50 protein-coding genes and 2 riboswitches (1 of these 52 running past the window's edge) are annotated in these 57229 nt (G+C 70.5%); of the genes, 28 read left to right on the top strand and 22 right to left on the bottom strand.

Annotated elements, in window-relative coordinates; genetic code table 11:
* Positions 1-221: 221 nt before the first annotated feature.
* Positions 222-334: riboswitch (SAM riboswitch) on the top strand.
* Positions 335-367: 33 nt separating this feature from the next.
* The 7 genes from JHN45_RS54640 to JHN45_RS05740 all read left to right on the top strand — a co-directional run bounded on the left by JHN45_RS54640 (position 368) and on the right by JHN45_RS05740 (position 8933).
* On the top strand, positions 368-484 hold the full coding sequence (locus JHN45_RS54640) for a putative leader peptide (protein WP_374195591.1): 117 nt from the start codon (positions 368-370) through the stop codon (positions 482-484).
* A 266-nt stretch (positions 485-750) separates the two neighbouring features.
* The gene (locus JHN45_RS05765) at positions 751-2370 is read left to right on the top strand and encodes an ABC transporter substrate-binding protein (protein WP_201048265.1); all 1620 of its coding nucleotides are present in this window, start codon (positions 751-753) and stop codon (positions 2368-2370) included.
* Positions 2371-2373: 3 nt separating this feature from the next.
* Complete coding sequence (locus tag JHN45_RS05760; RefSeq protein ID WP_201048263.1) at positions 2374-3333, top strand: ABC transporter permease; 960 nt, start codon at positions 2374-2376, stop codon at positions 3331-3333.
* Positions 3330-4256: an ABC transporter permease gene (locus JHN45_RS05755; RefSeq protein WP_201048262.1), complete on the top strand. Its 927-nt coding sequence runs from the start codon at positions 3330-3332 to the stop codon at positions 4254-4256. Before JHN45_RS05760 ends, JHN45_RS05755 begins: the two co-directional genes overlap by 4 nt.
* Positions 4238-5974, top strand: a complete 1737-nt coding sequence (locus tag JHN45_RS05750; RefSeq protein WP_201048260.1) for an ABC transporter ATP-binding protein — start codon at positions 4238-4240, stop codon at positions 5972-5974. Before JHN45_RS05755 ends, JHN45_RS05750 begins: the two co-directional genes overlap by 19 nt.
* Entirely contained in the window at positions 5971-6984 is a 1014-nt protein-coding gene (locus JHN45_RS05745; RefSeq protein WP_201048259.1) for an LLM class flavin-dependent oxidoreductase, read from the top strand. Before JHN45_RS05750 ends, JHN45_RS05745 begins: the two co-directional genes overlap by 4 nt.
* Positions 6981-8933 (top strand): alpha/beta hydrolase domain-containing protein, encoded by a 1953-nt coding sequence (locus JHN45_RS05740; RefSeq protein ID WP_201048258.1) that lies wholly within the window; start codon positions 6981-6983, stop codon positions 8931-8933. Before JHN45_RS05745 ends, JHN45_RS05740 begins: the two co-directional genes overlap by 4 nt.
* 47 nt (positions 8934-8980) lie before the next feature.
* Here the strand turns inward: JHN45_RS05740 and JHN45_RS54635 are convergent, their stop codons facing one another.
* From JHN45_RS54635 to JHN45_RS05690, 11 genes are all read right to left on the bottom strand, one after another.
* Entirely contained in the window at positions 8981-9220 is a 240-nt protein-coding gene (locus JHN45_RS54635; RefSeq protein ID WP_374195592.1) for a DUF6059 family protein, read from the bottom strand.
* Complete coding sequence (locus JHN45_RS05735) at positions 9217-10443, bottom strand: dipeptidase (protein ID WP_201048257.1); 1227 nt, start codon at positions 10441-10443, stop codon at positions 9217-9219. Before JHN45_RS05735 ends, JHN45_RS54635 begins: the two co-directional genes overlap by 4 nt.
* Complete coding sequence (locus JHN45_RS05730) at positions 10440-12104, bottom strand: ABC transporter ATP-binding protein (RefSeq protein WP_201048256.1); 1665 nt, start codon at positions 12102-12104, stop codon at positions 10440-10442. Before JHN45_RS05730 ends, JHN45_RS05735 begins: the two co-directional genes overlap by 4 nt.
* Positions 12097-13077 carry an ABC transporter permease gene (locus JHN45_RS05725; protein ID WP_201048255.1) on the bottom strand — a complete coding sequence of 327 codons (981 nt, stop codon included), beginning with the start codon at positions 13075-13077 and terminating at the stop codon, positions 12097-12099. The genes JHN45_RS05730 and JHN45_RS05725 overlap by 8 nt, the downstream gene beginning before the upstream one ends.
* A 3-nt stretch (positions 13078-13080) precedes the next feature.
* The gene (locus tag JHN45_RS05720; protein WP_201048254.1) at positions 13081-14166 is read right to left on the bottom strand and encodes an ABC transporter permease; all 1086 of its coding nucleotides are present in this window, start codon (positions 14164-14166) and stop codon (positions 13081-13083) included.
* Positions 14163-15797 (bottom strand): ABC transporter substrate-binding protein, encoded by a 1635-nt coding sequence (locus JHN45_RS05715; protein WP_201048253.1) that lies wholly within the window; start codon positions 15795-15797, stop codon positions 14163-14165. Before JHN45_RS05715 ends, JHN45_RS05720 begins: the two co-directional genes overlap by 4 nt.
* Positions 15798-16029: 232 nt before the next feature.
* Positions 16030-16139, bottom strand: a riboswitch (SAM riboswitch).
* Between the two features lie 33 nt (positions 16140-16172).
* The gene (locus tag JHN45_RS05710) at positions 16173-16727 is read right to left on the bottom strand and encodes an AAA family ATPase (RefSeq protein WP_201048252.1); all 555 of its coding nucleotides are present in this window, start codon (positions 16725-16727) and stop codon (positions 16173-16175) included.
* A gap of 6 nt (positions 16728-16733) precedes the next feature.
* Entirely contained in the window at positions 16734-17798 is a 1065-nt protein-coding gene (locus JHN45_RS05705; protein ID WP_201048251.1) for an LLM class flavin-dependent oxidoreductase, read from the bottom strand.
* Between the two features lie 72 nt (positions 17799-17870).
* Complete coding sequence (locus JHN45_RS05700; protein ID WP_201048250.1) at positions 17871-19670, bottom strand: ABC transporter ATP-binding protein; 1800 nt, start codon at positions 19668-19670, stop codon at positions 17871-17873.
* Positions 19667-20566 carry an ABC transporter permease gene (locus JHN45_RS05695; RefSeq protein WP_201048249.1) on the bottom strand — a complete coding sequence of 300 codons (900 nt, stop codon included), beginning with the start codon at positions 20564-20566 and terminating at the stop codon, positions 19667-19669. The genes JHN45_RS05700 and JHN45_RS05695 overlap by 4 nt, the downstream gene beginning before the upstream one ends.
* On the bottom strand, positions 20563-21549 hold the full coding sequence (locus tag JHN45_RS05690; RefSeq protein ID WP_201048248.1) for an ABC transporter permease: 987 nt from the start codon (positions 21547-21549) through the stop codon (positions 20563-20565). The genes JHN45_RS05695 and JHN45_RS05690 overlap by 4 nt, the downstream gene beginning before the upstream one ends.
* Positions 21550-21731: 182 nt before the next feature.
* On the opposite strand from JHN45_RS05690, the gene JHN45_RS05685 reads away from it, so the two are divergent.
* On the top strand, positions 21732-23417 hold the full coding sequence (locus JHN45_RS05685) for an ABC transporter family substrate-binding protein (RefSeq protein WP_201048247.1): 1686 nt from the start codon (positions 21732-21734) through the stop codon (positions 23415-23417).
* 64 nt (positions 23418-23481) lie between these two features.
* Here JHN45_RS05685 and JHN45_RS05680 read toward each other — a convergent pair whose 3' ends face one another.
* The gene (locus JHN45_RS05680; RefSeq protein WP_236583386.1) at positions 23482-25566 is read right to left on the bottom strand and encodes a family 2A encapsulin nanocompartment cargo protein cysteine desulfurase; all 2085 of its coding nucleotides are present in this window, start codon (positions 25564-25566) and stop codon (positions 23482-23484) included.
* Positions 25567-25568: 2 nt separating this feature from the next.
* Positions 25569-26507 carry a family 2A encapsulin nanocompartment shell protein gene (locus JHN45_RS05675; protein WP_200714485.1) on the bottom strand — a complete coding sequence of 313 codons (939 nt, stop codon included), beginning with the start codon at positions 26505-26507 and terminating at the stop codon, positions 25569-25571.
* A gap of 174 nt (positions 26508-26681) precedes the next feature.
* Here JHN45_RS05675 and JHN45_RS05670 point away from each other — a divergent pair, with 174 nt between their 5' ends.
* Complete coding sequence (locus JHN45_RS05670) at positions 26682-27584, top strand: LysR family transcriptional regulator (RefSeq protein ID WP_201048246.1); 903 nt, start codon at positions 26682-26684, stop codon at positions 27582-27584.
* A 6-nt stretch (positions 27585-27590) separates the two neighbouring features.
* Here JHN45_RS05670 and JHN45_RS05665 read toward each other — a convergent pair whose 3' ends face one another.
* The gene (locus tag JHN45_RS05665; RefSeq protein WP_201048245.1) at positions 27591-28049 is read right to left on the bottom strand and encodes a hypothetical protein; all 459 of its coding nucleotides are present in this window, start codon (positions 28047-28049) and stop codon (positions 27591-27593) included.
* A gap of 170 nt (positions 28050-28219) precedes the next feature.
* On the opposite strand from JHN45_RS05665, the gene JHN45_RS05660 reads away from it, so the two are divergent.
* Together JHN45_RS05660 and JHN45_RS05655 are read left to right on the top strand one after the other, a co-directional pair.
* Positions 28220-28738 (top strand): VOC family protein, encoded by a 519-nt coding sequence (locus tag JHN45_RS05660; protein WP_201048244.1) that lies wholly within the window; start codon positions 28220-28222, stop codon positions 28736-28738.
* Between the two features lie 32 nt (positions 28739-28770).
* Positions 28771-30357: an FAD-dependent oxidoreductase gene (locus JHN45_RS05655; RefSeq protein ID WP_201048243.1), complete on the top strand. Its 1587-nt coding sequence runs from the start codon at positions 28771-28773 to the stop codon at positions 30355-30357.
* Between the two features lie 62 nt (positions 30358-30419).
* On the opposite strand, the gene JHN45_RS05650 is transcribed toward JHN45_RS05655, so the two are convergent.
* On the bottom strand, positions 30420-31403 hold the full coding sequence (locus tag JHN45_RS05650) for an NAD(P)/FAD-dependent oxidoreductase (protein ID WP_200714475.1): 984 nt from the start codon (positions 31401-31403) through the stop codon (positions 30420-30422).
* Between the two features lie 168 nt (positions 31404-31571).
* Here JHN45_RS05650 and JHN45_RS05645 point away from each other — a divergent pair, with 168 nt between their 5' ends.
* Positions 31572-31892, top strand: coding sequence for a ferredoxin (locus JHN45_RS05645; protein ID WP_200714474.1), 321 nt, complete (start codon positions 31572-31574; stop codon positions 31890-31892).
* 37 nt (positions 31893-31929) lie between these two features.
* Entirely contained in the window at positions 31930-33357 is a 1428-nt protein-coding gene (locus JHN45_RS05640) for an aromatic ring-hydroxylating dioxygenase subunit alpha (protein ID WP_307783040.1), read from the top strand.
* A 63-nt stretch (positions 33358-33420) separates the two neighbouring features.
* Here the strand turns inward: JHN45_RS05640 and JHN45_RS05635 are convergent, their stop codons facing one another.
* Positions 33421-33891 carry a cupin domain-containing protein gene (locus JHN45_RS05635; RefSeq protein ID WP_307783039.1) on the bottom strand — a complete coding sequence of 157 codons (471 nt, stop codon included), beginning with the start codon at positions 33889-33891 and terminating at the stop codon, positions 33421-33423.
* A 135-nt stretch (positions 33892-34026) separates the two neighbouring features.
* Here JHN45_RS05635 and JHN45_RS05630 point away from each other — a divergent pair, with 135 nt between their 5' ends.
* The 6 genes from JHN45_RS05630 to JHN45_RS05605 all read left to right on the top strand — a co-directional run bounded on the left by JHN45_RS05630 (position 34027) and on the right by JHN45_RS05605 (position 41185).
* A complete protein-coding gene (locus tag JHN45_RS05630) occupies positions 34027-34494 on the top strand; it encodes a hypothetical protein (protein ID WP_200714472.1) in 468 nt (155 codons plus the stop codon).
* Between the two features lie 379 nt (positions 34495-34873).
* A complete protein-coding gene (locus tag JHN45_RS05625; RefSeq protein ID WP_201048242.1) occupies positions 34874-36151 on the top strand; it encodes an ABC transporter substrate-binding protein in 1278 nt (425 codons plus the stop codon).
* 45 nt (positions 36152-36196) lie between these two features.
* Complete coding sequence (locus tag JHN45_RS05620; protein ID WP_201048241.1) at positions 36197-38995, top strand: branched-chain amino acid ABC transporter permease/ATP-binding protein; 2799 nt, start codon at positions 36197-36199, stop codon at positions 38993-38995.
* A complete protein-coding gene (locus JHN45_RS05615; RefSeq protein ID WP_200714469.1) occupies positions 38992-39723 on the top strand; it encodes an ABC transporter ATP-binding protein in 732 nt (243 codons plus the stop codon). The genes JHN45_RS05620 and JHN45_RS05615 overlap by 4 nt, the downstream gene beginning before the upstream one ends.
* Before the next feature lie 563 nt (positions 39724-40286).
* A complete protein-coding gene (locus tag JHN45_RS05610; protein ID WP_268982207.1) occupies positions 40287-40472 on the top strand; it encodes a response regulator transcription factor in 186 nt (61 codons plus the stop codon).
* A gap of 98 nt (positions 40473-40570) precedes the next feature.
* A complete protein-coding gene (locus JHN45_RS05605) occupies positions 40571-41185 on the top strand; it encodes a dihydrofolate reductase family protein (RefSeq protein WP_201048240.1) in 615 nt (204 codons plus the stop codon).
* Between the two features lie 14 nt (positions 41186-41199).
* Here the strand turns inward: JHN45_RS05605 and JHN45_RS05600 are convergent, their stop codons facing one another.
* From JHN45_RS05600 to JHN45_RS05590, 3 genes are all read right to left on the bottom strand, one after another.
* Entirely contained in the window at positions 41200-42045 is an 846-nt protein-coding gene (locus JHN45_RS05600) for an MOSC domain-containing protein (protein ID WP_201048239.1), read from the bottom strand.
* A 13-nt stretch (positions 42046-42058) separates the two neighbouring features.
* Complete coding sequence (locus tag JHN45_RS05595) at positions 42059-42748, bottom strand: M24 family metallopeptidase (protein ID WP_201048238.1); 690 nt, start codon at positions 42746-42748, stop codon at positions 42059-42061.
* A gap of 86 nt (positions 42749-42834) precedes the next feature.
* Positions 42835-44112, bottom strand: coding sequence for a methyltransferase domain-containing protein (locus JHN45_RS05590; RefSeq protein WP_201048237.1), 1278 nt, complete (start codon positions 44110-44112; stop codon positions 42835-42837).
* 323 nt (positions 44113-44435) lie between these two features.
* On the opposite strand from JHN45_RS05590, the gene JHN45_RS05585 reads away from it, so the two are divergent.
* The 5 genes from JHN45_RS05585 to JHN45_RS05565 all read left to right on the top strand — a co-directional run bounded on the left by JHN45_RS05585 (position 44436) and on the right by JHN45_RS05565 (position 47773).
* The gene (locus tag JHN45_RS05585; protein ID WP_093631270.1) at positions 44436-44855 is read left to right on the top strand and encodes a molybdopterin-binding protein; all 420 of its coding nucleotides are present in this window, start codon (positions 44436-44438) and stop codon (positions 44853-44855) included.
* Between the two features lie 168 nt (positions 44856-45023).
* A complete protein-coding gene (locus JHN45_RS05580; protein ID WP_201048236.1) occupies positions 45024-45668 on the top strand; it encodes a molybdopterin-dependent oxidoreductase in 645 nt (214 codons plus the stop codon).
* Positions 45669-45739: 71 nt separating this feature from the next.
* On the top strand, positions 45740-46732 hold the full coding sequence (locus tag JHN45_RS05575; RefSeq protein ID WP_234468740.1) for an alpha/beta fold hydrolase: 993 nt from the start codon (positions 45740-45742) through the stop codon (positions 46730-46732).
* Between the two features lie 2 nt (positions 46733-46734).
* Complete coding sequence (locus JHN45_RS05570) at positions 46735-47283, top strand: YciI family protein (protein ID WP_201048235.1); 549 nt, start codon at positions 46735-46737, stop codon at positions 47281-47283.
* 109 nt (positions 47284-47392) lie between these two features.
* Complete coding sequence (locus tag JHN45_RS05565) at positions 47393-47773, top strand: NUDIX domain-containing protein (RefSeq protein WP_200713415.1); 381 nt, start codon at positions 47393-47395, stop codon at positions 47771-47773.
* Positions 47774-47840: 67 nt separating this feature from the next.
* Here the strand turns inward: JHN45_RS05565 and JHN45_RS05560 are convergent, their stop codons facing one another.
* Positions 47841-48272 (bottom strand): MarR family winged helix-turn-helix transcriptional regulator, encoded by a 432-nt coding sequence (locus JHN45_RS05560; RefSeq protein ID WP_200713414.1) that lies wholly within the window; start codon positions 48270-48272, stop codon positions 47841-47843.
* Positions 48273-48470: 198 nt separating this feature from the next.
* Between JHN45_RS05560 and JHN45_RS05555 the strand changes: the two genes are divergently transcribed.
* Positions 48471-49880, top strand: a complete 1410-nt coding sequence (locus JHN45_RS05555; protein ID WP_201048291.1) for a DHA2 family efflux MFS transporter permease subunit — start codon at positions 48471-48473, stop codon at positions 49878-49880.
* Positions 49881-49893: 13 nt separating this feature from the next.
* Here the strand turns inward: JHN45_RS05555 and JHN45_RS05550 are convergent, their stop codons facing one another.
* On the bottom strand, positions 49894-51138 hold the full coding sequence (locus JHN45_RS05550) for an FAD-dependent monooxygenase (RefSeq protein WP_201048234.1): 1245 nt from the start codon (positions 51136-51138) through the stop codon (positions 49894-49896).
* 207 nt (positions 51139-51345) lie between these two features.
* Here JHN45_RS05550 and JHN45_RS05545 point away from each other — a divergent pair, with 207 nt between their 5' ends.
* The 3 genes from JHN45_RS05545 to JHN45_RS05535 are packed head-to-tail and all read left to right on the top strand — an operon-like array spanning position 51346 to position 56201.
* Positions 51346-52548 carry an acyl-CoA dehydrogenase family protein gene (locus tag JHN45_RS05545; protein WP_201048233.1) on the top strand — a complete coding sequence of 401 codons (1203 nt, stop codon included), beginning with the start codon at positions 51346-51348 and terminating at the stop codon, positions 52546-52548.
* Complete coding sequence (locus tag JHN45_RS05540) at positions 52538-53371, top strand: SDR family NAD(P)-dependent oxidoreductase (RefSeq protein WP_236583384.1); 834 nt, start codon at positions 52538-52540, stop codon at positions 53369-53371. The genes JHN45_RS05545 and JHN45_RS05540 overlap by 11 nt, the downstream gene beginning before the upstream one ends.
* 46 nt (positions 53372-53417) lie before the next feature.
* On the top strand, positions 53418-56201 hold the full coding sequence (locus JHN45_RS05535) for an AAA family ATPase (protein ID WP_201048289.1): 2784 nt from the start codon (positions 53418-53420) through the stop codon (positions 56199-56201).
* Between the two features lie 14 nt (positions 56202-56215).
* Here the strand turns inward: JHN45_RS05535 and JHN45_RS05530 are convergent, their stop codons facing one another.
* Positions 56216-57229 carry the 3' portion of an FAD-binding protein gene (locus JHN45_RS05530; protein WP_201048232.1) on the bottom strand. Its footprint extends 453 nt past the window's final position, so only the last 1014 of its 1467 coding nucleotides appear in the window; its start codon lies beyond the right edge, outside the window; the stop codon is at positions 56216-56218.

The following is a 57229-nucleotide window of genomic DNA, read 5'->3' as shown; positions in this document are numbered from 1 at the left end:
TTCGGAGTGAGGTGTGACAAGGAGGCCGCCACGTTGGGCGATGACCGCCTCGCGGCCGAGGGAAGGCGGGCGGGCGGAGATCACACCCGGAAAACGGCCACGGAATCCGGTCGGCCGGGCGGAGTGCGATCCGCAGCCGGGCGATTCCGGGACGGGCAGCAGCCTAGCCGCCTCCGCCCCGGCATTGACGCACGGCGACACCGCTCCATACGATCAACAGCGGCATTGAGTGTCAGCATCGAATCCTGGCCGACCGACCGGCAACCCCCCGACGCAGTGGGGCACTCAGGGCGAAAGCCCGGCAGGGACGCTGATGACTCTGCGAACGCGCGGCCCCGCGACCGGGGTCCCGGATATGGAGGACGGCGTGCCCAACAGCTACGACCCGACTGCCTCCTGTCACGACGCCGTCGTCTTCTCCCGGCTGTCGCGCCGGCGCCACATCGACCTGCAGCGCTTCGCCAGCTGTCTGTGTCACAGCTGACCTTGTCCGGCCTTCCGGGCTGACATCTGTCCGGCCTTCGAAGCTGACATCTGCGGTCGCCCGTCTCACCCGGGCCCCTTCCCCTTCCCCCTTCTCCCTTCTCCCTTCTCCCACGAGTCGACGTCTGCGCGGGTGCGCCCCGCGCCCGTCGACGCGCTTTCCACGCCTCAGGAGTCCCACCCCCGCCGGGGTCGACACCGCCCGCGTCCAGCCACGGTCCGCACAGGTCCGTGTGCACGCGGTGACACGAGTAGGAGCACTTCTCCGTGACAGCACATCCGGTCTCCCGAACCACTCGACGAGCGGCTACGGCCGCCCTTCTGACCACCAGTTTTCTGCTGACCGCCTGCGGATCGGGCGGCGGTGGCTCCGACGCCGGAGGCGGACAGGCCCGGTCCGGCGGCACCCTGACCTTCGCGGTGGGCTCCGACGCCGGCTGCGTGGACCCGCAGCAGGTGGCCAGCAACGACACCATCTACTCGGTACGGCAGATCGTGGACTCCCTCACCGACCAGGACCCCACGACCGGCAAGATCGTGCCGTGGCTCGCGAAGAGCTGGGACATCAGCTCCGACGCGACGACGTTCACCTTCCATCTCAGATCGGGTGTCACCTTCAGCGACGGGTCCGAGCTGACCGCGCAGGTGGTCAAGGACAACTTCGACGCCGTGCCGAAACTCGGCGCGCTGGGCACCCTCGCCGAGGGCTATCTCAGCGGCGTCAAGAACACCACCGTGGTCGACCCGCTCACCGTCAAGGTGACCTTCCAGCAGCCCAACGCCCAGTTCCTGCAAGCCACTTCGACGCACTCGCTGGGCATCGAGTCGTCGGCCAGCGCGAAGAAGAGCCCGCAGGAGAAGTGCAGCCAGGGAGTGGTCGGCTCCGGACCCTTCGTGCTCAAGCAGTACGTGCAGAACCAGTCGATCACGCTGGCCAGGCGCACCGGGTACGCCTGGGGCTCCTCGCTGTGGCACAAGAGCGGCGAGGCCTATCTCGACAAGGTGGTCTTCAAGGTCGTACCCGAGGCGGGAGTCCGGGCCGGCAGTCTCCAGTCGGGGCAGGTGGACGCGATCAGCAGCGTCGGCAAGGCCAATGAGGCGGCTCTCAAGGGCGGCCAGGTCACTCTGCAGCGGCGGGCCAATCCGGGTGTGGTGTTCGGTCTGGCCCTCAACAACTCGCGGTCGGTGCTCAAGGATGCGCGGGTCCGTCAGGCCATCGGGTTCGCCATCGACCGCAAGCAGATCGCCGACACGGTGTTCCCGACCGGGACCCAGCCCGCGACCAGCGTCCTGGCGCACACCACACCCGACTACGCCGACCTGTCCTCGGACCTGACGACCGACGCGGCCAAGGCGAAGTCCCTGCTGGACGCGGCAGGTTGGAAGGCGGGGAGCGACGGCATCCGGACGAAGGACGGCGCGAAGCTGAGCCTGACCGTCGACTGGATCCCCAACTCGGCCACGAACCAGCCCGCGTTGGAGCTGATCCAACAGCAACTGAAGGCCGTCGGCGTCGGTCTGACGCTCAAGCAGCTCCAGGTCACCCAGCTCGCCCCGACGCTTCAGTCGGGTGACTTCGACGCGGCGTGGAGCAATGTGACCCGCGCCGACCCGGACATCCTGCGCAGCTCCTTCTCCACCAAGCTGGCCAACTTCTACCGTCTTCCGGTGACCCCGCTGGACACCTCGCTGACCGGGCAGGCGGCGACCACGGACACCACCAAGCGGGCCGAACTGGTCAAGCAGGCACAGGAGTTGCTCGTGCAGAACGCCTACTACGTGCCGGTGGTGGAGCTCCAGACCCAGATCGGCGTGGCGAAGAAGGTGCACAACCTGAACTTCGACGCCTCCAGCCGGATCCAGCTGCACGACACCTGGATCGGCTGACCCATGCGCCGCTACGCGATCAAGCGGCTCGCCCAGGCGGTCGGGGTGCTGTGGGCCGCCTACACGGTGTCTTTCCTGGTCCTCGACTTCCTGCCGGGCGATCCGGTCACGGCGATGGCGAGTGCCGGAATGGACTCCGGGACGGTCGACCCGGCCCAACTGGCCGCGCTGCGCCACGAGTACGGCTTCGACAAGCCGATTCTGGTGCAGTACGCCGACTACCTCGGCCGGGCGGTGCGCGGGGACTTCGGGAACTCCGTCTCCACGGGCCGGCCGGTGTCCTCGACGCTGGCCGACGCCCTGCCGGGGACCCTCCAGCTGACCGGTGCCGCGCTGCTCCTCGCCGTGCTCCTCGGCGGTGGACTGGCGGTCGTGGCGACCTACACCTCGCGCCGGTGGCTGCGTCAACTGCTGCTGTCCCTGCCGCCGTTGGGGGTGTCGGTCCCTACGTTCTGGGTGGGGCTGCTGCTCGTCGAGTCGTTCTCCTTCCGCCTGCACTGGTTCCCCGCGTTCGGCAACGACGGGCTGCGGGGGCTGATCCTGCCGGCCCTGACGCTGGCGATCCCGACCGGCGCGCAGGTGGCGCAGGTACTGGCCAAGAGCCTGCTCACCGCGCTGGACCAGGCCTATGTGGAGACCGCCCGTGCCAAGGGCGCCGGCCGATGGCGCGTGCATCTGCGGCACGCCCTGCGCAACGCGTCCCTGCCTGCGTTGACCGTTGTCGGCCTGCTGGTAGGGCAGTTGATCGCGGGTTCGGTGGTCGTGGAGACGGTGTTCTCGCGTGACGGACTCGGCCGGGTGACGGCCGCCGCGGTCACGGCTCAGGACATCCCGCTCGTGCAGGGCGTGGTGGTGTTCGGCGCGCTGATCTTCGTGCTGACGAACCTGGTCGTCGACCTCGTCTACCCGCTGCTCGATCCGCGGATCGTGGTGGCCTCTGGCCGGAAGGCGGTCGCAGCATGAGTCAGGGTCTTGTCGACGACACCGCCGCCGCTGCCGCACTCGGCCTCGCGCGACCGGTCGAACCGGGGTCCGGCCCCGGCCCTGGCCGCCGCGTCGACGCGCGACGCGTCCTGCGGTTCCTGGCGCGCCGCCCCGGACTGCTGCTGTCGGTCCTCGTCCTCGTCCTGGTGGTGCTGGCCTCGTTCTGGCCCGGCCTGTTCACCTCCCGGGACCCGCTGACGGGCGTACCGTCGCAGAACTTCCGTGGCCCGAGCGGTGCGCACTGGTTCGGCACGGACGAACTCGGCCGCGATGTCTTCTCCCGGGTCGTCCATGGCGCCCAACTCTCCCTCAAAGCAACCCTCATCGCGGTGGCGGTCGCCTTCGTGGTCGGCAGCCTGATCGGACTGGTCGCCGGGTTCGTGGGCCGCTGGATCGACGACGTGCTGATGCGCTTCGTCGACGTTCTCCTCTCCATCCCGGCGCTGTTCCTCTCCCTGGCCCTGGTCACCGCGCTCGGCTACGGCACGGTGAAGGTGGCGGTCGCGGTCGGCATCGCCAGCGTGGCGAGCTTCGCGCGGGTGACCCGGGCGGAGGTGCTGCGGGTGCGGCAGGCGGTCTTCGTCGAGGCCTCACGGTCGTGCGGGGCCCGCTGGTACTCGGTGCTGGGCCGGCATGTGCTGCCCAACGCGGCGGGCCCGGTGATCGTCCTGGCCACCCTGGACTTCGGCTCCTCGATCCTCGCCGTGTCGGCCCTGAGCTTCCTCGGCTACGGCGCCCCGCCACCGGCCCCGGAGTGGGGCACCTTGATCTCGGACGGCCGCAACTACCTCGCGAACGCCTGGTGGTTGACGGCGCTGCCGGGGTTGGCGATCGCGGCGACCGTGCTGGCCACCAACCGCATCGCCCGCGCGCTGGACGGCGAATGGTCCCGGCAGCCATGAGCGAACGCCCGCAGAACACACCTGGAACGGATGAGGACTTGAGCACGACACCGAGCACCGACCCGGACCCCGGCGAGGGCGCCGCCCTGGAGATTCGCGGCCTGTCCGTGTCGTACCGCACCCGCGGCGGCACCGTACCGGCCGTGCGGGACGTCGATCTCGACGTACGCCCGGGCGAAGTGACCGCGGTCGTGGGCGAGTCCGGTTCCGGCAAGAGCACCACCGCGCACGCGATCACCCGGCTGCTGGCGGCCAACGCCACGATCGACGCGGGCACGATCCGCTTCGGCCGGCACGACCTCACCGCGCTGAGCGAGGCGGAGTTGCGCACCGTGCGCGGCGCGCAGATCGGCCTGGTGCCCCAGGACCCGTCGGTGTCCCTCAATCCGGTCAAGCGCATCGGTGAGCAGGTCGCCGAGGTGCTGCGTATCCACGGTCTCGCGACCCGCCGCTCCGCGCCGTCGGAGGCGATCGACATCCTGCACCGGGCCGGACTGCCGGACGCGGCCACCCGTGCCCGGCAGTACCCGCACGAGCTCTCCGGCGGTATGCGGCAGCGCGCCCTGATCGCGATCGCCATCGCCGCGCGGCCGAGACTGATCGTCGCCGACGAGCCGACCAGCGCGCTCGACGTCACTGTGCAACGCGTCATCCTCGACCATCTCCAGGGCCTCACCGAGGAGTTGGGCACCGCGATCCTGCTGGTGACCCACGATCTCGGTGTGGCCGCCGACCGGGCACAGCGCCTCGTCGTCATGTCCCAGGGACGAGTGGTCGAGGCCGGGCCGACGCGTGGGATCCTCACCGACCCCCAACACGAGTACACCCGACGGCTGTTGGCCAGCGCGCCGAGCCTGACGACCGCCGTCCCCCGCACCGAGGTCACCGCACCCCCGGCCACCGGCACAGCACCGCTGGTCGAACTCCGCAACGCCGTAAAGGAGTTCAGGCTCCCCCGCGCGAACGGCGAGTCCCGCACGCTGCGCGCGGTCGACGACGTGAGCCTCACCCTCCACCGCGGCCGAACCCTCGCCCTGGTGGGTGAATCCGGCTCGGGCAAGTCCACCACCGCCCGCCTGGTGCTCCGCCTCACCGACGCGAGCTCCGGACAGATCCTGTTCGACGGCACCGACGTGACCACCGCCCGGGGCGCCCAGGCCAGGCAGTTGCGCCGACGCGCCCAGCTCGTCTACCAGAACCCGTACGCATCGCTCGACCCCCGCTTCTCCATCGGCGAGGTGATCACCGAACCGTTGCGCGCCTTCAAAGTGGGCGACCGCGCGTCCCGGCTGAACCGGGCCCGGGAACTCCTCGACCGGGTCGCCCTGCCCGCCGCCACCCTGGACCGCCGCCCGGCGGAACTCTCCGGTGGGCAGCGGCAGCGCGTCGCGATCGCGCGGGCCCTCGCCCTCTCCCCCGACCTGGTGGTGTGCGACGAGCCGGTGTCCGCGCTCGACGTCTCCGTACAGGCCCAAGTCCTCGACCTGCTGGCGGAGTTGCAGGCCGACACTGGCGTGGCGTACCTGTTCATCTCGCACGACCTGGCCGTCGTACGGCAGATCGCGCACGAGGTCGCCGTCATGCGGGCGGGCCGCATCGTCGAAACAGGTGCCCCGGACGACCTGTTCACGCACCCTCAGCACGAGTACACCCGCGAGCTGCTCGCGGCGATCCCCGGCCGCCAGGCCGATCACGAACTGAGGACGCGAAGCGCATGACCATCACTTCCCTCGCCTTTCTCACCCCGGGCAACTTCGCCGACGACGACCCGTACACCGGCCTGGAGGAGACCCTCCAACTCTTCGAGTACGGCGAGCGGTTGGGCTACGACGGCGCGTGGATCCGGCAGCGGCACCTCGAACACGGCGTCGGTTCGGCCGCGGTGTTCCTCGCCGCGGCAGGACAACGCACGCGGCGCGTCGAGTTGGGGACCGCGGTCATCCCGATCGGCTACGAGAGCCCGTTCCGGCTCGCCGAGGATCTGGCACTGGCCGACGTCCTCTCCCGGGGCCGGCTCCAGGTCGGCTTCAGCACCGGCATGCCGCACGCCGAACTCCTCGGTGATCTGGTGTACGACGGCGACTGGCGCGCCTTCGACTTGTCCTACGGCCGGGTCGCCCGGGTCGTCGACAATCTGCGCGGCGACTACCTGGGCGGCCCGGACACGGTGATCGAGTCGCCGGGCAACACCCAGCGACCGCGGCTGCAACCGCACAACCCCGGTCTGGTGGACCGTATTTGGTACGGCGGCGGGAGTCTGCGCTCGGCCCGCTGGGCCGGCGAGAGCGGCCTCAACCTGTTGTCCGGGAACATCGTCACCGGCGAGAACACCGACGACTTCACCACGGCCCAGTCGAACCTGCTCGCCGAGTACCGGCGCGTCCAGCCCGCCGCCCGCGTCGCGGTGGGCCGCGTCGTCGTGCCGTTCGACAGCGCCGACCGGGCCGCCCGCGCCCGCTACCGCACGTATGCCGACAGCCGTCATGCCCGCACCCTCGCCCCGCAGGGCCCGAGGCGGACCCTGTTCGCACCCGACGTGGTCGGCACGGCGGAACAGATCCTGGAGCAACTGACCGCGGATCCTGTGGTGTCGGCGGTCTCGGAGCTGCGCCTTGAACTGCCGTACGAGTTCCGGCGGGAGGAGTACGAACAGATCCTGCACGATGTACTCCACCTGGTCGCACCCGGACTGGGCTGGCGCCCCGCACAGTTGGAGGCCGCGCGATGAGTCCCGTACGACTGGACGTCCACACCCGGGAGCCGTTCGCCGACGGTCATCGCTTCGCCGAGGGTGGGGCGTACGAAGTACTCACCGCCACGGCCCACTACACCGTGGACCCCGAGGAGCCCGCCCTCGGCTCGATCACCGATCTGGACCTCGCACCGCGTGACGGCGACGGCGCGGTGCGCTTCAGCGGGGACGTCGAGATCCTGCGGCCGGTCGACGGCGGACGCCGACGGCTGTTCTTCGACTGGGGCAACCGGGGCAACAAGCGGGCCGTCCAGTACTTCTGCGACGCCCCGCACACGAACCGCCCCCGGACCCTCGCCGACGCGGGCAACGGATTTCTGCTGCTGCGCGGGTACACGGTCGTCTTCGGCGCCTGGCAGGGCGATCTGCTGCCCGGCGACGGACGGCTGCTGCTCGACCTGCCCGTCACGACGCGGGGCACGGAACCCGTACGCGGCCTGACGACAGCCGAGTTCATCGTCGAGGAGCCCACCGCCTCCCTGCCGCTGTCGCGCTGGACGAACACGAGATCCTCCCCCGTCAGCGCGGCGGGCGAACGGACCGCGCGGCTCACCCGGCGACGCTACCCGCACAGCGCACCGGAGGAAGTACCCACGACAGCCTGGCGGTTCGCACGTCTCCAGGGCGGCGGCCCCGACCTGCGGTCTCAGTCCGTCGCCGTCGTACCGAGCCGAACTGACCTCTACGTCGACGGTGGGCTACGGCCGGGCTGGATCTACGAACTGACCTACGAGGCCGAGGAACCCCTCGTCCTCGGCCTCGGTCTCGTCGCGGTGCGCGACCTGGTCAGCCATCTCCGCCACGACCCGGCACAGCCGGTCGGGGAGATCGACTACGCCTACGGCTGGGGTCGTTCGCAGACCGGCCGCGCCATCCGCGACTTCATCCACCGGGGCTTCAACGAGGACGCCGAAGGCCGCCGGGTGTTCGACGGACTGCTGCCGCACGTCTCCGGCGCGGGCCGGCTGGACATCGGGCGGTTCGCCAACCTGACGGTGCCGGGAGGCCAGCAGTACGAGGACCACCTCAACGCGGCCGACGCCTTCCCGTTCGCGTACGCCGAGACGGTGGACCATCTGACCGGCGCCCGCGACGCGATCATGAAGCGCGCGAGCGACCCCAAGGTGCTGCACACGCAGACGTCCACGGAGTACTGGCAGCGCCGGGGATCACTGGTCCACACCACAACTGACGGGCGGGACCTGGGATTTCCGCCGAACGTGCGGGGCTACCTGTGGTCGTCGAGCCAGCACGTCGCGAGTCCGACGCCGCAGTCCCCGGGGAAGGGCATCTGCCATCACGTCGAGAACGTCGTCGCCACCTCCGCGCTGTTCCGGGGCGTCCTCGACGCGCTCGACGCATGGGTGAGCGAGGGTGTGGAACCGCCTCCGAGCGCGGTGCCCACGGTCGCCGACGGCAGTCTGGTGGCATTCGAGGAGTGGTCACGGCAGTTCCCGGCGGTGCCCTCGGCGCTGCGGCCGTACGGTCCCAACGAGCTGTACACAGTGGACCGTTCGACCGTGCCGCCGGTCGCCGACCGCGCGCATCGCTACACGGTGCTGGTCCCTGCCGTCGACGCCGACGGCAACGAGACGGCGGGTGTGCGCGCCCCGATGGTGTCCGTGCCGCTCGGTACCTACACCGGCTGGAACACGCGTGCACCGGGTCAAGGGCACGGCGCGCTGCACGAGTTCAGCGGTTCCACGTTCCCGTTCGCCGCCACCGAGGACGAGCGGCTGATCACCGGTGATCCGCGTCCGAGCGTGGAGAGGCGCTACGGCGACACGGCCGGATACGCCGCCCGCATCAGGGCGGCGGCCGAGGAACTCGCGGCGCGGCGGCTGCTGCCCGATGAGGACGTGGCACGCGCGGTGAGCGCCGCCGCGGACTGGTCGACGCCACGCCATGACGTCGACCTGCCCTGACTCCGCGTCGGGCAACTCCCGAGCGGCCAAGTCACGCAGGACCCTTCTCAGACCCTCAGATTCAGGGCGGACCACAGCTCTCGCTCCACACCCGTAGGGGGGATGTGCGCGGCAAGGCACTCCGGATGACCGGGCGGCGGTCCGCTGCACGGCTCCGGTGTGCGCTCCGTCTCCGTCCCATCGGCAGCGGCCACGGGGACCGGAAGTCCGCCCAGGCAGCAGCCGACTACGAGCAGCCCCGGTGCCCACCGGGCGAACAACTCGGCCCACCTGCGTGCCCGGCTCACCGCAGCGCGGCCGTCGGCCACAGCGGTTCGGTCGCACGGTCCTCGGCCTCACGCAGAACGCGCAGTACGTTGCGGCCGGTCAGGGCCTCCAGGTCGGCCCGGGACCAGCCGCGGTCGGCGAGTTCGCGCAGCAGTACCGGGTAGCCGGAGACGTCGGCGAGGCCGATCGGCTGGTGGTCGACGCCGTCGTAGTCGCCGCCGAGGCCGATGTGGTCACGGCCGGCCACCTCGCGGGCGTGCTCGACATGATCGGCGACCTGGGCCACCGTCACCTCGGGCCGGGGGTGTTCCTCGGTCCAGCGCCGTAGCCGGTCGTCGGCGGACGCGGTGAAGGCTGCGGCGAGTTCCTCGGCGACGTGGGCCGGATCCTCGCCCGGTCGTGGTGCGCGCGGCCAGCTCCAGGGCTGCTTGGGCAGCCCGAGACGTTCACGCTCGGCCTGCAACTCCTGGGCCCACTCAGCCACTTCGGCCGAGATGAAGTACGGGACGAAGGTGAGCTGGATGACGCCGCCGTTGTCCCGCAGCAGCTCCAGGACCGGATCGGCGACATTGCGCGGGTGGTCGTTGAGGGCGCGTACGGAGGAGTGGCTGAACAGCACCGGGGAGGTCGAGGCGGCGAGCGCCGCGCGCTGGGTGGAGTCGGCGACGTGGGAGAGGTCCACGAGGACACCGGTGCGGTTGAGTTCGGCGACGATCGCCCGGCCCGTGTCATTCAGGCCGCCGACGCCGGGCTCGTCGGTGGCCGAGTCCGCCCAGGTGGTGTTGTCGTTGTGGGTGAGCGTCACATAGCGGACGCCGAGCCGGGCGTACGACCGCAGGACGCCCGGGGACTCGGCGAGGCTGTGACCGCCCTCGATGCCGAGCAGGGAGGCGATCCGTCCGTCGGCGAGCGAGCGCTCGACATCGGCCGCGGTATAGGCGATCCGCAGGGTGTCCGGGTAGCGGGCGACGAGCCGGTACACGGCGTCGATCTGCTCGAACGTGGCCACCACGGCCTCGGGTTCGGGGAGTTGAGAGGAGACGTACACCGACCAGAACTGTGCGCCGACCCCGCCCGCGCGCAGCCGCGGCAGGTCGGTGTGGAGGTCGGGACGGCCGTCCGCGAGCCCTTCGACGCTGTAGCCGGAGCGGGCGCGCAACGCCACGGGCAGGTCGTTGTGGCCGTCGAAGACGGGGGTGTCGCGCAGTACCTCCGCGATGAGGTCCACCACTGTGTCGGTCATGTGCTTGCCACTCCTTCGCCAAGGGTCAGCCGGCGGCGCCCCTGCCGTATCGGGTCGGCGACGGGCAGTGAGGCGATCAGCCGCCGCGTGTAGTCGTCCTGTGGGTTACCCAGGACCTGGGCCGTGGATCCGGACGCGGCGATCCTGCCCCGGTGCAGTACGACGACCCGGTCGGCGACCTGCTCCACCACCGCGAGGTCATGGCTGATGAACAGCGCCGCGAAGCCCAACTCCCTTTGCAGTTCGGTGAAGAGGTCGAGCACCTTCGCCTGGACGGACACGTCGAGGGCGGAGGTCGGCTCGTCCGCGATGATCAACGGGGGCCGCAGGGCGAGCGCCCGGGCCAGGGCGGCACGTTGGCGCTGGCCGCCGCTGAGCTCGTGCGGATAGCGGTCGGCGTAACTCCGGGGCAGATGAACGGACTTCAGCAGCGCCTCTGCCTCGGCGCGGATCGCTGCGGCCCCAAGTTCACGCCGGTGCACGGTCAGTGGCTCCGCGACGCTGTCGGCGATGGTGAGCAGCGGATTGAAACTGGCCGCGGGGTCCTGGAAGACGTAGCCGATGTGGCCGGCCCGGCCGCGGGTGCGGCGCCGAGTCGTCAACGGCTCGCCGAACACGGTGAGTTCACCGCCGGACGCGGGCGTCAGACCGGCGACCACCCGGCCGATGGTGGTCTTGCCGCTGCCGCTCTCCCCCACCAGCCCGAGCACCTCGCCCGGCCGGATCTCGAAGTCCACACCGTCGACCGCGCGGAAGCCCTTCCTTCCCAGTCGCCCGGGGTAGTCCACGAGCAGCCCGGCGGCCCGTACGACCGGCTGCGCTTCGTCCGTCGCGGAGGTCTGCGTCCTGCCCTGTTCTCCGAAGACCGGTACGGCGGCCAGCAGTTCGCGGGTGTACGGGTGGACGGGCGCCGCGAACAGCTCGCGGACCAGGGCCTGTTCGACGATCTCGCCCTCGCTCATCACGGCCACCCGGTCCGCGAGGTCCGCGACGACGCCCATGTTGTGGGTGATGAGGAGCACGGCGGTGCCGAAGTCGGTACGGCAGCGGTGCAGGAGTTCGAGGATCTCCGCCTGGACGGTGACGTCGAGGGCCGTGGTCGGTTCGTCGGCCACGATGAGCCGGGTGCCGAGGGCGAGGGCCATGGCGATGACGGCGCGTTGCTTCTGGCCGCCGGAGAGTTGGTGGGGGTAGTGGCTCACGCGGGTGGCGGGGTCGGGGATCCCGACCTTGTCGAGCCATTCGACGGCCACCGCCCGGCGTTCGGCCTTGGTGCCGCCGTGGCCGTGCGCGCGGAGGCCCTCCGTGAGCTGCCAGCCGATGGTGAAGACCGGGTTCAGCGCGGTGGACGGCTCCTGGAAGACCATCGCGACGTGGGTGCCGCGCAGGGCGCGCAGTCGGGCGGGGGACGCGGTGAGCACGTCCTCGGCGGGGTCGGCGGTGCCGTCGCCGAGCAGGACCCGGCCGCGGGCGGTCGCGGTGGCGGGCAGCAGTCCGAGCACCGACTTGGCGGTGACGGTCTTGCCGCTGCCGCTCTCGCCCACGAGGGCCAGTACCTCGCCAGGGGCGACGGACAGGCTCACGCCCTTCACCGCGGGAGCCGCGCCGGCGTCCGTGGCGAAGGTGACGTGCAGATCCTCGATGCGCAGGAGGTCAGTCATCGTCCGTGCCTCCGTCCGTCGCGATGGCGGTCGCCTTCGCGGTCGTACCGCCGCGTCGTCGCAGTCTCGGGTCGGCGAGGTCGGTGAGACTCTCGCCGAGCAGGGTCGTGCCGAGCACGGTGAGCACGATGGCCAGGCCCGGCGGGATCGCGGTCCACCACAGTCCCGAAGTGACGTCCGCGACCGAGCGGTTGAGGTCGTAGCCCCACTCGGACGCCGAGTTGGGTTCGATGCCGAAGCCGAGGAAGCCGAGTCCTGCGAGAGTGAGGATCGCTTCGGAGGCGTTGATGGTGAAGATCAGCGGGAGGGTGCGGACCGAGTTGCGCAGCACATGCCGGAACATGATCCGCCAGGTGCCGGTGCCGATCACCCGGGCCGCGTCGACGAAGGGCTCGGCCTTCACCCGGGTCACCTCGGCCCTTACGACACGGAAGTACTGCGGTACGAACGCGACGGCGACCGAGCAGGCCGCCGCGCCGAGGCCGCCGACGAGGCTGGACTGGCCGCCGCTGATCACGATCGACATGACGATGGCGAGCAGCAGTGGCGGGAACGCGTAGAGCGCGTCGGCGAGCCCCACCAGCAGCCGGTCGAGGCGTCCGCCGAGATAGCCGGAGGCCAGCCCGAGCACGGTGCCGGGGATCACCGAGAGCAGCAGCGCCGCGAGGATGATCTCCAGCGCGGTCCTGGCGCCCCACACCGTGCGGGAGAGCACGTCGTACCCGGCGATGGTGGTGCCCAGCGGATGGGCGCCGCTGGGGTGTTGCTGGGAGCCGAACAACCGTCCCCCGTCCTGGAGTTGGGCGAATCCGTACGGGGCGAGAAGGGGTCCGAGGAGGGCGGTGAGGACGAACAGCACGGTGAGGACGGCGCCGGTGAGGAGCATGCCGCGCTGTATCGCACCCCCGGTGCGAAGTCGTGCGCGCATGCGGTCCGGCAGCAAGGCGGGCCGTCGCACGAGGAGTTGGGCCACGGCTCAGTACCTCACTCGGGGATCGATGAGGGCCGCGACGACGTCGACGAGGAAGTTCGTCACCGCCACGACGACGGCGAACAGGGCCACGATGCCCTGCACGGCCGGGAAGTCACGGACCGTCAGATAGTGGGCGAGTTCGTAGCCGAGGCCCTTCCACTCGAAGGTGGTCTCCGTCAGCACCGCTCCGCCGAGCAGCCCGGCGACCTGGAGTCCCAGGACGGTGACGACGGGGATCAGGGCAGGTCGGGTCGCGTGTCGGGTCACCAGGCGGAAGGGTGCGACACCCCGGGAGCGGGCGGCTTCGACGTAGTCGGCGCCGAGGGTGCCGATCAGGTTCGTACGGACCAGCCGCAGCAGGATGCCGGCGACGAGCAGGCCCAGCGCCACGCCGGGCAGTACGGCGTGCTTGAGGACATCCGCGACGGCGGCCCCGTCCCCGCTGCGGAGGGCGTCGACGAGGTAGAAGCCGGTCGTACTGGTCTGGTTCTGGAGGAAGAGCTGCACGTCGGTGCTCGCTCGGCCGGACGCGGGGAGCCAGCCGAGTTGGATCGCGAAGACGAGTTTCAGCAGCAGACCCACGAAGAACACGGGGGTGGCGTAGGTGAGGACGGCGAAGAGTCGCAGGGCCGCGTCGGGCGCGCGGTCCCGGTTGGAGGCCGCAACCATGCCCAGGGGTACGCCGACGGCGAGGGCCACCAGGAGGGCGTAGCAGGCGAGTTCGACGGTGGCGGCGCCGTAGGTGCCCAGGACGTGGGTGACCGGTTCGTTGTCGGTGACGGTACGGCCGAAGTCGCCGGTCGCCAGGGACTTCAGGTAGTCGAGGTACTGGGTGAGCAACGGCCGGTCGTAGCCCGCCTGGTGGAGTTTCGCGTGGAGCTGGTCGGGGGTCAGCCGGTCGCCGAAGGCGGCGCTGATCGGATCGCCGGTGGCGCGCATCAGGAAGAAGACCAGGCTGACCAGGATGAACACGGTGGGGATGATGAGGAGGAAGCGGACCACCAGATAGCGGGCGAGTCCGTACCCGGCGGCGCCGTCGGCGGAATTGCCGACGGCGCCGGGGGCCGTCTCCTGGGTCAGAGCGCTCACTTCTTCGAGAGTCCTGCCCAGCGGAAGGTGTACGCGCTGGTCAGCGCGTCCGGCACACCACTGACGTCGGTACGGGTGACGATCGCCGTGGAACCCTGGAGCAGCGGCAGCAGCGGCACCTGCGCGGCGGCCTTGTCCTGCGCCTCCTTGAGGAGTTCGGTGCGCTGGGCCGCGTCGGTCTCCGTCTCCTCCTTCAGGATCAGCGAGCGCACTGCGGGGTCGTCGTAGCCGTTGGCGACCCAGCTGTTGGCCGAGTAGAAGGGCGAAAGGTAGTTGTCGGCGTCCAAGTAGTCGGCGTACCAGCCCAGTTGGTAGAGCGGGTAGAGGTGCTTGATGCGGTCCTTGCCGTACTGGGTCCACTCGGTGGACTGGAGGTTCACCTTGAACAGCCCCGTCGCTTCGAGCTGGGTCTTGACGAGCGTGTACTCGTCGGCCGAGGACGACCCGTAATGGTCGCTGTTGTACTGGAGGTTGAGGGTGACGGGCGTGGTGACCTTCGCCGCCTTCAGCCGTGCGGCGGCAACGGCCTTGTCGGGGCCGCCCTTCTTGTCGCCGTAGAGGGACTTGAAGGAGTCGCTGGCGCCGGTGAGTCCGTCGGGCACCGAGCTGTACAGCGGCTGGTAGCTGTTCTTGTAGACCTGCTGGGCTAGCTGGGTCCGGTCGACGGAGTCGGCCACGGCCTGGCGGACGGCCAGCGCCTTGGCCTTGTCGGCGTCCTTGGTCTTGGTGCCGTAGGGCTGCGTGGCGAAGTCGAAGACGATGTAGCGGATGCCGTTGCCGGAACCGGTGTGGACCTTGATGTCCTTCTTCTTGGCCAGGTCGTCGAGGTCGGCGGTGGTGAGGGTGCGGTAGACGGCGTCGACGGTGCCCTGCTGGACGTCGAGCTTCAGGTTGCTGGCGTCGGTGTAGTACTTGAGCTGGATGTTCTTGGTCTTCGGGGTGCCCAACTGGCCGCCGTAGTCGCTGTTTTGGGTGAAGGAGACCAGCGAGTTCTTGTCGTAGCTCGTGACGCCGTACGGGCCGTTCCACGGCTTGGCCGCGACGATGGCCTTGTCGTCGAGGATCTTGTCCGCGGGGAAGGTCTGTTCGTCGACGATGTAGCCGGCCGCGGTGGACAACACCTGGGGGAAGAGGGTGTCGTTGGCGGATTTGAGGGTGAAGACGACCGTGGTCGGTGCCGGGGCGGCGACCGAGGCGAGGTTGTAGAGCAGGGACGAGGGGCCGTTCTCGTCGGCGATCTTCAGGGTCCGGTCGAAGCTGAACTTGACGTCGGAGGACGTGAGTTGGTGACCGTTCGCGAACTTCAGGCCCTTCCGCAGAGTCACCGTGTACTCCTTGGGCCCGGTCAACTTGATGCCGGTGGCGAGATCCGGGGAGACCTCCGTGGCGCCGTTCTTCACGCTGAGGAGGGTCGCGTAGACCTCGCTCTCGATGGTGCCGGAGCCCGCGTCCCAGGCACCCGCCGGGTCGAGGCTGGTCACCTGGTCGGTGGTACCGACGGTGATCGTCGGGCCGTCGGAGCCGGTGGACGTCTTGCTGCTGGTGCAGCCGGTGAGGGCGACCAGGAACGCCGCGCCGAGGGATATCGCGCCGAGGGGCCGAAGAGGTCTGACGGTGCTGGAATGTGCCATGGCTGGTCTCTGTCTCCGCATGGGTGGATGCGCGAAAGGGGTGCGGCGGGCAGGACATGCCGGGCGCACGCTGTCGCGTGAAGGGTGAGAGTGAACGTGCCGCGCGAGGAACGGGTCAGCTGTGACAGAGACAGCTGGAGACCAGCAGCAGATCCACATGGCGCCGGGAGCACAGCACGAGGCCGGTTGCCACGTCGTCCTCCTAGGGTGTCGCCGGCAACTGAGGCCGGTGGGAACGCACTTGCAGAACAGAAACATCCGCCGAGCCGTCACCTGGGGCACCCCACTGCGTCGAGGGTTGCCGTCCGGCCAGCCAGGGCTTGATCACCGGAACTCGTAGCTCGCGCTCACCGTAGATCGACTGCTCTCTCGGCGTCAAGACGCCTCGGGGGGACGCGCCGGAGCGAGGAGTCGGAGTCGATCGAGCTGGTGGAGAAGCGAGTTGAGCGAATCCTGTGGTCCTTCTCCGGCCGTGTCGAGGGTGATGTGCTCACGGTTCCACGGTTCGTGGTCGCGTCGCCGGACCTGCTGCCAGTCCGGAAGCGGCAGACCGGGAATGTCGACCGAGCGCGAGGTCACGCGGTGTCGGTGCTCGGCCGGATCCGAGCAGATCACTTCCACCTCTACGACCGGAACGCCCGCCCCGGCCCCCGCGTCGCGCCAGCTGTCCCGGGTGACGGCCAGCGGATTGACCGACTCCGCGATCACGGTGAGCCCCTGCCGAAGGTGTTCCTCGGCCAGGGCATACCCGACGACGTAGCCTGCCGGTCCGACGGGGTGCTGTGCCAGGCCGGAGCGGACGAGCGCCTGCTCGATGGTGTCGACACGCAGGTGCACCGCCCCGATGCGTGCTGCCAGGAGTCGGGACAGCGTGGTCTTCCCGGTACCGGGCAGTCCGCCGATGACAATGAGTGCGGTGGTCACCAGCACCCCCAATCACCGTATCCGGGACAGGAGTTGGTCTCCGATGCGGACGATCTCCTGCTTGTAGGGCGTGTCGGAGAGGACGAAGTGTGTGATGCCGAGCTTGCGGTAGTCGTCCAGCGCCGTGGCCACGTCGGCGGCGGAACCGACCAGCCAGGTCGTCGCCGCTCCCCCGCCGCCGAACCTGCCCGGCGTGGTGTACAGGCAGGTGTCGAGCACTTCGCCCCGGGCGGCGAGGTCGTAGAGCCGTTGCTGTCCGACGGCCGTCTTCCGGTTCCCCGTCCAGGTCAGCTCGTCGGCCGAACCGGCCGCCATGCGCGCGACCCTCCCCTCGGCCGCCCGCCACGCCTCCTCCGTGGTGTCGCGCACCACGGTGGTGATCCGCAGGCCGAACTCCAGCGGCCGGTGCCGACGGCCGATCTGATCGCTCAACTGCCTTAGCCTGTCGATGCGTTCGGCGAGTCCGGCGAGCGGTTCGCCCCAGAAGAGCTGTACGTCCGCCTCGGCCGCCGACACCCGCTCGGCGGCCTCGGACGCGCCGCCGAAGTACAGCGTGGGATGCGCTCTGCCGGCCGTCTTCCAGGGGCGGGGCCCGATCGTGGAGCCGCTCACTTGGAAGTGATCGCCGTCGAACGACACGTCCCCCTCGGTCCACAGCCGTCGTACGAGATGCAGGAACTCCTGGGTGCGCGCGTACCGTTGGGCCGGATCGCTGCGGGTGTCGCCGTAGGCGGCCAGGTTGTCGAGGCCGCTGACGATGTTGACCAGGACCCGGCCGCGGCTGAGCTGGTCCAACGTGGCTGCCGCGGCGGCGAATTGGGCGGGCTGCCAGTAGCCGGGACGGATCGCGATCAGGGGCTTGAACGTGGTGGTCCGTGCGGCCAGCGCGGTCGCGACGGTGAAGGTGTCCGGGCGTCCCCACCCGGTGCCCAGGAGGGCGCCACCCCAGCCGTGGCGTTCGGCGGTGCGGGCGAGGTCGGTGGAGTACTCGATGGAGCCCCAGCCGTCCGTCGTGTCGTCGCCACGGTGGCCCGGTTCGACGGTGTTGGGGATGTACCAGAGGAATTCCGGGCTCATCGTGACTCCGATCGCGGTGTGACCGACGGCGGTGCGAGGGATGTTCGGGCGGAAAGCGAAACCCAGCCTGGATCAGACGACCTCCCGCACCCGCGGAAAGTGGCAGGCCGCCCCGTCCCCGCCGAACACCGGCACCTCCTGGCCGCACCGTTTCCGCTCCGGCTCCGCCAGCTGCGGATGGAGCGGGCAGCGGGCCCGGAACCGGCAGCCGTCGTAGCGTCGTGTCGGGCTCGGTGGGTCGCCGGCGAGCAGGATGCGCGTCCGCTGCCGTTCCCGCTCGCGGGCCGGGTCCGGCAGGGGTACGGCGGAGAGGAGGGCCTGGGTGTAGGGGTGCCGGGGGCGCTCGAACACCTCGTCCACGGGACCCGCCTCGACCGTGCGTCCGAGGTAGACGACGCTCACGCGGTCGGCGATGTTCCGCACCACGGACAGGTCGTGGGAGACGAAGAGATAGGCGAGGCCCAGTTCCTCCTTGAGGCGTTGCAGCAGGCTGAGCACCCCGGCCTGGACGGAGACGTCGAGTGCCGAGACCGGTTCGTCCAGGACGAGCAGTTCGGGTTCGACGGAGAGCGCGCGGGCGATGCCGACGCGTTGCCGCTGGCCGCCGGAGAACTCGTGCGGGTAGCGCTCCGCGTGGGCCGGGTCCAGGCCGACCTGGGTGAGGAGTTCGGGCACGCGCCGGCCGATCGTCGCCCGGTCCGCGCCCTGGGTGCGCAGCGGTTCGGCGACGATGTCCCCGACGGGCATGCGCGGGTCGAGGGAGGCCATCGGGTCCTGGAAGACGATCTGGACGCGGCGGCGCAGGGCCTTCGCCTGCGACTTCCCGAGCCCGGAGAGGTCGTTGCCGAACAGTTCGATCGATCCGCCTTCCGGCGGGGCCAGTTCGAGCAGTTCGAAGAGCGTCGTCGACTTCCCGGAGCCCGATTCGCCGACGAGGGCGAGTGTCTCGCCGCGCCGGATGTCGAGGTCGACGCCGTCGACGGCGTACACGGAGCCGATCCGGCGTTTGAAGGCGGCCCCTTTGAGGAGCGGGAAGGTTCTGGTGAGACCGCGTACCTTCAACACCGTTTCGCCGGTGGGTGGTTGGATTGCGCGCGGGGTGTCCATCCGGGGGACGGCGGCCAACAGCCGCTTGGTGTACGGCTCCTGCGGGCGCTCGAAGACATCGTCGGCCGTGCCCGATTCCACGACCCGTCCCTCGTGCATCACGGCGACCCGGTCGGCCGTCCCGGCGATGACACCGAGGTCGTGGCTGACCAGGAGCAGCGCGGCGCCGGTCTCGCGCTGTGCGGTGCGCAGGACGTCGAGCACCTGTGCCTGGATGGTGACGTCGAGGGCGGTGGTCGGTTCGTCGGCGAGGATGATGTCGGGGTCGTTGGCCATCGCCATGGCGATCATCGCGCGCTGGCGCATGCCGCCGGAGAACTCGTGCGGGAACGCCCTTGCGCGCAGGGCGGGTTCGGGGATGCCGACGAGGTTGAGGAGTTCGACCGCCCGCTGCCGTGCATGGTCGCGGGAGACGTCCTGGTGGGCTCGTACGGCCTCGGCGATCTGGTCGCCGATCCGGTAGACGGGCGTGAACGCGGACAGCGGGTCCTGGAACACCATGGAGACGCGGCTGCCGCGAATCCGGGTGAGTTGCCGTTCCGAGGCGCCGACGAGTTCCTGCCCGTCGAGCCGTACGGACCCGCGTACTTCCGCGTTGCCCGGGAGCAGGCCGAGGACGGCGAGCGCGGTCGCGGACTTGCCGGAGCCCGACTCGCCGACGAGGCCGAGGACTTCACCGCGTTCGAGGGTGAGACCGACCCCGCGTACGGCGGGCCGTCCGTCGAAGTCGACGTCCAGGTCGGTCACTTGGAGGATCGGGCTCATCGGGAGGCGCCTTTCGAGGTGGGGTCCAGCGCGTCTCTCAGTCCGTCGCCCACCAGGTTGACCGCCAGTACGAAGACGACCAGGAGTCCGGCCGCGAAGAAGAACATCCAGGGGTAGGTGACCGCGGCGCTCGTCCCGTCGGCGATCAGCGTGCCGAGCGAGACGTCGGGCGGCTGGACGCCGAAGCCGAAGTACGACAGCGCCGTTTCGCTCATCACCGCGCCGCCGACCTGGATGGTGGCGTCGATGATGAGGAAGGAGGCCACGTTGGGCAGCACGTGCCGCCAGATGATCCGGAACGGTCCGACGCCCATGTACCGCGCGGCGCGCACGAATTCGCGCTCCTTGAGGGAGAGCGTCATGGACCGGACCACCCGGGCGGTGATCATCCAGGCGAAGAGCCCGAGCAGCCCGACCAGGGCGAACCAGCCTCGGGAGCTCAGCCGGGGCGAGACGATCGCGATGATCAGGAAGGAGGGGAAGACCAGCAGCAGGTCCACGAAGAACATGAGCAGCCGGTCGGTCCAGCCGCCGAAGTATCCGGCGCAGGCGCCGACGAGCGAGGCGAGCCCGGTGGACAGCACGGCGACGAGCAGTCCGATGACGAGGGACTTCTGCAGGCCGCGCACGGTCTGCGCGAACACGTCCTGGCCGATGCGGTTGGTGCCCCACCAGTGGTCGCCGCCGGGTGCGGCCCGCAGCGCGGTGTAGTCGATGTGGCTGTAGGACCACTTGGTGGTGTACGGCCCGACGAAGGCCAGCAGGAACAGCAGCACCAGGACGACGGCTCCGGCGAGGGCGGCGCGGTTGCGCAGGAAGCGGCGCAGGACGACGGTGGCGCGACCGGCGGGCGGGGCGGCGACGGGTGCCTCTTCGGCGATGACGGTCGTGGTCATGATGCCTGCCGGATGCGTGGGTCGAGGGCGGCGTGCAGGAGGTCGGCGAGGAAGCCGGAGAGCAGCACGGTGACGGCGGCGAAGAGGTTCACGGCGACCACCGAGTTCACGTCGTTCTTGCCGATCGACGCGATGAACCACTCCCCCATGCCGTGCCAGCCGAAGATCGTCTCCGTGAAGATGGCGCCGGTGAACAGCGCGAGGAAGCCGTAGGAGAAGTAGGTCGACATGGGGATGAGGGCCGTCCGGAGTCCGTGTTTGAGGAAGACCGTGCGGCGGGCGAGGCCCTTGGCCCGTGCGGTGCGCAGATAGTCGGAGCCGAGGACGTCGAGCATGGTGTTGCGCTGGTAGCGGCTGTAGCTCGCGACGGCGAAGAGGGCGACGGAGAGGGTGGGCAGGAGCAGGTGCACGCTCCGGTCCTTGAGGACGGTCCAGAGGCCGCCGGTCACGCCGGGGCTCTTCTCTCCGGTGAACTGGATCAGGTCCGTGCCGGTGCTCTGGTTGAACCAGATCGCGCCGGTCTTGAGGAGAATCGCCAGCAGGAACACGGGAGTTGAGAGAAGCGCGAAGGAGGCGAGGGTGACGGCCCGGTCGCTGAACCGGTACTGCCGTACGGCCGTCCAGGCTCCGACGAGCACTCCCACTACGGTCCCGAACACGGTCCCGGCGAGCAACAGCCGCAGGCTGACGCCGAGTCGGCGACCGAACTCGGCGTCGACGGAGGTGCCGTCGATGGTCTCGCCGAGGTCGCCGCGCACCGCGTGCCCGAGCCAGCGCAGGAAGCGACTCGGCAGCGGGGTGCGGTCGTTGACGCCGATCTCGTCGAGATGGTGGTTCACCGAGGCCGCGGGGATGGGCGGCTGCCGGCCGGCGTAGTACTCGCGCGGGTGGAGCGCGAGCGAGGCCAGCAGGTAGGAGAGGCAGACTGCGGCCAGGAGCAACAGGGCGTAGTAGCCGAGTCGTTTGGCCAGGTAGGCAGGCACAGTAGAAATGGTCCGCGCGTCTTGTTGCCACTTTATGAAGAGAACATGTCAGGTGTCCAGGGGGTCTCCCCCGGGGGTCGTAGGCCGTTCTACGTTCGGTGCATCCACCTGAAGTCCGGCGCGCCCACCCCGAGTTCCGGCGCCCCCCACTGACGACCACCGGCCTCACGAAGGACACCGACATGCGACAGACCTCCACCGCTGCATGGGTCGCCGCCACCGCGGCGACCGCGTTGCTGGTGACCGGCTGCGGCTCCTCCGACGACGGCAGACCCGTCGCGCAGCGAAGCGCGGCCCCGGCCGGCAGCCAGGCCATCAACGCCCGGTCGCTGAACGACATCCAGCAGGGCGGCACCCTCAAGCTGGCGATCTCGCAGTGGATCGCGGACTACAACCGCTACACCGCCAACGGCAACCAGGGCGACGCGCAGGACATCAACGCGCTCGTGGAGCCCAGGCTGTTCTGGGCGGACGCCCAGGGCGAGTCCCACCCCGACACCGACTTCCTGCTCTCCGTCTCGGTGACCTCCACCAGCCCGCAGACGGTCGTCTACAAGCTCAACCCCAAGGCGAAGTGGTCCGACGGAAAGGCCGTCGACTGGCGGGACTTCGCGGCCCTGTGGCGGGCGAACAACGGCACGGACAAGGCGTACGAGGCCGCCGACACCTCCGGCTACGAACAGATCGGCAAGGTCGAACAGGGCGCCGACGCGCACCAGGTCAAGGTCACCTTCACCACGCCGTACGCCGACTGGAAGCACCTCTTCAACCCGCTGCTGCCGGCCGCCGGGATCGACACCCCGGACAAGTTCAACAAGGGCTGGACGCAGCAGATCCCGATCACCGGGAACGCCTTCAAGATCTCCTCGTACGACAGGACGGCCCAGACCATCACGGCGGTACCTGACCCCAACTGGTGGGGAACGAAGCCCAAGTTGGACTCGATCGTCTTCCGCGCCCTCGACTACACCGCCTGGACGGACGCCTACCTCAACAAGGAGATCGACTACGCCGCCGCGCTCCTGCCCGAGGACTACAAGCGGCTGTACAAGGCGGCGGGCACCGACATCCGGGTCGGCGCCCGCTGGGACGAGGTGCACATCGAGTTCAACGGCGCGCGCGGCCCGCTGAAGGACGTGCGTGTCCGTCAGGCCCTCCAGCACGCCATCGACCGCAAGTCCATCGCCGCCGCCTTCGGCAAGGATCTCCCTGTCCAACTCAAGCCGTACGGCAGCCACTTCTTCATGCCCAACCAGGCCGGCTACCAGGACAACTCCGGCACGTACGGCACGTACGACCTGAAGAAGGCGGGCGAGCTGCTGGACGCGGCGGGCTGGAAGCTCCGGGGCGGCAAGCGGGTCAAGGACGGCAAGCAGCTCACGCTCGGCTACACGCTGAGCGCGGGCTCCACCTCCGCACAGGTGGACCAATCAGAGCTGGTCCAGGCACAGTTGGCGCAGGTCGGCATCAAGCTGAACATCGTGAAGGTGCCGTCGAACGACTACTTCTCCAAGTACGTCACGATCGGCAACTTCGATCTGACGAGTTTCCGTTGGGTCGACCAGATCTTCCGCTCCCAGGCGTACCCGATCTACCGCGAGCCGTCCGGCAAGAACCTCTACCAGAACTACGGTTCGGTCGGGTCCCCCGAGGTCGACGCCCTGCTGAAGAAGGCCACCGAGACCACGGACACCACCGAGGCGAACAAGCTCTACAACGAGGCCGACGCCAAGATCTGGGCACTGGGCCACTCCATCCCCGTCTACCAGCGCCCCCAAGTCCTCGCGGTCCGCTCGAACCTCGCCAACTACGGCGCGAGCGGCCTCGCGGACGTCGACTACACGAAGGTCGGCTGGCTGAAGAAATGACCCGACGGATACGGCGGAGACCTTGGACAGGTCTCCGCCGTACCGGTTGTGGTGGCGCGTTCGGCTAGCGACGGTCCGCGAGCCGCCTGACCGCCGCGATCAGCGTGTCCACCTCGCCATGCGTGTTGTAGAAGGCGAACGACGGCCGGACGGTGGCCTCCAGGCCGTACCGGCGCAGGATCGGCTGCGCGCAGTGGTGGCCCGAACGGACCGCGATTCCTTCCTCGTTGAGGGCGGTGCCCACCTCGGCCGGCTCGTAGCCGTCCAGGACGAACGACACGATGCTCGCCTTGTTCGGTGCCGTGCCGACCAACCGCAGTCCGGGTACGCACCGCAGGCCTTCGGTGGCGTGCTCGACCAGGGTGTGTTCGTAGGCGGCGATGTTCGGCAGGCCGATGCGCTCGACGTAGTCGATGGCCGCGGCCAGTCCCACCGCGTCGGCGATGTTGCCGGTGCCGGCCTCGAACCGGCCCGGCGGCGGCTGGAAGGTGGACTTCTCGAAGGTGACGTCGGTGATCATGTTGCCGCCGCCCTCCCACGGAGGCATGTCCTCCAGAACCTCCCGCTTGCCGTAGAGGACGCCGATCCCGGTCGGTCCGAACAGCTTGTGCCCGGAGAAGACCAGGAAGTCGGCGTCCAACTCCCTTACGTCGATGGGGAGATGCGGCACCGACTGGGCCGCGTCGACCAGAACGCGTGCCCCGGCCCGGTGCCCGATCTCGATGATCTGCTCGACCGGTACGACGGTGCCGAGCGCGTTGGACATCTGGGTGACCGCGACGAGTTTGGTGCGGTCGGAGAGAAGCGCGGTGTACTGGTCGAGCAGCAGCTGGCCGCTGTCGTCGACCGGGATCACCTTGATCACCGCGCCGGTCTGCTCCGCGAGCATCTGCCAGGGCACGATGTTGGCGTGGTGCTCCAGGTGGGAGAGCACGATCTCGTCGCCCGCGCCGATGTTCGCCGGACCCCATGCCTTGGCGACCAGGTTGATCGCCTCGGTGGTGCCCCGGACGAACACGATCTCCTCGGCGGAACCGGCCCCGATGAACCGCGCGACGGTCTTTCTGGCGCCCTCGTAGGCGTCCGTCGCCCGGGCGGCCAGCTCGTGCGCCGCGCGGTGGATGTTGGAGTTCTCCCGCGAGTAGAACTCCACCAACCGGTCGATCACCGCCTGCGGCTTCTGCGTGGTCGCCGCGTTGTCCAGCCAGATCAGCGGACGCCCGTTGACCAGCTCGGACAGGATCGGGAAGTCCCGCCGCACCGCCTGCACGTCGAAGGCCGGGTGCTGGTCGAGCGGCAGTACCGACTGCTCGCCGGACACGTCGGGTTCCTGGACGAAGTAGTACGGCGCTGTCGTCGCCGTCGGTGCCATCGCCTCGCGCAGCGGCGGCAGCCCGAGGTGGCCGAAGCCGGGGAGCTCCGGGGCCTGGGCGGGGTATCCGGCGGCCTCGGTGAGGAAGTAGTACGGCCCTGGGTCGGGGAGGTGGGCCGGTGCGGCCGGCGCGGGGACGGGCGGCGGCCCCGGGGCCACCGGCGGGGCCGATGCCTCCGGGCTGGGTCCGGCGCCACCCGGCGCACCCACCGCATAGGGGCTCGCCATGAATGTGGCAGGGGCGCTGGTCGGCGGCGGCCCGGACGGTGGGCTCATTCCGGCGGTCGGTGCCGGGGGCGGCGGGTCCATGGAGGGGAGGCCGGTCGGCATCGGAGGCGCCGGGTTCGCGGCGGGCGTGGCGGTCGGCACCGGCACGGAGGGGACCGCGGTCGGCCCCTCCGTGAACACTCCGGGACCGGATTCCGCGGCGGGCAGGCCAGTTGGCACCGCGGGTGCGAAATCCGCCGTCGGCGGACCGGCCGGCTGGGCGGGGAACGGGCCCGGGGCCGGCGGACCGGTGGGCACAGCGGGGGCGACCTGCGCGGCCGACGGCCCCGCAGTCGCCGTAGGAGAGGAGTCCGCGTGCGGCAGGCCGGTGGGCGTCGGCCATTCCGGTCGGCCGTCGAAGACCGGAGTCGGCGCCTCCGTGTCGGACTCCATGGCCGCCGGCTGCCCGGGGAGTGCTCGGAAGAACTCCCCGGCCATCCGGCTCAGCGTCTCCTCGTCCGGCAGCCACGCCGGGGCGGCTTCGTTACCGGTGGTTGAGGGCGTGGTCATGGCTACCGGTAACTCGGCGCGTAGTCATGGAACTTGTCGACCTCGACGTCGTCGAGCACGGCGAGCGCGTCGTCGGTGAGGACCGCGAGCGAGCAGTAGAGGGAGATCAGGTAGGAGGCGATGGCGCTGCGGTCGATCTGCATGAACCGCACCGACAGACCCATGCCCTGCTCGCCGGAGAGCCCGGGCTGGAACAGTCCGACCACGCCCTGGCGCGACTCGCCGGTGCGCAGCAGGATGAACTTGGTCCTGCCGTTCTCCAGCGGGACCTTGTCCGACGGGATGATCGGCAGGCCGCGCCAGGTCAGGAACTGCGAGCCGAACATGCTGACCGTGGCCGGCGGTACGCCTCGCCGGGTGCACTCCCTGCCGAACGCGGCGATCCCCTCGGGGTGGGTGAGGAAGAAGGCCGGCTGCTTCCACACCTTCGTGATGAGGGCGTCGAGGTCGTCCGGGGTCGGCGGGCCCGCCATGGTGGAGATGCGCTGGGTGTCCGCCACGCTGGCCAGCATCCCGTACTCCGGGCTGTTGATCAGCTCGCCCTCCTGGTGTTCCTTCACCGCCTCGATGGTCAGCCGCAGCTGCTGTGCGGTCTGGTTGTGCGGGCTGGAGTACAGGTCGGAGATGCGGGTGTGGAGGTCCAGGACCGTCTGGACGGCCTTGAGCCGGTACTCGCGGGGCTCGCGTTCGTAGTCGACGAAGGTGTCCGGGAGCGGCGACTCGTCGTAGTTGTCGCACTCGATGCGCACCGACTCGGGGTGGACGACCTTGTTCACCCGGTAGATGCCGGCCTCGACCGGGACCCAGGACATCAGATGCACCAGCCAGCGAGGCGTGATGGAGGCCATCTGGGGAACGGTCTTGGTGGCGTTCGCGAGGGTCCGCGCCGCGCTGTCGCTCACCGACATCGATCGCGACGGTGGATTCACAGCCGTGGTCATGCGCCATCTCCTTTCGGCGCCCGGGATCCGGGCAGGCGTGAGGGGTGAGATCGCCGACAGGACAGGTACGGCCGAGATCTCTCGCACCCACTATCGATTCACCGTCGCAGTGAGCCCGGTAATGGTCCAATGCGTGTTTTCGAGGCTGTCATCGACGCGGTCTATGATTCACAAATGATCGACTTGAGTCGGTTGCGCGTCCTGGTCGCCGTCGCCCGCGAGGGTTCGATCACGGCAGCCGCCGAGGCACTGCACTACGCCCAGCCCTCGGTGAGTCATCAACTCGCCAAGCTGGAGGCCGAGGTCGGGGTGCCGCTGCTGCAGCGGATGGGGCGCGGTATCCGGCTCACGGAGGCCGGCCGGCTGCTGGTGGACCGGGCCGAGTCGATCCTCGCGCAGGTCGAGTCGGTGCACGCCGAACTGGACGAACTGGCCGGACTGCGCACCGGCCGGGTCCGGCTCGCCGCGTTTCCCTCGGCGCTCGCCACCCTCGTGCCGCTCGCCGCCGCCCGCGTGTCCGTCGAGCATCCCGCGATCGAACTGACCCTGCGGGAGGCCGAACCGCCCGACGCGCTCAACGCCCTGCGCAACAACGACGTGGACGTGGCGCTGATCTTCGAGCACGGCGATCCGCCCCAGCGCGACCGCCGCGACACCACGATGACACCGCTGCTCGACGAGCCGTTGTACGTGGTCACCCCGGCGGACCGGTGCTGGGACGGGCCCCGCGCGGAGCTGGCCACCTATGCCGACGCGCGCTGGATCGCCGGGTGCGAACGCTGCCGTGAGCATCTCGTCGCGGCCTGCGGCCGGGCCGGCTTCGAGCCGGTGGTCGAGTTCGAGACCGACGACTACGTCGCCGTACAGGCGCTCGTCGCGGCCGGACTCGGCGTGAGCCTGCTGCCGGGACTCACCCTCCTCGCCAACCGGCACCCCGGGGTCAGCCTCCACCGCATCCCCGGCATGCGCCGCCAGGTCGTGGCCGCCGTCCACGGCAAACCGCCCGCGTCCCAGCCCGCCCAGGTGCTTCTCGACGCACTCGCCGCGACCGTCACCGAACCGGAATGGCCGTCCTGACCGGGTTCAGTCCTCCCCGAGATCGTCGGTGATCCAGTCGGTCACCTGCCGTACGTACTCCCGGTATCCGGACCGCGCGGCATCCACGATCGCGCGGACCTGCTCGGGGTCGCTGTCCAGACACAGCTGTACGAGGACGTGGTGCGGGCCGTCCGCAGGCGCGAGGGCGTCGGCCAGTTCGGCGTCGATCACTCCGGCCCGCTCGGCCGCGCCGAACGAGGCTGTCGGTGTCCCCGGTCGTCGGCCCGACAGCGCGGTTCGGTTGATGGCGAGGGCCAGGTCGTACAAGAGCGCCAGAATGCGTTCGATGACGAGCCCGGCTCCCGGATCGGCGGCCAGGCGTGCGCTGTCCAGCGCTTCGAGCCCGTCGAGTTGGCCGACCGACTTGCGCATGGTGATGAGCCGGTGCTCGATCGCCGCCCGGTCCACGGGCAGTTGGGCCGCCCCCGCGCTGGATGTGGTCATCGCCGCATCGTGCCACCGCGGGATCCGCCCCGGCGCCGCCGATTCCGTCTGGTGGGACATCCGGTGGACGACCGTGACGGGCGGATGGACAGTCGATGCCCGTGGTCCGCCGGGCCAGCCAGAGCAGGGGGTGCCGAGTGCGGTCGTTGAGTGACCTCTTCCGTAATTTCATGCAGCTCGGATATGTGACGGACGACATCGACGCTGCGGCCACGTTCCTCGAATCGAGGCTGGGGACCGTGCGATCCGTCAAGCACTTCAAGTCGTCGTTGGGCGGCGGCCTGCCGCCCGTCGGTACCGACGCCCCGCGCACCCCCTTCGTGGTGGTGGACGGTGTGCCCGCCGAGGAGTGGGTCATCGATGTGGCGCTGGTCAACGCCGGGCCGACCAACCTGGAGATCATCCGTCCGGTCGGCGGCGCGGTCGACCTCTATCGCGGCGCCGTCCGGCCCGGGGAGCCGGCGACGCTGCATCATCTGGGCTTCCGCGTCGACGACTTCGACGAGGCGTCCGCGATCGTCGCCGCGAGCGGCAGGACCTGGAAGCAGTTCGGGGACAGCGGTGGCATCCGGTTCGGCTATCTCGACATGACGGCCGAACTGGGCCACTACGTCGAGGTCATGGAGCTGGACGAGGCATCCGCCCAGGGGTTCGCACATCTTGAGGCCGCGTCCAACGCGGGCCGCTGACAAGGGAATTCGGGATCGGGAGAGGAAACGTCATGAGCGACGAAGGCACAGCCGATTCCTACGACGTCATCGTCGTCGGTTCGGGCGCGGGGCTCGTCGGCGCGTACGCGGCGGCCTCCCGCGGGCTCCGTACGCTGGTCATCGAGAAGACGGAGTACGTCGGCGGGACCACGGCCTATTCGGGCGCCGGGATCTGGCTGCCGGGCAACGCGGCCGAGCAGCGGGCCGGTGTCGAGGACGGTCCCGATGTCGCACGCCCCTATCTCGACGCGATCGTCGGCGACGACTCGCCGGCCTCGCTGCGGGAGGCCTTCCTGCGGGCGGGGCCCGTCCTGATCGAGGAGTTGGAGCGGAATCCGCGGTTCGGCCAGTTCGTCTGGCAGGGCGTGCCGGACTATTTCGCGGGACGGCCGGGGAGCCTGCCGCAGGGGCGCACCATCTTCCCTCCGGACCTCGACCGGTCCGAACTCGGCGCGCTGGAACCGCTGGTGCGCAGGCCGTTGTGGACGGAACGCTGGGGTGTCGAGGTCGGCCCGAGGATGATCGGCGGCCAGGCCCTCATCGGCCGGGCGCTGCTCGCCTTCATGGAGACCGGCAACGGCACCGTGCGCACGAACACCGGGCTGACGCGTCTCCTCGTCGAGGACGGCGCGGTCGTCGGCGTCGAGGCCCTGAGCGAGGGCGAGTCGGTCGAGTTCCGCGCCCGCCGAGGCGTGCTACTCGCCGCCGGCGGCTACGAGCGGAACGGCGAACTGCGTGAGCGGTTCCAGCCCGGAGTCACCGACGAGTGGACCCAGGGCTGCCCGGGCAACACCGGTGACGCCCTCGTCGCGGGCATCGACATCGGCGCGGCGACCGACCTGCTCGACGAGTCGTGGTTCGCACCGGGCCTCGTCGTGCCCGACACCCGCCCGGTGTTCTACACGTCGGTCTGGAGCGGTATTTGGGTCAACGCGGCTGGCCAGCGTTACATGAACGAGCGGCTCCCCTACGACCGCGCCGGTCACGAGATGCTCAAGGCGCACAGGTCGTCAGGCGTGTCGCACCTGCCGACGCACTGGGTGTTCGACCAGCGCCAGCTCGACAACAGGAGGGCGTTCGCCGGGCTGCCGGTCGCGCCGCAGGTTCCGGGCTGGTTCGACGTCGAGAAGTTCGTCGCCGCAGGTGTGCTGAAGCGGGCCGACTCGCTGGAGGAGTTGGCGGAGTTGATCGGTGTGCCGCCGGGTGCGCTCATCGAGAGCGTCGAACGGTTCAACGGGTACGCCCGGGGCGGCAAGGACGAGGAGTTCGGTCGCGGTGAGGATCCCTGGGACCTGATGATCACGCAGATGGCGGGGTCGCACACCGACGGGCCCAACCCCTGTCTCGGGGTGATCGACAAGGCGCCGTTCTACGCGGCCTCGATCGTGCTGTCCGACCTGGGGACCAAGGGAGGTCTCAAGACGGACGACCACGCCCGCGTGCTGCGGCCCGACGGCTCGGTGATCGCCGGCCTTTACGCGTCCGGCAACACGATGGCGCCGATGTCCGGCCGGATCTACCCGGGCGCGGGCGGTCCCGTCGGTTCGTCGATGGCGTTCTCGTACATCGCCGCGGTCGACATGGCCGACGAGAGCTGACAGGTACGCACAAGGCCTCAACTCCCTCTCGAAGACGGTCTCTTCGAGAGGGAGTCCCGTGTTCACGCAGATTCGGTGGAGTGTCCGGGGAACAGGGACAGCGCGGGATCCAGGGCGACGGCCGCGTTGTTGACCGCGGTCGCCACCTCCCCGAAGCCGACGGACATCAGGCGGACCTTGCCGGGGTAGGCGGTGACGTCACCGGCCGCGTAGATCCGCTCGACCGTGGTGCGCATCCTGGTGTCGACGACGATCGTGCGCCGCTCCAGTTGGACACCCCAGTCGGCCAGCGGTCCGAGATTGCTGATGAAGCCGAGCGCGGCCACGACCGCGTCCACCGTCAGCACCCGGGGTTCGGTCTCCCCGTCGACCTTCAAGTGCGCCCGGCGCAACCGGTGGTCGCCGGCCAGGGTCTCCACCTGGGCGTTGGTGACGATGTCGACCCCGCACTCGTGCAGTTCGCGGACGCTCGCCGCGTGGGCCCGGAACGTGCCGCGGCGGTGGACGAGGGTCACCGAGCGGGCGACCGGGTGCAGGGCGAGTGCCCAGTCGACGGCGCTGTCCCCGCCGCCGACGACGAGGACGTCGCGGTCGGTGTGTTCGGCCGGATCGGGGACGAAGTAGCTCAGTCCCCGGTCGAGGAACTCCTCGCCGGCCGGGAGGGTCCGCGGGGTGAACGTGCCGATCCCGGCGGTGAGTACGACGGCTCCGGCATCCACCGTGACGCCGTCGGAGAGGGTGACCTGCGGGCGTCCGTCGGGCGAGTGGGCGAGGGCGACCGCCTGGCGGCCCAGGAGATACGTCGGTCCGAACGCGTCGGCCTGGTCCTTGAGGGCGGTGACGACGTCGCGGCCTCGGGTGCCGGGGACGGCTGCGATGTCACGGATCTCCTTCTCCGGGTAGAGCGCGGTGATCTGGCCGCCGCACTGCGGCAGCGCGTCGACCAGGACGGTCCGCAGCCCGCGGAAGCCCGCGCAGTAGGCGCCGTAGAGCCCGATCGGGCCGGCGCCGACGATGAGGATGTCTGTGGTCACGGTCTCGGCCACGGGCCGGCCTCCTGGGGTGATGGGGAGTGTGGGCAGCGGACGGCGGTGGTCGGCCGGCCGAGTCTATGGCGGCTCCGATCAGGGCCGTCGGCTCCGGTCCCGCCTGATGGGACGGTCGGTGGACGGTCCGGGACGCCGCGTGGAGAGTCACTGTCACGGGCCACCGCGATGACGGACGGCTTTCTGCGGACGAGGAGGGCGAGGCTCGTGAGCGATGAAGTACGGGTGTGGATCGATCAGAAACTGTGCACGGGTGACGGCCTGTGCACCCAATACGCCCCCGAAGTCTTCGAGTTCGGCGACGACGGACTGGCCTACGTCAAGAACGGCGAGGACGGGGAACTGCTGACGCCCGAGGGCGCGCAGGCCGATGTGGCGAACCGGCTGCGCCTGGACGTGATCGACGCAGCCGACGAGTGCCCGGGCAACTGCATCCATGTGGTGCGGAGCACCGACGGGATCGAGGTCGCCGGTCCCGACGCCGGCTGAGATGACTCTGCGTGAGCAGTGGAAGGAGTGGTGATCGGTGTCTGCCGTGGTTGAGCCCCAAGTGGACCGTCGTGTCCCGTGGTTCGAGGGCGATGTGCCGGCCGAGAAGGTCCCGGAGAAGTACCGGCTTTCGCGTGCGTTCGTGCCCAAGAGCCGTTATCTGGACCCCGAGTTCCTCAAGCTGGAGCTGGAGAAGGTGTTCACGCGGGCCTGGTTGATGGCCTGTCGGGTGGAGGAGCTGCCGGGGGTCGGTTGTTTCGTCGAGTACGAGATCGGTGGTCATTCGATCCTGATCGTGCGGGAGGGCAAGGACTCGATCCGGGCCTATTTCAACGCGTGCCGGCATCGTGGTACGCGGCTGGCGCGGGGGCGGGGCCGGGTCGGTTCGCTCATCTGCCCGTTCCACGGCTGGCGTTGGAACCTGGACGGTTCGATCCGGCTGGTGCTGGACCGTGAGGAGTTCGTGCCGCGCTCGGACGACGACCTCGGTCTGGTGCAGGTGCGGGCGGAGCAGTGGGGCGGGTTCGTGTTCATCAACATGGACCCGGACGCGAAGCCGCTGCTCGAATATCTGGACCCGATTCCGCGGATCTTCGCGCCGTTCCAGTTCGAGCACATGCGGTACCGGTGGCACAAGAGCGTGCTGCTGCCGTGCAATTGGAAGACGGCGCTGGACGGGTTCCTCGAGGCCTATCACGTGGCGGGGACCCATCCGCAGCTGTACCGCTTCGACAAGTCGAACACCAACATCGCCTCGATGAAGGAACTCGAGAACCGGATGTGGGCGCCGACGACCGTGTACGAGCGGCACGCGCACTATTCGAGTGTGGGCCCGAAGAAGAAGGACGTCGCCAAGGACCCGGCCAACCGGGGCACGGGCGGCGTGACCGACGAACGGCTCAGTGTCGCGCTGAGCGTGCAGTACATCGCCGACGACATGCGCGGTCTGGAGAACGAGCGGAGCTGGCGGGCCGCGGAGGCGCTGAAGACGGCGGAGGTGCCGGAGGGGATGACCGCCGGCCAGTACTACATGCAGCTGTACAAGGAGTTGTCGCTCGCCGAGGGTTACGACTGGCCGGACATCACGCCCCAGCAGTGGGCGGAGGCCGGTACGGCGTGGAACGTGTTCCCGAACACGATCCTGCTGCCCAACCAGGGTTCGGTGTTCGGCTACCGGGCGCGGCCCGACGGGCTCGACCCGGACAGCTGCATCTTCGAGATCTTCAGCCTGGACCAGGTCCCCGTCGCCGACTACGACAAGAAGCGGGACTTCCAGCCGCAGTTCTTCGAGGACTTCCGCGAGGCCGACCTCGGTGAGATCTTCACGCAGGACCTGATGAACGCCAAGGAGGTGACCGTGGGCATGCACTCGCCCAGCTTCGACGGGCACCGGCTGAGCGAGGAGCAGGAGATGACCATCTACAACCACCACCGGGTGGCCGACCGGTTCCTCTGGACGGACTGACCCGTCCGACGTCCGATCCGTGGTCCCGGCTCCCAGGAGCCGGGACACGATCGTGTCGGCGCCCTATCGCCGGACCCAGCCGACGTCGTGCCAGTAGGTCTCCAACTCCCGTACCGGCTTGGGCCAGGTCTCGATGTAGGTGACGCCCTCGGGCCCCGCCGTCATCGTGTACGGCGTGCCGGCCCGGCTGAGGAAGACGTCCCCCGGTCCCACCCGCACGGTCTGTGGCTCGCCCGACTCGTAGTGCTCGATGTGGTATTCGCCGGCGAAGACGAAGAGCATCTCGTCGACGTTGTGGTGGTGCCGGGGCACCGTGAAGTTCGGCCGTACGCGCAGCGGGTTGCGGTTGAAGCGCGGTATGTCGATCGGCTTCGTGGTCACCCACATCGCGCCGTCGAACGTCGCCGCGAAGTCCACGGGCGCGTCCCGCAGCAGACCGCCCTCGTTCCAGAAGTACTGCGGATGGCCCTGCTGTTCCAGGCCCATGGGAACCCAGTCCGCGTCTTCCACCAGATCACCGAATGTAAGAGTCACGCGGCGACCGTACGCACGGCCGGACATGGTGTCGTCGAAGGGTTCCGCTCATCGGGACCCATCCACCGGGGGCTCCGGTCCCGGCCAACGGGATTCACGCATGACACGCCACACCCCGGTCCCCACTATCGGGGCATGGGAATCGAGTTCTTCAATCTGCTGTCGGACGAGGGCTGGATCGAGCTGCCGGTCGACCAGTCCGCTCCCACGTATCTGTGGAGCGAGGGCGGTCTCCTGGCCGATGCGCCGGTCGACATGGAGCAGACCTTCAAAGGGAACATGTGGTGGTCGACGAAGGTGGACCCGTCGTTCAATCTGAACGGCCTGCGGTGCGCGCCGAACTTCGCGGTCCCCCGCCACCATCACAACCTCGACGAGTTGATCATCGTCTTCGGCGGTGAGTTCCATGTCGCCTGGGGCAAGGACGGGGAAGAGGGCAGCCGGACCATCGGGCCGGGCGAGTTCTGGATCAGCGAGGCCGGAACCCCCTATCTCATGACGGCCGGACCGGAGGGCGTCACCTACGTCGAGACCTGGCCCGAGCCGATGGAGAGCCTTGAGACGTACTGGCACGACGCGGGCTGGGTGCACCGCGGCCACTGACCGACCCGCCACACATTTCGGCCCCTCATTCCAGGCATGCTGCCGGAAGAGGGGTCGACTGCATGGACAAGTCCCGTACGACCCATTCCAGCGTGGCGCAATTACGTATACTCTTCTTGCTTGCGGACGCTCCTTGCGGGGATCGGCCGTCCCTCTCCCCGCATCGGAGCAGGGTCCCTCTCGTCGCCGGTCGTGAAGTCCTCGGCAAGCCCTCGGCACGCCGGCCGGCATGGTCTGCCGCGGCGCCCGGCCCTCGTGCCGTTCGACCTCCACTCGCGGCTCTCTCTTCACTTTCTCGGACGGCAGCGCCGCCGCACGGCGCCGCCGGTCGCTGATCGCAGCGAGTGCCGGGCACTCGCCGACACGTTGGGACGCAGACATGATCGAGTCGGTCGGACGAGCCATCTCCTCACCCAGGTCACGCGCGTCGGTCGCGCTGGTGTCGGCCACGCTCCTGCTCGCGGGCTGCGGCAGCGGCGGTGACGGCGCCACCACCGCCGCGGACAGCACGAAAGTCCCGGCCGCACTGGCGAGCGCCTTCCCCGGGAAGAAGGCCACCGGCGCACCGGTCAGGATCGGCCTCATCACCAACGAGGGCGGCTCCGCGATCAGCCAGCCCGAGACCAGGGAAGCCGCCCAGGCGGCCATGAAGTACGCCAACGCCAACCTCGGCGGCATCGCGGGCAGGCCCGTCGAACTCACGGTCTGCAAGACGAAGGAGGAACCCGCGACGGCCCGGGACTGCGCGAACCAGATGGTCGAGCAGAAGGTCGACGCGGTGGTCCTGACCAGCAGCGGTCTGGGCGACTCCATGGTGCCGATCGTGACCAAGGCCGGCATTCCCTGGGCGACCGCCATCGCCGCGAGCAACTCCGAGGGCACCACCGCCAACGCCTTCTCCTGGACGGGCGGTTTCCCGACGACCATGACGTCGATGGCCGCGTACGCCAAGGAGAAGGGATACAAGAAGGTCGCCGCGTTCGTGATCGACGCACCGGCCGCAGTGAGCGGGATCGAGGCCATCGGCAAGCCGGTCTTCGCCAGGGCCGGTGTCGGCCTGCAGATCGTGACGGTGGCCGCGGGCACCCCGGACGCGTCTCCGCAGGTGAGCGCCGCGCTGCGGAACAAGCCCGACGCCGTCGCCGTCGTGGCGGATCCGACCGTGTGCACCTCCGTGCTCCAAGCCATGGGCACGCTCGGGGCCGGCATCGCCCGGATGAGCGTCCAGTCGTGCGTGTCCCCGGAGGTCGTCCAGGCGGTGGGCGCGGGCATGGACGGGCTGCAGGTCTTCAGCAGTTTCGACGCCGCCAGCGACGACCCGGAGGCCCAGCTCTTCCGGCAGGTGATGAAGGAGTACAGCCCCGACACCCCCACCCAGGGCTACGCGGCGGTCGGCTATCAGGGCGTGCTCGGCCTGGTGCGCGCGCTGCACGGGCTGACCGGCACGGTCTCGGCGAAGACGATCACTTCGGCGCTGCGCACGGCGAAGGACGTCGTACTGCCCGCCGGCCACGGCATCACCTTCAGCTGTGACTCCAAGGCGGTACCCGGACTGCCCGCCGCCTGCTCGGCGAAGGAGGTCACCGGCACGGTGTCGTCCGACGGCAAGTTGGGGCAGCTGCGGGTCGTCGACCCCAGTTCGTTGTTCGCGCGCTAGTCGAAGGAGCGGTGGTCGGAGCAACCGGGAGGGACGGTCTCGCCGATGAGCCAGTACGTCGTGTTTCTGTTGCTGGGGCTGGGCAGTGGGGCGGTGTTCGGCGCGCTCGCGCTGGCACTTGTGCTCACCTACCGCGGTTCCGGGGTGGTCAACTTCGCCACCGGGGCGATCGCGTTGTACAGCGCGTACACCTACGCGTTCCTGCGCCAGGGTGAGTTGCTGGTGCCGCTGCCTGGGCTGCCGAAGAAGGTCGGCCTCGGTGGACCGCTCGGCCTGTTCCCTGCGGTGGTCATCTCCCTTGTCCTGGCTGCCCTGTTGGGGGTGGTGCTGTACGGGCTGGTCTTCCGGCCCTTGCGGACCGCGCCGCCGGTGGCGAAGGCCGTCGCCTCGATCGGGGTGATGCTAGTGATCCAGGCGGTGCTGGCCGCGGGTGTGGGTACGGGCGCGGTGTCGGTCAAGGCGATCCTCCCCAACGACCCGGTGTCCTGGGGCGGTTCGCTGATCCCGGGCGACCGGCTGTGGTTCGCGGCCGTCATCGTCGTACTGACCGTCGTGCTGGCGCTGGTGTTCCGCCTGACCCGGTTCGGTCTGGCGGCCCGGGCGGTGGCGGAGTCGGAGAAGGGCGCGCTGGTCAGCGGCTTGTCGCCGGAGCGGATCGCGGTGGCGAACTGGGCGCTGAGTTCGGCCATCGCCGGTCTGTCCGGCATCCTGATCGCGCCGATCGTGCCGCTGGTCCCGGTGTCGTACACGCTGTTCATCGTGCCGGCCCTCGCGGCGGCGCTGGTCGGCAACTTCACCGCGCTGATCCCGGCCGTGGGAGCCGGTCTTGTCATCGGGATGCTCCAGTCGGAGCTGCAGTTCCTGCAGGGGAAGTGGTCGTGGCTGCCCCAGACCGGTCTGGCCCAACTGGTGCCGCTGGCCGTCATTCTGGCCTACCTGGTGGTGCGCGGGCGTCCGCTGCCCACCCGGGGCTCGCTGATCCAGCAGGCGCTGGGCCGGGCGCCGCGACCGGACCGCGTACTGGTTCCGGCCGTTGTGAGTACGGCCCTGGGTGTCGTCGTGCTCCTGGCCACGCACGGCAGTATTCGCGCCGCCGTGATCACCTCGCTGACCCTGGCGGTGATCTCGCTGTCGCTGGTGGTCGTCACCGGGTTCGCGGGGCAGATCTCACTGGCGCAGCTGACGCTGGCCGGAGTCGGCGCGTTCAGCCTGAGCAAGCTGAGCGCGGGATGGGGTATACCCTTTCCGTTCGCCCCGCTGCTGGCAGCCCTGGCCGCGATGGTGATCGGGGTCGTGATCGGGCTTCCCGCGCTGCGGATCCGCGGTCTGCCCGCTGCGGTGGTCACGGTCGCGCTGGCGGTGGCACTGGAGGCCTTCTGGTTCCGCAACCCCGAACTCAACGGCGGCCTGGGCGGTTCCAAGGTCCCCTCGCCGCATCTGTTCGGCCTCGACCTGGGCATCGGCTCCGGCGAGGACTATCCACGTCTCCCCTTCGCGCTGCTGTGTCTGGTGGTGCTGTTGCTGGTGGGCCTCGGCGTGGCGTGGCTGCGGCGCAGCAGGCTCGGTGCCGCGATGCTCGCCGTGCGCGCCAATGAACGGTCGGCCGCGGCGGCGGGCATCGACGTCGCCCGTACGAAGATCGTCGCCTTCGCGATCGGGGCGTTCGTCGCCGGGCTCGGCGGCGCCCTCCTGGGCTATCAACAGACCGTCGCGGACGCCGAGATGTTCACCGCGATCGGCGGCCTGGGCCTGTTCGCCACCGCATACCTGGCGGGTGTCACGGCCCTGTCCGGCGGTCTCGTGGCCGGGGTGATGGGGGCTGGCGGCCTGCTGCCCGTCCTGCTGGACCGGGCCCTGTCCCTCGGCGAGTGGTACGACGTGATCATGGGCATCGGTCTCGTCCTCACCGTGATCACCAACCCCGAGGGCGTCGTCGGGCCGGCACACGAACTGGCGGCGCGGCTCCGGCGCGCACGCCACCCGGCCGCCGTCGACACCCCGGACGGGCAGGACGGGCGGGACGCCGACGCGCTGACGGGTTCGGCACCGGCCGCCCGTCCCCCGGTTCCCGAACCGGGCGAGGTGGTGCTCTCGGTGCGCGAGGTCGGGGTGCGCTACGGCGGTGTGGTGGCCGTCGACTCCGTCTCCTTCGAGGTGCGCTCGGGCGAGATCGTCGGCGTGATCGGGCCGAACGGTGCCGGGAAGACCACCCTGCTCGACGCGATCAGCGGATACCACCGCAGCACGGGAACAGTGGAGTTCGACGGCCGGGAGATCTCGTCCCTGAAGCCTCATCAGCGCGGCCGGGCAGGGCTCGGCCGCACCTTCCAGGGCATCGAGCTCTACGAGGATCTCAGCGTGGAGGAGAACGTCCTGGTCGGGGAGGCCGCGGCCCGGCACGGTGGCGACCATGTCGGTTCCGTGCAGGGGCCGGAGCTGCGGAACCGCCTGTTCGAGACACTGCACCTCAGCCGGTTCCGGGACCAGCCGGCCCGTGAACTCTCCCAGGGCAGGCGGCAGTTGGTGTCCATCGCGCGTGCCCTTGCGGGCCGCCCACGGATGCTGCTCCTGGACGAGCCCGCGGCCGGTCTCGACAGCTCCGAGAGCCGCTGGCTGGGCGACCGGCTGCGGGCCGTGCGGGCCGACGGTGTGACCGTGCTGCTGATCGACCACGACATGGGGCTGGTGCTCGACGTGTGCGACCGGATCGTCGTGCTGGACATCGGAAAGGTGATCGCGGACGGAACTCCCGCCGAGATCAAGGCGGATCCACGCGTCGCCACCGCCTACCTCGGCGCGACGCAGAACGATACGGACCAGGTGCGAGGGGAGGTCGTCCAGTGACCGGGCCGGAGCTGCTGACGTGCGAGGGCGTGGACGCGGGCTACACCAAGGGACGACCGGTGGTGCGCGGCTTCGACCTGAAGCTGCTCCCCGGTGAGGTCTTGGCTCTCCTCGGGCCCAACGGGGCGGGAAAGACAACCCTGTTGGCGACCCTCGCCGGTCTGCAGCCCCGCCTCGGCGGGACGGTGGCCCTCGACGGCCGGGAGATCCGTGGCGGCCGGGCGCGCGAGGCGGCCCGGCGGGGACTGGTCCTCGTACCCGACGACCGTTCCCTGTTCACCCAGTTGACCGTGCGGGACAACCTGACGCTCGCGCGGCGACGGCAGGGCAGCACCGTGGACCAGGTGCTCGACTTCTTTCCGGCGCTGGGGAAACGGCTGAAGGTCGCGGCCGGCCAACTCTCCGGCGGGGAACAGCAGATGCTGGCCCTGGGTCGGGCCATGATCCAGGATCCGCGGGTCCTGCTCGTCGACGAGCTGAGCATGGGGCTGGCGCCGGTGATCGTCGAGGAACTGCTGCCGGTGGTACGGCGGATCGCCGAGGACACCGGCGCGGCCGTCGTACTCGTCGAGCAGCACGTCCGGCTGGCCCTCGACGTGGCGGACCGGGCGGTGGTCCTGGTGCACGGCGAAACGGTCCTCAGCGACTCCGCCGACCGGCTCGCGGCCGACCCCGGTCTGCTGGAACGCGCCTATCTCGGCGAGCGGGCACCTGATCCAGTCCCCTGACGGACCGACCGGAGCACCGGGCGAACGGCCGGGACAGCCGGTCGGCGACGGCGCCCCCGTGAGCCTTAGCACGGTGGCGACCTGACGGTTGGTCAGACCTTCGGCGATCAGGGTCGCGAGCAACTGCTCGCTCTCTACGGTGGCTTGTCCGCGGCCGGGGACGGCGATCCCGGCCTCGCGCAGCAGCGTGGGTGGGCCCGCGTCCGCCGTAGCGAGCGCTCGGCGCCGGCCCGATCGCAGAGGGGCCGCAGCACGTCGGCCTCGGCGGCGTCCAGTGAGTGTTCCGGTGGGCCTTCGCCCGGAACGCGCACGCTGGCCGAGCCCACCAGGACGACCGTGGCGAGGGTTCCGACCGGTCCCGAGACCACTTCGGAGATGAGGGGCCTGCGCGAGACGCAGGACATCGTCGTCTCCCGTCAGGGCGATCGGGCCGCTGAGCCGGGAGAGGTCGACCAGTGTTCTTTCGCCCTTGTACAGACCGAGGGTGACGAAGTCCCACAGGTCAGCCGCGCAATGCCACACCGAACGAACGAGCCGTCGCGGTCGCCGGGGACCGGGACGCGCTGAGCCCGCGCGAGGTGGCCGTGCTGCGTCTCATCGCCGAAGGCAGACAGTGCGACGAGATCGCGACGGAAATCTCCTATTCCGAGCGCACGGTGCGATACATCCTCTACGGCGCGATGAAGCGGCTGCGGACGCGCACCCGGGCCCACGCCGTCTCGCACGCGATCCGGGCGGGACTTATCTGAGCGGAGGGCGCGTCAGCCGGGGCAGCGTGTCGAATGCGCCGGTCCCCGATCGACGTGAGAGTGGAAGCACCACCTCCACGACTCAGGAGCACCCCATCGTGACCGTGACCGCGGATTTCGCCATCTCCCTCGACGGATACATCGCCGGCACCGGCGTCACCCTCGACAACCCCGGAGGCGACGGCGCCGAGCCGCTCTTCGAGTGGATCCACAACCTGGCGAGCTGGCGGGAGCGCCAGGGCATGACCGGTGGGGAGGAGAACCGCGACTCGGAGTTGATGCGCGAGTGGTTCGACGCCACCGGGGCGGTGGTCATGGGCCGGACGATGTACGACACCGGCGAGGAGTTCTGGGGCGACAACCCGCCGTTCCGGACACCGGTGTTCGTGCTCACGCACAGCCCCCGGCCGACCCTCGTCAAGGAGGGCGGCACCACTTTCACCTTCGTCACGGACGGCATCCACAGCGCCCTCGACCGGGCGAAGTCCGCCGCAGGTGAAAGGAACGTCGACATCGCCGGTGGCGCGAGCACGGTCCGGCAGTACCTCGGGGCGGGTCTCGTCGACGAACTCCAGCTGCATGTGGTGCCCGCGCTGCTCGGCGACGGACTGCGCCTCTTCGACGGAACGGCCACGGGACGGCGGCGCGTCGAGCAGGTCAGGGTGGTCGAGACTCCTCTCGCCACCCATCTGAAGTACCGCTTCACGCACTGACCGTTCCGGGACGATCAGGCCATGTTCTGCAGCGAGATCGGGTCACCGACCCGGACCGTCCCCGCCTCCAGGACGTCCAGGTACACGCCGAGGCACGAGAGTCCGCCCAGGTCGAAGACCGGTACGCGGTGCTCTCGGGCGACCGCGCGCATGATGCCGGGGTCCGGCGGCAGTTCGTCGTGGCCGAGGGTGGGGACCACGCAGCGGGGTGTCGGCACCAGGACCCGGAACAGGGCCTCCCCCACCCGCAGGCACGAACCCACCCAGGCGTCCTCCGGGAAGCCGGGTCCCCCGAGGGTGTCCACGACGAGGTTCGGCCGGAAGCGCCGGGCGTCGAAGTCCCCCGCCGGGTGGACGGCACGCATCCGGTCCAGGGCCGCGGTGGTGACGAGATGGACCCGGCCGAAGTCGAAGAACGTCCCCGGGGCGACCCCGCCCGTCGTGATGCTCTCCCCGGTGACGTCGACGGTCGCCGACTCCCGTACGGAGTCCGGGACCCCGCCCTCGTACGCGGGCACCGCGCGCTCCAGCCTGCCGTCCTCCGGCACGACGGCCGACAGGAAGACCTGGCGGCCCAGGAGTTTGGACAACTCCCCGTCCAGGTCCGGGTCTTCGACCGGGAGGGCGGTGCCGTCCGGCAGTACGACCCGCACCACACCTGTGTCGTCGAGGCGGCTGCGGCAGCGCAGCAACTCGCCCCACTTCCGCGGGTGTTTGACGCTGCCCACCGCACCTGTCCCGTCGAGGACGGCGTAGACCCGGTCCCCGGAGAGCCCCCGTTCCGTGACCGCCACGGCGATCACGGTCTCGCCGACCATCGACTTCACCGGATAGCGGTACAGCGCCGCGACAGTCCCCATGGAGCAATCCCCGTCAGAGAGTGAGCAGTTCCTCGTAGAAGCCGCCGAACTGCCTTTCCTCGTCGATGAGATGGATCTCCAGGATCCAGTGACAGGCGCGGCCGGCCTTGTCGGTGCGGCGCATGGGGGTGACGTTCTCCGGAGTGACGTACGACTCGACGTGCGCGCCCTCGATCGTCTCGTGCGGGAACTCGCCGACCAGGTGTCCGGCGTGCCAGCCGCCCAGCTTCCAGCCCGCCTTCTCGGCGAGGCGGACGACCTCGGCGTACAGGCGCTCGCCGGTGATGTCCGGGGTGTTCTCGAAGAAGCTCCGGCCGGCCGCGAACACCGTGGGCAGGTCGTCGCGCAGCCGGTGCTTGACCGGGTCGTCGCCGAGGACGAAGGTGCGGCCGAAGTCGGCCTCGTACTCCTCGAAGATCGGCCCGAAGTCGGCGAACACGATGTCATCCGCGCCGATCACCCGGTCCGGCGGGTTCTCCTTGTACGGCTTGAGGGTGTTCGGCCCCGAGCGCACGATCCGCTTGTGCCAGTGCTTCGTCGTGCCGAACATCTCGTTCGCGAGATCGCGGATCCGGTCGCTGACCGCGCGCTCCCCCTCGCCGGGCGCCACCAGTCCGCGCCCCTCGATCTCCGCGAAGAGCAGTGCGGCCTTGGCCTGGGCATCGAGCAGTCGTGCGGCCCGCGTGGGTTCGTCGTCAGCCATGGGCCGAACCTAGCCAGCCCGATCACTGTCGGCAACGGCATTCCGTATGCCGGGCTCGCCGCACCCCGTGGCGCGGGACGGCGGGTTCATCCGGCGACGCGGGTCGCGCGGGCCAGGAAGTGGTGCGGGGCGTCCTCGTAGCGGGACAGTTCCCAGCCCGCCGTGCGCAGGGCGGGGCGGAGGTTGTGCTCCGCGAGGGGGTCGTGCGGGTCGAGGGGGCGGCCGTGGCGGGCGGCCCGTTCGACGCGGCCGGAGGGGTGGTAGAGCAGGAGGGTGCCGTCGGGTGCGGTGACGCGGGCCCATTCGCGCAGGGCGGTCGCGGGGTCGGGTACGTGGTTGATCAGGCCCGCGCTGAAGACGGCGTCCAGTGCGGCGGTCGGCAGCGGCAGTCGGCAGGCGTCGGCCAGCAGCAGGTGACCGTCCTTGTCGCGGCCCTCGCGCAGGGCGGCCGCGAGCATCGCGGGCGTGAGGTCGATGCCGAGGACGAGGCCCGTGTCGCCGACGTGTGCGCGCAGGGCGGGCAGTGCCCGGCCGGTGCCGCAGCCGAGGTCCAGGACGCGTGCGCCGGGACGGAGTTCCATCCGCTCGACGGCCGCCGCGTACCGGGGGCCGTCGTCCGCGAACCGTTCCTCCCAGGTGGCCGCCCGCCGGGTGAAGAAGGCGCGCGTCGCGGTCTGCTCGGCACGCGCCGCGACGAAGGCGGCGAAGCGCTTGAACACACCGTCGCGGTGGCGGGCCAGTACGGCCAGTTCGGCGGGCGCGGACTCGACCAGGCCCGGGGCGGTGGCCGCTTCCTCCGGGAAGGCGTCGGCGAAGGCCCGGACGGCCGTCTCGTCCACCTCCAGGTGGAACTGCGTTCCCCACGCCGAGCTGCCGATCCGGAACGCCTGCACCGGGTACCGGTCGCAGGAGGCCAGCAGGGTCGCCCCGGTCGGCAGGTCCATCGTGTCGTCGTGCCAGTGCAGCACCCGCAGCCGCTCGGGAACGCCCGCGAAGAGGGCGTCGGTATACGCGGCCGACGTCATGCGTACGTCGGCCCAGCCGATCTGTGCCCCGTCGCCCGGCCGTGCGGCGCCGCCCGCCGCGACGGCCAGCAACTGCGCGCCGAGGCACACACCCAGTACGGGGATATCGGCGTCCAACGCGGCGCGCAGCAGCGCCAGTTCGGCGCCACGGCCGGGGAAGTCCTCGTAGGCGGCCATCGGCCCGCCCATCACCATCAGGCCCACCAGGTCGTCGGCCGTGTCCGGCACCTGGTCGCCCGCCCAGGTCCGGCAGACCCGGGTCGGCAGCCCGGCCGCCTCCAGTGCGGCGCCGAGGGCGTAGGGGCCTTCGTGCGGTGCGTGTTCCACGATCTGGATCACGGGCGACCACCTCCCGCACGACCGTACCCGGACGATGGCCGAAACCAAACGCGGATACGAGACGAAGAGCCCGCCTCGCCTTGCAATTGCCAGGACATTCCTCTCATTGCCCAGGCGTGGGCGATTACCCCCGCCCCCGCGACCGGAATCCGGCGAGAACCCTCCCCGTTCACGGGTTCCTCCGATTTGCCAGGACGAAGGAAACTCCCAGGTGGCGGATGCGACGGGGTCCCTGACGGGCACGGCCGGAGCGGCTAGCTTGTGGACGCACAGCCGGTGATAAATCCGGCAATCCAGAACTTTTCTCTGTGAGGCGTTCCGTCATGACCTTGAGCATCCGCAACCAGATTCCCGGCACGGTCACGGCCGTCACGCCCGGCGCGGTGATGGCGACCGTGAAGGTGCGCCTCGACGGTGGCCAAGACCTCACGGCGGCGATCACGCTGGAGGCCGTGAAGGATCTGGGGCTCGCCGAGGGTACGGCCGTACGCGCCATGATGAAGTCCACCGAGGTCGCGCTCGCCACCGGCCGGGTGGAGGGGCTGTCCATCCGCAACCAGTTGCCCGGCACGGTCAGTGACGTCGCCACCGGCGGGGCGATGGCCGTCGTCAAGATCACGGTCGACGGGGGCGAGCTGACCGCGGCGATCACCAAGGACGCGGTCGGCGACCTCGGTCTGGCGGCCGGTTCACCGGTCGTCGCGCTGATCAAGTCGACCGAGGTGTCCCTGGCGACCGTCTGACCTGTACGGGGCGCGCTGGTGGGGCCTTGGTCCCCGGCCCGTACCCCGCAGTGCGGCGCCGCGTACAGGCGCACCCGGACCCGGCCTCGGTCGCGTCGGCCGGGAGCGCCTACGCTGCTCGGGAGAGGTAGCCGTAACCAGGTCACCGGTGAGGAAGGGACGTCCCGCGTGGCAAGCGACCGACAGGGCACGGCCGAGGCCGCCGCCGACGCGGACCGCCGTATCCCGCCCGGCCAGCGCCATGTGCACGGCTGGCCGGTCTCGCACTACGGGCCCGTCCCCCGCTTCCGCCCCGACCGCTGGAACCTGCGGGTCCACGGCGCCACCGCCGACGGCACCGAGCACAGCTGGACCTTCGACGAACTGGCACCCCTGCCGCATGTCACGGTCGTCGCCGACCTGCACTGCGCGTCCGGCCCGACCTCCACCGACCACGAGTGGTACGGCATCCCGGCCACCGCGCTCCTGGACCTGGTCCCGCCCGCGCCGGAGGTCACGCACGTCATGGCCTGGGCGGAGTACGGCTATTCCGCCAACCTCCGCCTGGCCGACTTCACGGCAGCGCAGACCCTGCTGGCCACCCACCACAACGGCGAGCCCCTCACCGCCGAACACGGCTTCCCGCTGCGCCTGGTCGTGCCCCACCTGTACGGCTACAAGAGCCCCAAGTGGCTGCGCGCCGTCGAGTACCTCACCGAGGACCGCCGCGGTTTCTGGGAGGAGCGCGGCTACCACAACATCGCCGACCCCTGGAAAGAGCAGCGCTACTCCTACCAGGAGCAGGACGAGGACGGTGCGGAGCGCGGCGCCTGAGTGGCCGAGATCTTCCCCCGGCCCAGGGCCCGTACTGCCCCGCGATGTTGACGGCACGTAGGCTCGCTCCCATGGTTGCGCAGCGCATGGTCGACGTGAACGGCACACGGCTGGAGATCGCCGAGCAGGGCGAAGGCCCGCTGGTGGTGCTCCTGCACGGCTTCCCCGAGTCATGGCACTCCTGGCACCACCAGATCGGCGCCCTCGCCGACGCGGGCTTCCGGGTGGTCGCCCCCAACCAGCGCGGATACGGCCGCAGCGAGCACCCCGAGGCCGTCGACGCGTACACCGTCTTCCATCTGGTCGGCGATGTCGTCGGTCTCGTCCAGGAGTTGGGCGAGCGGCAGGCGTACGTCGTCGGGCACGACTGGGGTGCGGTGGTCGCCTGGCACACCGCGCTGCTGCGGCCGGACATGGTCCTCGGGGTGGCCGGCCTGAGCGTGCCGCCGCCGTTCCGGGGTCAGTACCCGCCGCTGGCCGTGACGCAGGAGCGGTTCGGCGGCCGGTTCTACTGGAACTACTTCGACCGTCCCGGGGTCGCCGACGCCGAGTTCGGCGCGGACCCCCGGACCACGCTCCGCAAGTTCCTCTACTCCGCCTCAGCCGCGGCCTCCCCCTCCGGCGAGATCATGCAGCCGCTGGTCCCCTCCGGGCAGGGCTGGCTCGCGTCCATGGAGGATCCCGAGGTACTGCCGGACTGGCTCACCGAGGAGGCCCTCGACGCGCTCACCGAGAGCTTCGCCGGGGGCTTCACCGGCCCGCTGAACTGGTACCGCAACCTCGACCGCAACTGGGCACTGACCGCCCCCTGGCACAACGCCGTCGTCACCCGGCCCGCCCTGTACGTGTACGGCGACCGCGACCTCGTCCCCGCGTTCCCCGGTGCCGCCGAACTCATCGCGCAGCTGCCCGACTTCATGCCCAACCTGGTACGCAAGCCCGTCGAGCTGGCCGACTGCGGCCACTGGACCCAGCAGGAACGCCCGGACGAGGTGAACGCGGCGCTCATCGACTTCCTGAAGACCTGCGATCAGACCGCCGCCGGGGAACAGGAAATCCACTGATCATGGAGTTCCTCTGTCTCCATCGAGACCGGCCCGGCTCCCTCGCCCTGCGCGAGGAACTGACGGAGCGGCACTGGTCCTACATGGACGGGTACGCGCAGGAGATGATCGCCCGGGGCCCGACCCTCTCCGACGACGGCACCCCCACGGGCAGCGTGCACATCCTCGACCTGCCCTCTCCGGCCGCCGCCCGCGCCTTCGCCTTCGACGAGCCGAACTACCAGGCCGGTGTCTACCGGGACGTGCTGCTCCGCCGCTGGCGCAACGCGCTGGGGCGCACCATGTGGGAGTTCCCCGGCGGCCGGACCGGCGGCGACCGCTACCTGGTGATCGGCCTCGGCACCGGCCCGGCGGCGGACCTCACGGTCCCGCCCGACCGGGACCAACTGATCGCGTACGGACCGCTGTTGTCCGACGACGGCACCCGCTGGCTGGGCACGGCGGCACTGCTCCGGGCAGCGGACCCGAAGGCGGCACGCGCCGTGCTGACGGAGGACCGGTACGCGGACATCGAGGTCCACAACTGGCAGTTCGGCGGACGACCGTCCTGAGCCGGGTGCGGGCGTACCGCGTGAACCGACGTGTCCCGGGTAGGAAACGGGGTCGGACGCGGCCGCACGGACGGTCGCTCCTTGCACGTACGAAGGGAACGGTGCGGAGATGGCGTTGGAGCAGGCCTCCGAGCAGCTGGTGGACGCGGTCGTCGTGGACGACGGACAGCTGCTGCTGGTGAATGTGCAGGGCGGCTGGGGTCTGCCGTCCGGTGTCCCCGAGGAGGCCGAGACGGCACAGGCCACCGCCGCGCGGGTCGTCTACGAACTCACGGGCTATCTCGTGGACGGGTCGAGTCTCCTGGAACCCGAGCCGGCAGCCGCGACGGACGGACCGCCTGCCGTCGTATGCCATCTGCTGAGCCAGGATCCGTCCGGGGAGGCCCAGCTCACCGCCGGACAGCTCCGCTGGGCGCCCTTCGCCGAAGCCATCGAGGGTGGGCTGCCCGCGCCGGTACGCACCTACCTGGAGGGCCATACGCCCGTGTAGGGAGCCGAGCACCGCGGACTGCAGTGCGGAGCGGCGGGCGGCCGAGGCCCTCGTCCGAGACGCGGCCTCAGGTTGTCGCCTTGCGGATGCGCGCGAGCAGGGCGCGCAGCTGTGCGCGGTCCTCCGCGTCCAGGTCGGCCGTCGCCTCAGCGAGCGCGAGGCCGTCGACCTCCTCGGCCTCGCGATGGCACTCCCGGCCCTTGTCGGTGAGGCGCAGCAGGAACGCGCGCCGGTCGTGCGGATGACGTACGCGCTCCACCAGCCCGTCGCGCTCCAGGCTGTCGACGATGCTGGTCGTGGTGCGGGCCGCGACGCCGGTCATCTCACTCAAGTCCCGCATGCGCAGCGGCTCTTCGGCGTGGGCGAGCATCCGCAGGGCGCGCAGCCGGGCGACCGAGGCGCCGTTGGCGCGCAGCCGGGTCTCCACGAACTGCCGTAGCCGGTGGGTCGTCTCGTAGAGCTCGTCGACCAGGATGTCGCTGCTGCCGTGCACTGCCATGACGTTCCCCGTTCCCCGTTTTCGCGGTGAGGATCGATTCTACGTTCCTCGACCGCGACCTATGAGCACTCACATAGTGAGTATGCTCAGCATGTGCTGCTGTTCCGACGCCGTCCCGTCCCCTCCGCTTCCCCCGTCCCCCTCGCCTCCCGAATACGCCTCCGTCCGCGCCCTGGCCAACGCCTGGTCGTGCCCGTCATGTGTGTCTGCGTGACGTTCATCGCGATCGTCGACGGAGCGATCACGACCGTCGCGCTCCCCTCCATCGCCCGCACGTTCCACCTGACCACGGCCGCCCTGGACGGTGTGGTCGTGGTCTACCCGGTCTGTCTGGCCATGGCCATCCCCGCCTCGGCCTGGCTGGTCGAGCGGTTCGGCGCCAAGCGCGTGCTGCTCACCGCGCTCGGCGCCTTCCTCGGCTCGTCGCTGCTGTGCGGCGCGGCGGCCGACCTCGGCCAACTCGTCGCCTTCCGCGCGGTGCAGGGCCTCTCCGCAGGACTGCTCTTCCCCGCCGCGTCCTCGCTGCTCTACAGCACCTTCAACTCGTGGGAGCAGGTGCGGATCTCGCGGTACATGATCGTCCCGCAGCAGATGGCCCCGGCCGTCGCACCGATCCTCGGCGGCCTGCTGGTGGACCATCTGTCCTGGCGCTGGGTGTTCTACGTCAACCTGCCGCTGGGCGTGCCCGCCGTGGTGTTCGGAGCGGTCTTCCTGGCCGAGCACCGAGGTCATCGGCCCGGCCGTTTCGACCTCACCGGGCTGCTGCTGAGCGCGGCGGCTCTGGGTGCCGTGATGTTCGGGGTCTGCGAGGGCCCCAACCGCGGCTGGTCCTCCGCCGCCGTCGTCACCGCTCTCGCGCTCGGCGCGGTGCTGCTCACCGCCGCCGTCCTCTTCGAACTGCGCGTCGCCGAACCGCTGTTGAGGCTCCGGCTCTTCGCGGACCGGCTCTTCCGGGACACCAACCTGATCAATCTGGTGGGCCTGGTGCCGATCCTGGGCGCCATGTACCTCGGCCCGCTCTTTCTCCAGCAGGGACAGGGCCGTTCGGCACTGGAGTCCGGCACCAGCACCTTCCCCGAGGCCTTCGGTGTGCTGCTGACCGTGCAGATCGCCGGGGTCCTGTACTCCAGGGTCGGCCCCCGCATCATCATCGGATCCGGCCTGGCCATGGTGAGCGGGGTCCTGCTGCTCTTCGCCACCTGCGACCAGGACACCGGCCTGTGGACCTTCCGTACGTACATGTTCCTGCTCGGCGTCGGCATGGGCGGCGTCTTCATGCCGACGACCGTGGCCTCACTGGCGACCGTCTCCCGCAAGGACCTGGCCCAGGCGTCGACGCTCAACACGGTCGTACGGCAGACCGGGGGTGCCTTCGCCCCGGCGGCGGTGACCACGGCCCTGGTGCTGAGCACGCCCACGGCGGCTGCGGCGAACCCGCCGATCACCGCCTACCAGCACGCCTACCTCGCCCTGGCCGCCCTCGCCGCGGCGACCTCCGTCTTCGCCTTCACCCTCCCCGACGGCCCCGCCCGCGCCGCTGCCGCCCGTGGGACCACCGCGGCGGGCGGGACGGCTTCGCCGCGACGCCGGCACGAGGAGGCGCACTAGCCGTCCGGCGCTCTCAGGGACTGACCGGTGAAGCCGACCAGGAATCCCGGGAGTTGAGTACGGCGGTCGTACACCCGGCGAGTTGTTTGTAGCCCTGGGAGACGGCCGTCGCGCTCTCCACGGGGACCGGGCCGCCGGTCTCCTCGGCCAGGGCGATGATCTTCTCCGGGCCCAACTCGCGGTTGGCCAGGACCAGTTGGTTCAGGGGTTCGCGGCGCAGCTCCTCGTACCGCGCCAACGCCCGTACCGGGTCGGCATGGTGGGCGAGGGTCCAGGCCAGGACGCGGGCGTCGACGACGGACTGGGAGCCGCCGTTCATGCCCATGGGATACATCGGGTGGGCGGCGTCCCCGACCAGCGTCACCCGGCCGAAGCTCCAGCGCGGCAGCGGATCGCGGTCCACCATCGGATACTCGTGGATGCCGGTGGACTCTCGGACCAGTTCGGGCAGGTCGATCCACGGCAGACTCCACTCGGCCACCCCGGCCAGTGCCTCGTCCAGGGCAACCGGGCCGTAGGAGCCGTCCGTTGCCTCGCCGGGCCGCGGGCCCCGGAGCTCCACCACCCAGTTCATGAGCGTGGGCCCGCCCGCGACGGCCGGGTCCTCGACGGGGTAGGCGACGAACTTGTCCCCCGGGCGTCCTCCGGCCACCACGATCGACCGCCCGCCGAGTATGTGCGGATACCGGCTCAACCCCCGCCACATACGCACCCCGTTCCCGCTCGGGGCGCCTTCCCCGGGGTGCAGTCGGGCCCGCAGCCGGGAGTCGATGCCGTCGGCGCCGACGAGGACATCGGCCTCGATCACCACCGGTCCCCCGGTGTTCCGGTCCGTGAAGTGGGCCGCCACGCCCCGCTCCTGGGGCTCGAAGCGTTCGAAGACCATGCCGGTACGGATCGCGTCCGGCCCGACGCGGGTGCGGACGGCGTCCAGCAGCATCATCTGCAACTTGCCCCGGTGGACGGAGTATTGGGGCCACTGGTAGCCGGCCGCGAGACCTAACGGTTCCTCCCAGATCCGGTGCCCCCGGCGATCGCAGTAGACCAGTCGCTCCGGCGGCAGCGCGATGGCGTCCAGCGCGTCGCCGAGGCCGAGTTCGGTGAGTTCGCGCACCGCGTGGGGAAGCAGGTTGATGCCGACGCCGAGTGCCCGTAGTTCGCGCGCGGACTCGCACACCACCGGTGTCATTCCCGCGGCACGCAGACTCAGAGCGGCGACAAGGCCGGCGACTCCGCCACCCACCACGACGATCTTCACATGTTCTCCCTTGCGTTCCGCCCTGCCAACTCACCCTGGACTCTTGGCAGTTCGGGGAGCCAGCCCGGGCCGGGGACGACCCGTCCCCTTCCCGCCACCATATCCGGAGGGATCATCTCCAGGTAAGCTGACGGCGTTGCGCGACGGCGTGATCCCGCCAGGAACAGCACCGCCCGTGGTGGATCGGACCCGAGAGAGGAACCCCCGATGACAGACCCGAACAGCCGGGACCTCTTACCGCAGGGCAGCGTCACCGAGGCGCAACTCGTCCGGTTGGCACGGGACTTGACGCCGGTCGTCGCGGCCCACGCCGAACGGACCGAGCGAGAGCGCACATTGGCCGGGCCGAGCGCGGAGGCACTCCGTGAGGCCGGGCTCTTCACCATGGGAACACCGCGCCGCTACGGCGGCCATGGCGCCGGTGTGCGCACCGCCGTCGACGTGTGCGCCGAGCTGGCCGCCGGTTGCGCGTCGAGCTCCTGGCTCGTCGGCATCGTGTACGGCGCGGCGTTGTTCGCCTCACAACTGCCCGACGAGGTGCGCACCGCGATCTGGAAGTCCGACGCCGACGCCGTGCTCTGCGGCGCCGCCAACCCGTCCGGCTCGGTCACGGCGGTACCCGGCGGCCTGGAACTCGACGGTCGGTGGCCGTGGATCTCCGGCATCGACCACGCGTCCTGGGTGCTGCTCGGCATCGTCCGCGAGGACCGCGGCGGGCCGGAACGCGGGCTCGCCCTCGTGCCCGCCTCCGCACTCACCGTGGCGGACACATGGCACATGGCCGGGATGCGAGGCACCGGAAGTCGCACGGCCGTGGCGAGTCAACTCTTCGTTCCGGACGAGCAGTTCGTGTCCTTCGCCGAGATCGCCGAGGGCATCGGCATCCGGCGGCATCCGGGCGAGGCCCGGGTCGTCTTCCCCATGTCCATCAACCTGCCGCTGGTCGGAACCGGCGTCGGCATCGCCCGCGGCGCGCTCGAACGCGTGGTCCGGGATCTCGCGGGAGGAAAGCGGTCCGTGTCACCCCTGCACGCTCTGACGGCCGAGGCCGCCCCGCACCAGTTGAACGTCGCCCAGGCCGCCACCCTGATCGACACGGCCACGCTGCACCTGCGGCGCGCCGCAGACGAGATCGACGAGGCCGCGCGCGCCGGACGGCGCCCCGACCTGGAGACCCGGGCACGGCTGCGCATGGACGGCAGCCACGCGATGCGCTGTGCCCGCGAAGCAGTCGGCATCCTGCTCGACACGGCCGGCGCGAGCAGCTTCTCCGACGAATCGCCGCTTCAGCGCGCCTGGCGCGACATCGGGACGGCCTCCCGGCACGCGGCACTGAGCGTCGAGACCAGCCGCGAGCTCTACGGCCGCGTCCTGCTCGGCCGCTCCCTCCCCCACACCGATGTCGTCTGAACCCCGTCCCCACGCCCAGCAGATCAAGGAGACCGGACCGGTGGCCGCACCCCGCCCCTCGACAGACCCGATCCCACCGACAGCCGAACCCCGGGTGGCCCTGGTCACCGGTGCCGCCCGGGGCATCGGCGCCGCCATCGCGACCGAACTGCACCGACGCGGTCTGCGGGTGGCGCTGCTGGACCGGGACGACACCGGCGCGCGGGACCTGGCCAAGGCACTGGACCCCGACGGGGACACGGCCATGGCGGTGCGTGCGGATGTCGGGGACCCCCGGGAGACAGAGGACGCGGTGCGCGCGGTGTCCTCGGCGTGGCACAGCCCCGATGTGCTGGTCAACAACGCGGCGCGGACGGCGCCCGGTTCGGTGTGGGACGTCGAACTCGACGAGTGGGACGCCCTCATGTCCACGAACCTGCGCAGCGTCCTCGTCCTCACCCGGCTGTGCGCTCCGCCGATGCGGGAGCGCGGTTGGGGCCGGGTCGTCAACCTCGCTTCGCTGGCCGGGCAGCAGGGCGGGCTGGTCGCCGGGCCGCACTACGCCGCGGCGAAGGCGGGTGTGCTGGTGCTGACCAAGATCTTCGCCCAGGAGCTCGCGCCCCACGGTGTCACCGTCAACGCCGTCGCTCCCGCCGCCGTACGGACACCGGTCATGGACGAGCTGCCCGCCGAGGCGCTGCGGCGGGCGGCCGACCGGATTCCCGTCGGCAGGTTCGGGCGGCCCGAGGAGGTGGCCGCGCTGGTGGGCCATCTGGCGGGGGACAACTCCGGCTACATCACCGGTGCCACATTCGACGTCAACGGTGGCTCGTTCATGCGCTGACGGTGGTAGCCGGGCATAAAGTTCCGAGGTGGAAAGGGAGAAGGGCATGGACGGGGACGGGTCTTCGCCCGCGGGTACGGCCGAGCCGCTGGTCGGGCGCGGTCACGATCTCGGACTGGTCCGGGGGTTCGTCGAGGAGGCCCTGGTCTCGGGCGGGGCGCTGCTGCTGTCCGGGGACGCCGGGGTCGGCAAGACGGTGCTGCTGGACGCGGCGGCCGGGCAGGCTGTCGGCACGGGCGCGCGGGTGGTGCGCGCCGCCGGTGTGGAGTTCGAGAGCACGATCAGTTTCGCGGGTCTCCACCAGGTTCTTCAGCCGCTGCTGGCCGGGCTCGACCGGCTGCCCGAGCAGTACCGCACCGCCCTGAACGTGGCGCTGGGGCTGGATCAGGGCGCACCGTCCGATCAGTTGCTGGTGTCGAACGCGGCACTGACGCTGCTCGTCCAGGCCGCCGTGGAACGGCCGTTGCTGGTGATCGTCGACGATCTTCCGTGGCTGGACCGGGCCAGCGCGGTGGTGCTGGGCTTCGTCGCGCGCCGGCTTGGCGGCAGCCGGGTCGGCTTCCTCGGCGCCTACCGGTCGGGCGAGGGCACGTTCTTCGAACGCGGCGGGGTGCCCCACCACCACGTACAGCCGCTCGACACGACGGCGGCGGCCGCGCTGATCCAGGCCCGTTCCCCCTCGCTGGCACCGCGGGTGCGGGACCGTCTGCTGGCGGAGGCACAGGGCAACCCGCTGGCCCTGCTCGAACTGCCCGTCGCGCTCAGCGGTGCCCAGCGCTCCGGAGCCGATGTGCCCGACCTGCTGCCGCTGAGCCGCCGGCTCCAGGCCCTGTTCGCGTCCCGGGTCGAGACACTGCCCGCCGCGACCCGCCTCCTCCTTCTGTCCGCGGTCCTGGACGGCACCGGCGATCTGCGGGCCCTCACCTCGGCCGCCGCCGGGCGGGCCGGCATCGAGGATCTGGCGGAGGCGGAGCGCGCGGGCCTCGTCTATGTGGACGCGGCCACCGGACGGCTGGCGTTCCGCCATCCCCTGACCCGCTCCGCCGTCGTGGAACTCTCCACCAGCGAGCAGCGCCGCGAAGTGCACCGCGCCCTGGCGGAGTTCGGCGCGGACCGCCCCGAGCGACGCGCCTGGCATCTCGCGCATGCCAGCGTCGAGCCCACCGAGGACGTCGCGAGTCTGCTGGAGACGGTGGCGCGCGACACCGTACGGCGGGGCGACGCGGGCGGTGCCATCGCCGCGCTGCTGCGCGCCGCCGAGCTGAGCCCGCGCGGCTACGAGCGCAGTCGCCGGATCGCCGAGGCCGCCTATCTCGGCGCGGATCTGACCGGTGACCTGCGTGATGTGCCCCGGCTGCTGGAGGAGGCCCGGCGGGCCGACGGCGGACGGGCGGGCCCGCTGGTCGCCGCCGTCGCGGCGGCACACCACATCCTCCTCAGCGGCGAGGGCGACCTGGACACCGCGCACCGGCTGCTCGTCGGCGCGATCGACATGCAGCACCAGCCGTACGACGCCACCGACCCGACGATGATCGACGCGCTGTACACCCTGGCCTGGCTGTGCCAGAGCAGTCAGCGCGCGGAACTGTGGAAGCCGCTGCACCGCGCGCTCGGCCTCCTGAAACCGGAGGTCCCGGACCAACTGGCCCTGACCGTCAACACCATGGCCGACCCGGCGCGGACGGGGTCGGCCACGCTCGGGAAGCTCGACGAGGCGATCGCCTCGCTCGACCGGGAGGCCGACCCGGTCCGGGTCATCCGGATCGCCATGACCTCCCTGTACGTGGACCGGCTCCCGGCGTGCCGTACGGCGCTGCGGCGGGTGCTCCGCGACGGGCGGGACAACAGCTCGCTCACCGTGGAGATCCAGGGGCTGGTGTACCTGGGCAGGGACCATTTCGCGGCCGGCGAGTGGGACGAGCTGGAGGCGCAGGCCACGCAGGGCCGGGACCTGGGGGAAGCCCACAACTACCAGCTCCTGTCGACGGAGTTCCTCTACCAGCGCGCGCTGGTGGCCGCCGCCCGCGGCGACGAGGACGCCACCCGCGCCCTCACCGACGAGATGACCCTGTGGGCGACGCCGCGCGGTGTGGGTTCCTATCTGTCGTGCGCCTCGCACGCGCGGGCGCTCGCCGCGCTCGGCCGGGGCCGGTTCGAGGACGCCTACCGGCATGCGTGCGCCATCAGCCGCGCGGGGGAACTCGCCTCGCACGTTCCGCCCGCCCTGCTCGTCGTGATGGATCTCGTCGAGTCGGCGGTCCGAACCGGACGGGCGGCGGAGGCGACGGCCCACGCGACGGCGGCACGCGAGGCCGGCATCGCCGCGATCTCACCGCGGCTCGCCCTGCTGGTGAAGGCGTCGGCTGCCATCGCCGCCGTCGACCACGACGCGATCGACCTGTTCGAGGAGGCCCTCGCCGTACCCGGCACCGACCGCTGGCCCTTCGAACTGGCCCGGGTCCGCCTCGCCTACGGCGAACGCCTCCGCCGTGAGAAATCCACGACGGAGGCGCGCACCCAACTCGCCGACGCCGTCGAGACCTTCGAGCGGCTCGGCGCCCGCCCCTGGACGGCCCGGGCGGGCAACGAACTGCGGGCGACCGGCCTGTCCGTCAGCCCCGCCGGCGTCACCGGCCCGGCGTCACTGACACCGCAGCAACGGGAGATCGCCCTCCTCGCGGCGGCCGGCCTCACCAACAAACAGATCGCCGAACGCCTCTTCCTCTCCCCGCGCACCGTCGCCGCCCATCTGCGCCAGCTGTTCCCGAAGCTGGGCGTGGCCTCCCGCGCCGCACTGCGCGACGCGCTGGCGGAGCTGCCGCCCGACTAGAGCGGCAGCGGCGATCAGAAGATGCCCTGCCCCGGTACCAGGATCCCCTTCGGGTCGTACGTCCTCCTGGCCTCGGCGAACCGGTCCCAGACCGGGCCGAAATGCTGTTTCCAGTCGGCGTGTCGGAAGGGGATCGAGCCGACCGGGTACTGCGTCCCGCCGGCCGCGCCGACGGTGTCGTAGGCGGACCGGTTGGCGTTCAGCAGCCGCTGCACCGTGGCCGTGTCCTCGGGCGGGGTGGTGCGCAGGACGGCGAAGAGGTACGGCACCGGGTCGTCGGGCGTCCGCAGCAGCGGGGTGTGGAGGCGGTCGCGCAGCAGCGGGTAGAGGAGTACGACGCCCGGTCCCAGGTCGGCAGGGGTGAGCGCGTCGAGGAGGGTGGTGGCGAGGTCGGCGGCCCTGCGGCCGGGGAGCAGCAGGTTGAGCCAGGGGTGGGCGTAGGCCCACAGGCCCGCTGCCTTCAGGGCGGCGACGGAGGGGGCGAGCCGGTCGAGGAAGTCGTAGTAGCCGAGGTCGGTGATCTGGACGCCGGACGCGGTGTGGCGCAGCCCCTTCAGGAGCGTGGTGTCGTCCGGGGTGTCCCCCACCGGCGGTCCGTAGGCGACGGCCTCGATGGTGAACTGGTTGAAGGCACCGGCGGTGTCCGCGCTCACCTGGCCCTCGACGTAGGCGAAACGGCCCTCGGTGGCGAGGAGTCGCTGGTCGTCGAGGAAGGTCTCCAGGTCGGCGTAGGGCAGGAGGTAGTGCCGTACGGTCTCCGGGGCACGCACCAGGCGCAGGGTGGCGCCGACGATCACGGCGCACTGCCCGAGTCCGGCGAGCACGGCGTGGAACAGGCCGGGGTGCCGGGTGGGGGAACAGCGGAGCAACTCGCCCGCGCCGGTGACGACTTCGAGCTCCAGGACGTTGTCGACCTGTGCGCCGTGCCGGTGGGTCTGGCCGCCCAGGCCGCCGACGGACAGGGTGCCGCCGACGGAGAGTTCGAGGTAGTCGGTGAAGACGGGCGGGGTCAGACCGTGGGCGAGGGT

The sequence above is a fragment of the Streptomyces sp. MBT53 genome (assembly GCF_016654115.1).
GTDB lineage: Bacteria > Actinomycetota > Actinomycetes > Streptomycetales > Streptomycetaceae > Streptomyces.
This window is presented reverse-complemented; position numbering and strand designations above follow the sequence as displayed.

What these genes read in the sequence shown, in the direction of transcription:
- JHN45_RS05760 (WP_201048263.1), top strand. Translation starts at nt 2,374, where the DNA reads ATGCGCCGCTACGCGATCAAGCGGCTCGCCCAGGCGGTCGGGGTGCTG.
- JHN45_RS05755 (WP_201048262.1), top strand. Translation starts at nt 3,330, where the DNA reads ATGAGTCAGGGTCTTGTCGACGACACCGCCGCCGCTGCCGCACTCGGC.
- JHN45_RS05750 (WP_201048260.1), top strand. Translation starts at nt 4,238, where the DNA reads ATGGTCCCGGCAGCCATGAGCGAACGCCCGCAGAACACACCTGGAACG.
- JHN45_RS05745 (WP_201048259.1), top strand. Translation starts at nt 5,971, where the DNA reads ATGACCATCACTTCCCTCGCCTTTCTCACCCCGGGCAACTTCGCCGAC.
- JHN45_RS05740 (WP_201048258.1), top strand. Translation starts at nt 6,981, where the DNA reads ATGAGTCCCGTACGACTGGACGTCCACACCCGGGAGCCGTTCGCCGAC.
- JHN45_RS05735 (WP_201048257.1), bottom strand. Translation starts at nt 10,443, where the DNA reads ATGACCGACACAGTGGTGGACCTCATCGCGGAGGTACTGCGCGACACC.
- JHN45_RS05730 (WP_201048256.1), bottom strand. Translation starts at nt 12,104, where the DNA reads ATGACTGACCTCCTGCGCATCGAGGATCTGCACGTCACCTTCGCCACG.
- JHN45_RS05715 (WP_201048253.1), bottom strand. Translation starts at nt 15,797, where the DNA reads ATGGCACATTCCAGCACCGTCAGACCTCTTCGGCCCCTCGGCGCGATA.
- JHN45_RS05705 (WP_201048251.1), bottom strand. Translation starts at nt 17,798, where the DNA reads ATGAGCCCGGAATTCCTCTGGTACATCCCCAACACCGTCGAACCGGGC.
- JHN45_RS05700 (WP_201048250.1), bottom strand. Translation starts at nt 19,670, where the DNA reads ATGAGCCCGATCCTCCAAGTGACCGACCTGGACGTCGACTTCGACGGA.
- JHN45_RS05695 (WP_201048249.1), bottom strand. Translation starts at nt 20,566, where the DNA reads ATGACCACGACCGTCATCGCCGAAGAGGCACCCGTCGCCGCCCCGCCC.
- JHN45_RS05685 (WP_201048247.1), top strand. Translation starts at nt 21,732, where the DNA reads ATGCGACAGACCTCCACCGCTGCATGGGTCGCCGCCACCGCGGCGACC.
- JHN45_RS05680 (WP_236583386.1), bottom strand. Translation starts at nt 25,566, where the DNA reads ATGACCACGCCCTCAACCACCGGTAACGAAGCCGCCCCGGCGTGGCTG.
- JHN45_RS05675 (WP_200714485.1), bottom strand. Translation starts at nt 26,507, where the DNA reads ATGACCACGGCTGTGAATCCACCGTCGCGATCGATGTCGGTGAGCGAC.
- JHN45_RS05670 (WP_201048246.1), top strand. Translation starts at nt 26,682, where the DNA reads ATGATCGACTTGAGTCGGTTGCGCGTCCTGGTCGCCGTCGCCCGCGAG.
- JHN45_RS05665 (WP_201048245.1), bottom strand. Translation starts at nt 28,049, where the DNA reads ATGACCACATCCAGCGCGGGGGCGGCCCAACTGCCCGTGGACCGGGCG.
- JHN45_RS05660 (WP_201048244.1), top strand. Translation starts at nt 28,220, where the DNA reads ATGCAGCTCGGATATGTGACGGACGACATCGACGCTGCGGCCACGTTC.
- JHN45_RS05655 (WP_201048243.1), top strand. Translation starts at nt 28,771, where the DNA reads ATGAGCGACGAAGGCACAGCCGATTCCTACGACGTCATCGTCGTCGGT.
- JHN45_RS05645 (WP_200714474.1), top strand. Translation starts at nt 31,572, where the DNA reads ATGACGGACGGCTTTCTGCGGACGAGGAGGGCGAGGCTCGTGAGCGAT.
- JHN45_RS05630 (WP_200714472.1), top strand. Translation starts at nt 34,027, where the DNA reads ATGGGAATCGAGTTCTTCAATCTGCTGTCGGACGAGGGCTGGATCGAG.
- JHN45_RS05625 (WP_201048242.1), top strand. Translation starts at nt 34,874, where the DNA reads ATGATCGAGTCGGTCGGACGAGCCATCTCCTCACCCAGGTCACGCGCG.
- JHN45_RS05620 (WP_201048241.1), top strand. Translation starts at nt 36,197, where the DNA reads ATGAGCCAGTACGTCGTGTTTCTGTTGCTGGGGCTGGGCAGTGGGGCG.
- JHN45_RS05600 (WP_201048239.1), bottom strand. Translation starts at nt 42,045, where the DNA reads ATGGGGACTGTCGCGGCGCTGTACCGCTATCCGGTGAAGTCGATGGTC.
- JHN45_RS05595 (WP_201048238.1), bottom strand. Translation starts at nt 42,748, where the DNA reads ATGGCTGACGACGAACCCACGCGGGCCGCACGACTGCTCGATGCCCAG.
- JHN45_RS05585 (WP_093631270.1), top strand. Translation starts at nt 44,436, where the DNA reads ATGACCTTGAGCATCCGCAACCAGATTCCCGGCACGGTCACGGCCGTC.
- JHN45_RS05575 (WP_234468740.1), top strand. Translation starts at nt 45,740, where the DNA reads ATGGTTGCGCAGCGCATGGTCGACGTGAACGGCACACGGCTGGAGATC.
- JHN45_RS05570 (WP_201048235.1), top strand. Translation starts at nt 46,735, where the DNA reads ATGGAGTTCCTCTGTCTCCATCGAGACCGGCCCGGCTCCCTCGCCCTG.
- JHN45_RS05565 (WP_200713415.1), top strand. Translation starts at nt 47,393, where the DNA reads ATGGCGTTGGAGCAGGCCTCCGAGCAGCTGGTGGACGCGGTCGTCGTG.
- JHN45_RS05560 (WP_200713414.1), bottom strand. Translation starts at nt 48,272, where the DNA reads ATGGCAGTGCACGGCAGCAGCGACATCCTGGTCGACGAGCTCTACGAG.
- JHN45_RS05555 (WP_201048291.1), top strand. Translation starts at nt 48,471, where the DNA reads ATGTGTGTCTGCGTGACGTTCATCGCGATCGTCGACGGAGCGATCACG.
- JHN45_RS05545 (WP_201048233.1), top strand. Translation starts at nt 51,346, where the DNA reads ATGACAGACCCGAACAGCCGGGACCTCTTACCGCAGGGCAGCGTCACC.
- JHN45_RS05540 (WP_236583384.1), top strand. Translation starts at nt 52,538, where the DNA reads ATGTCGTCTGAACCCCGTCCCCACGCCCAGCAGATCAAGGAGACCGGA.
- JHN45_RS05535 (WP_201048289.1), top strand. Translation starts at nt 53,418, where the DNA reads ATGGACGGGGACGGGTCTTCGCCCGCGGGTACGGCCGAGCCGCTGGTC.